General features: G+C 72.9%; 47 protein-coding genes (2 of these 47 only partly in view). 33 read left to right on the top strand and 14 right to left on the bottom strand.

Annotated elements, in window-relative coordinates:
- On the bottom strand, positions 1 to 414 hold the 5' portion of the coding sequence (locus BLV96_RS04780; RefSeq protein ID WP_086677768.1) for an HNH endonuclease family protein. The gene continues 243 nt to the left of window position 1, outside the view; the window shows 414 of its 657 coding nt (coding positions 1-414); its start codon is at positions 412 to 414; the stop codon falls past the left edge of the window.
- Between the two features lie 82 nt (positions 415 to 496).
- Positions 497 to 1,531, bottom strand: coding sequence for a hypothetical protein (locus BLV96_RS04775; protein ID WP_091388778.1), 1,035 nt, complete (start codon positions 1,529 to 1,531; stop codon positions 497 to 499).
- 144 nt (positions 1,532 to 1,675) lie between these two features.
- Between BLV96_RS04775 and BLV96_RS04770 the strand changes: the two genes are divergently transcribed.
- The 4 genes from BLV96_RS04770 to BLV96_RS04755 all read left to right on the top strand — a co-directional run bounded on the left by BLV96_RS04770 (position 1,676) and on the right by BLV96_RS04755 (position 5,676).
- Positions 1,676 to 2,500 carry an urea carboxylase-associated family protein gene (locus BLV96_RS04770; RefSeq protein WP_091388776.1) on the top strand — a complete coding sequence of 275 codons (825 nt, stop codon included), beginning with the start codon at positions 1,676 to 1,678 and terminating at the stop codon, positions 2,498 to 2,500.
- A 101-nt stretch (positions 2,501 to 2,601) separates the two neighbouring features.
- On the top strand, positions 2,602 to 4,218 hold the full coding sequence (locus tag BLV96_RS04765; RefSeq protein ID WP_244180048.1) for a sigma-54-dependent Fis family transcriptional regulator: 1,617 nt from the start codon (positions 2,602 to 2,604) through the stop codon (positions 4,216 to 4,218).
- A gap of 87 nt (positions 4,219 to 4,305) precedes the next feature.
- On the top strand, positions 4,306 to 5,415 hold the full coding sequence (locus BLV96_RS04760) for an NDMA-dependent alcohol dehydrogenase (protein WP_086674188.1): 1,110 nt from the start codon (positions 4,306 to 4,308) through the stop codon (positions 5,413 to 5,415).
- A 3-nt stretch (positions 5,416 to 5,418) separates the two neighbouring features.
- Positions 5,419 to 5,676 (top strand): mycofactocin biosynthesis chaperone MftB, encoded by a 258-nt coding sequence (locus BLV96_RS04755; RefSeq protein WP_143050915.1) that lies wholly within the window; start codon positions 5,419 to 5,421, stop codon positions 5,674 to 5,676.
- Here BLV96_RS04755 and BLV96_RS04750 read toward each other — a convergent pair.
- Positions 5,673 to 7,406, bottom strand: coding sequence for a pyruvate dehydrogenase (locus tag BLV96_RS04750; protein ID WP_086674183.1), 1,734 nt, complete (start codon positions 7,404 to 7,406; stop codon positions 5,673 to 5,675). The genes BLV96_RS04755 and BLV96_RS04750 overlap by 4 nt on opposite strands.
- A 70-nt stretch (positions 7,407 to 7,476) precedes the next feature.
- Here BLV96_RS04750 and BLV96_RS04745 point away from each other — a divergent pair, with 70 nt between their 5' ends.
- Positions 7,477 to 8,370: a LysR family transcriptional regulator gene (locus BLV96_RS04745; RefSeq protein ID WP_086674182.1), complete on the top strand. Its 894-nt coding sequence runs from the start codon at positions 7,477 to 7,479 to the stop codon at positions 8,368 to 8,370.
- Between the two features lie 51 nt (positions 8,371 to 8,421).
- Positions 8,422 to 9,516 carry a calcium:cation antiporter gene (locus BLV96_RS04740; RefSeq protein WP_086674181.1) on the top strand — a complete coding sequence of 365 codons (1,095 nt, stop codon included), beginning with the start codon at positions 8,422 to 8,424 and terminating at the stop codon, positions 9,514 to 9,516.
- Positions 9,517 to 9,612: 96 nt separating this feature from the next.
- Here BLV96_RS04740 and BLV96_RS04735 read toward each other — a convergent pair whose 3' ends face one another.
- Positions 9,613 to 11,991 (bottom strand): SpoIIE family protein phosphatase, encoded by a 2,379-nt coding sequence (locus BLV96_RS04735; protein WP_086674180.1) that lies wholly within the window; start codon positions 11,989 to 11,991, stop codon positions 9,613 to 9,615.
- A 4-nt stretch (positions 11,992 to 11,995) separates the two neighbouring features.
- Positions 11,996 to 16,546 (bottom strand): HAMP domain-containing protein, encoded by a 4,551-nt coding sequence (locus BLV96_RS04730; RefSeq protein ID WP_086674179.1) that lies wholly within the window; start codon positions 16,544 to 16,546, stop codon positions 11,996 to 11,998.
- Positions 16,547 to 16,919: 373 nt separating this feature from the next.
- On the opposite strand from BLV96_RS04730, the gene BLV96_RS04725 reads away from it, so the two are divergent.
- Positions 16,920 to 18,074: an NAD(P)/FAD-dependent oxidoreductase gene (locus tag BLV96_RS04725; RefSeq protein WP_086674178.1), complete on the top strand. Its 1,155-nt coding sequence runs from the start codon at positions 16,920 to 16,922 to the stop codon at positions 18,072 to 18,074.
- Here BLV96_RS04725 and BLV96_RS04720 read toward each other — a convergent pair.
- Positions 18,069 to 19,040 (bottom strand): magnesium transporter CorA family protein, encoded by a 972-nt coding sequence (locus BLV96_RS04720; protein ID WP_086674177.1) that lies wholly within the window; start codon positions 19,038 to 19,040, stop codon positions 18,069 to 18,071. The two genes, BLV96_RS04725 and BLV96_RS04720, sit on opposite strands and share 6 nt — an antisense overlap.
- A 54-nt stretch (positions 19,041 to 19,094) precedes the next feature.
- Between BLV96_RS04720 and BLV96_RS04715 the strand changes: the two genes are divergently transcribed.
- From BLV96_RS04715 to BLV96_RS04705, 3 genes are read left to right on the top strand one after another with little or no spacing between them, the layout of a single operon-like run.
- Entirely contained in the window at positions 19,095 to 20,051 is a 957-nt protein-coding gene (locus BLV96_RS04715) for an acyl-CoA dehydrogenase family protein (RefSeq protein WP_244180047.1), read from the top strand.
- A complete protein-coding gene (locus tag BLV96_RS04710; RefSeq protein ID WP_086674176.1) occupies positions 20,048 to 21,289 on the top strand; it encodes a bifunctional PIG-L family deacetylase/class I SAM-dependent methyltransferase in 1,242 nt (413 codons plus the stop codon). Before BLV96_RS04715 ends, BLV96_RS04710 begins: the two co-directional genes overlap by 4 nt.
- Entirely contained in the window at positions 21,286 to 22,020 is a 735-nt protein-coding gene (locus BLV96_RS04705) for a glycosyltransferase family 2 protein (RefSeq protein WP_086674175.1), read from the top strand. Before BLV96_RS04710 ends, BLV96_RS04705 begins: the two co-directional genes overlap by 4 nt.
- Positions 22,021 to 22,328: 308 nt before the next feature.
- Here the strand turns inward: BLV96_RS04705 and BLV96_RS04700 are convergent, their stop codons facing one another.
- Positions 22,329 to 24,533, bottom strand: coding sequence for a helix-turn-helix domain-containing protein (locus tag BLV96_RS04700; protein ID WP_086674174.1), 2,205 nt, complete (start codon positions 24,531 to 24,533; stop codon positions 22,329 to 22,331).
- Between the two features lie 129 nt (positions 24,534 to 24,662).
- On the opposite strand from BLV96_RS04700, the gene BLV96_RS04695 reads away from it, so the two are divergent.
- The 7 genes from BLV96_RS04695 (at position 24,663) to BLV96_RS04665 (ending at position 31,799) form a co-directional block, all read left to right on the top strand.
- Positions 24,663 to 25,601, top strand: coding sequence for an AraC-like ligand-binding domain-containing protein (locus tag BLV96_RS04695; RefSeq protein ID WP_086674173.1), 939 nt, complete (start codon positions 24,663 to 24,665; stop codon positions 25,599 to 25,601).
- Between the two features lie 57 nt (positions 25,602 to 25,658).
- Complete coding sequence (locus BLV96_RS04690; RefSeq protein ID WP_086674172.1) at positions 25,659 to 26,420, top strand: MoaF C-terminal domain-containing protein; 762 nt, start codon at positions 25,659 to 25,661, stop codon at positions 26,418 to 26,420.
- 11 nt (positions 26,421 to 26,431) lie between these two features.
- Complete coding sequence (locus BLV96_RS04685; RefSeq protein WP_086674171.1) at positions 26,432 to 26,827, top strand: nuclear transport factor 2 family protein; 396 nt, start codon at positions 26,432 to 26,434, stop codon at positions 26,825 to 26,827.
- Positions 26,824 to 27,993, top strand: a complete 1,170-nt coding sequence (locus tag BLV96_RS04680) for an ABC transporter substrate-binding protein (protein WP_086674170.1) — start codon at positions 26,824 to 26,826, stop codon at positions 27,991 to 27,993. The genes BLV96_RS04685 and BLV96_RS04680 overlap by 4 nt, the downstream gene beginning before the upstream one ends.
- Before the next feature lie 10 nt (positions 27,994 to 28,003).
- Positions 28,004 to 28,864 carry a branched-chain amino acid ABC transporter permease gene (locus tag BLV96_RS04675; RefSeq protein ID WP_086674169.1) on the top strand — a complete coding sequence of 287 codons (861 nt, stop codon included), beginning with the start codon at positions 28,004 to 28,006 and terminating at the stop codon, positions 28,862 to 28,864.
- Positions 28,865 to 29,400: 536 nt separating this feature from the next.
- On the top strand, positions 29,401 to 31,110 hold the full coding sequence (locus tag BLV96_RS04670) for a branched-chain amino acid ABC transporter ATP-binding protein/permease (RefSeq protein WP_086674168.1): 1,710 nt from the start codon (positions 29,401 to 29,403) through the stop codon (positions 31,108 to 31,110).
- A complete protein-coding gene (locus BLV96_RS04665; protein WP_086674167.1) occupies positions 31,107 to 31,799 on the top strand; it encodes an ABC transporter ATP-binding protein in 693 nt (230 codons plus the stop codon). Before BLV96_RS04670 ends, BLV96_RS04665 begins: the two co-directional genes overlap by 4 nt.
- Before the next feature lies 1 nt (position 31,800).
- On the opposite strand, the gene BLV96_RS04660 is transcribed toward BLV96_RS04665, so the two are convergent.
- Complete coding sequence (locus BLV96_RS04660) at positions 31,801 to 32,601, bottom strand: SDR family NAD(P)-dependent oxidoreductase (RefSeq protein ID WP_086674166.1); 801 nt, start codon at positions 32,599 to 32,601, stop codon at positions 31,801 to 31,803.
- A gap of 13 nt (positions 32,602 to 32,614) precedes the next feature.
- Positions 32,615 to 33,655, bottom strand: coding sequence for an SDR family oxidoreductase (locus BLV96_RS04655; protein ID WP_244180046.1), 1,041 nt, complete (start codon positions 33,653 to 33,655; stop codon positions 32,615 to 32,617).
- Positions 33,656 to 33,769: 114 nt separating this feature from the next.
- Here BLV96_RS04655 and BLV96_RS04645 point away from each other — a divergent pair, with 114 nt between their 5' ends.
- From BLV96_RS04645 to BLV96_RS04630, 4 genes are all read left to right on the top strand, one after another.
- Positions 33,770 to 35,629 carry a primary-amine oxidase gene (locus BLV96_RS04645; RefSeq protein ID WP_091388773.1) on the top strand — a complete coding sequence of 620 codons (1,860 nt, stop codon included), beginning with the start codon at positions 33,770 to 33,772 and terminating at the stop codon, positions 35,627 to 35,629.
- 6 nt (positions 35,630 to 35,635) lie between these two features.
- Entirely contained in the window at positions 35,636 to 36,370 is a 735-nt protein-coding gene (locus BLV96_RS04640) for a MoaF C-terminal domain-containing protein (RefSeq protein WP_086679215.1), read from the top strand.
- A 3-nt stretch (positions 36,371 to 36,373) separates the two neighbouring features.
- Positions 36,374 to 37,978, top strand: coding sequence for an amidohydrolase (locus BLV96_RS04635; RefSeq protein WP_086679214.1), 1,605 nt, complete (start codon positions 36,374 to 36,376; stop codon positions 37,976 to 37,978).
- Between the two features lie 65 nt (positions 37,979 to 38,043).
- Positions 38,044 to 38,631, top strand: coding sequence for a TetR/AcrR family transcriptional regulator (locus BLV96_RS04630; protein WP_086679213.1), 588 nt, complete (start codon positions 38,044 to 38,046; stop codon positions 38,629 to 38,631).
- Positions 38,632 to 38,635: 4 nt separating this feature from the next.
- Here the strand turns inward: BLV96_RS04630 and BLV96_RS04625 are convergent, their stop codons facing one another.
- Both BLV96_RS04625 and BLV96_RS04620 read right to left on the bottom strand, forming a co-directional pair.
- Complete coding sequence (locus BLV96_RS04625) at positions 38,636 to 39,556, bottom strand: alpha/beta hydrolase (RefSeq protein ID WP_086679212.1); 921 nt, start codon at positions 39,554 to 39,556, stop codon at positions 38,636 to 38,638.
- The gene (locus BLV96_RS04620) at positions 39,553 to 40,527 is read right to left on the bottom strand and encodes a methyltransferase domain-containing protein (protein WP_086679211.1); all 975 of its coding nucleotides are present in this window, start codon (positions 40,525 to 40,527) and stop codon (positions 39,553 to 39,555) included. The genes BLV96_RS04625 and BLV96_RS04620 overlap by 4 nt, the downstream gene beginning before the upstream one ends.
- Before the next feature lie 227 nt (positions 40,528 to 40,754).
- Here BLV96_RS04620 and BLV96_RS04615 point away from each other — a divergent pair, with 227 nt between their 5' ends.
- From BLV96_RS04615 to BLV96_RS04595, 5 genes are read left to right on the top strand one after another with little or no spacing between them, the layout of a single operon-like run.
- Positions 40,755 to 42,488: a dipeptide ABC transporter ATP-binding protein gene (locus BLV96_RS04615; RefSeq protein WP_091388770.1), complete on the top strand. Its 1,734-nt coding sequence runs from the start codon at positions 40,755 to 40,757 to the stop codon at positions 42,486 to 42,488.
- Positions 42,485 to 44,065, top strand: a complete 1,581-nt coding sequence (locus BLV96_RS04610) for an ABC transporter substrate-binding protein (RefSeq protein ID WP_091388767.1) — start codon at positions 42,485 to 42,487, stop codon at positions 44,063 to 44,065. Before BLV96_RS04615 ends, BLV96_RS04610 begins: the two co-directional genes overlap by 4 nt.
- Positions 44,062 to 45,006: an ABC transporter permease gene (locus BLV96_RS04605; RefSeq protein ID WP_091388763.1), complete on the top strand. Its 945-nt coding sequence runs from the start codon at positions 44,062 to 44,064 to the stop codon at positions 45,004 to 45,006. The genes BLV96_RS04610 and BLV96_RS04605 overlap by 4 nt, the downstream gene beginning before the upstream one ends.
- Positions 45,003 to 45,833, top strand: coding sequence for an ABC transporter permease (locus BLV96_RS04600; protein WP_086685312.1), 831 nt, complete (start codon positions 45,003 to 45,005; stop codon positions 45,831 to 45,833). Before BLV96_RS04605 ends, BLV96_RS04600 begins: the two co-directional genes overlap by 4 nt.
- Positions 45,834 to 45,848: 15 nt before the next feature.
- Positions 45,849 to 46,571, top strand: a complete 723-nt coding sequence (locus BLV96_RS04595) for an alpha/beta fold hydrolase (protein WP_341866070.1) — start codon at positions 45,849 to 45,851, stop codon at positions 46,569 to 46,571.
- 44 nt (positions 46,572 to 46,615) lie between these two features.
- Here BLV96_RS04595 and BLV96_RS04590 read toward each other — a convergent pair whose 3' ends face one another.
- Positions 46,616 to 47,542 carry an aldo/keto reductase gene (locus BLV96_RS04590; RefSeq protein ID WP_279627521.1) on the bottom strand — a complete coding sequence of 309 codons (927 nt, stop codon included), beginning with the start codon at positions 47,540 to 47,542 and terminating at the stop codon, positions 46,616 to 46,618.
- A gap of 45 nt (positions 47,543 to 47,587) precedes the next feature.
- On the opposite strand from BLV96_RS04590, the gene BLV96_RS04585 reads away from it, so the two are divergent.
- Positions 47,588 to 48,316, top strand: coding sequence for an SDR family NAD(P)-dependent oxidoreductase (locus BLV96_RS04585; protein ID WP_086677364.1), 729 nt, complete (start codon positions 47,588 to 47,590; stop codon positions 48,314 to 48,316).
- Here BLV96_RS04585 and BLV96_RS04580 read toward each other — a convergent pair whose 3' ends face one another.
- Complete coding sequence (locus BLV96_RS04580) at positions 48,317 to 49,606, bottom strand: amidohydrolase (RefSeq protein WP_086677366.1); 1,290 nt, start codon at positions 49,604 to 49,606, stop codon at positions 48,317 to 48,319.
- Positions 49,607 to 49,662: 56 nt separating this feature from the next.
- Here BLV96_RS04580 and BLV96_RS04575 point away from each other — a divergent pair, with 56 nt between their 5' ends.
- Genes BLV96_RS04575 through BLV96_RS04565 form a run of 3 tightly spaced genes read left to right on the top strand, consistent with a single transcriptional unit; the run spans position 49,663 to position 52,558 of the window.
- Positions 49,663 to 50,766 (top strand): zinc-binding dehydrogenase, encoded by a 1,104-nt coding sequence (locus BLV96_RS04575; protein WP_086677376.1) that lies wholly within the window; start codon positions 49,663 to 49,665, stop codon positions 50,764 to 50,766.
- A gap of 8 nt (positions 50,767 to 50,774) precedes the next feature.
- Positions 50,775 to 51,722, top strand: a complete 948-nt coding sequence (locus BLV96_RS04570) for an aldo/keto reductase (protein ID WP_086677368.1) — start codon at positions 50,775 to 50,777, stop codon at positions 51,720 to 51,722.
- Complete coding sequence (locus BLV96_RS04565) at positions 51,719 to 52,558, top strand: alpha/beta hydrolase (RefSeq protein WP_244180044.1); 840 nt, start codon at positions 51,719 to 51,721, stop codon at positions 52,556 to 52,558. Before BLV96_RS04570 ends, BLV96_RS04565 begins: the two co-directional genes overlap by 4 nt.
- On the opposite strand, the gene BLV96_RS04560 is transcribed toward BLV96_RS04565, so the two are convergent.
- Complete coding sequence (locus BLV96_RS04560) at positions 52,545 to 53,975, bottom strand: GMC family oxidoreductase (RefSeq protein ID WP_086677370.1); 1,431 nt, start codon at positions 53,973 to 53,975, stop codon at positions 52,545 to 52,547. The genes BLV96_RS04565 and BLV96_RS04560 overlap by 14 nt on opposite strands.
- 138 nt (positions 53,976 to 54,113) lie before the next feature.
- Between BLV96_RS04560 and BLV96_RS04555 the strand changes: the two genes are divergently transcribed.
- From BLV96_RS04555 to BLV96_RS04545, 3 genes are all read left to right on the top strand, one after another.
- A complete protein-coding gene (locus tag BLV96_RS04555; protein WP_086677372.1) occupies positions 54,114 to 55,550 on the top strand; it encodes an aldehyde dehydrogenase family protein in 1,437 nt (478 codons plus the stop codon).
- A gap of 73 nt (positions 55,551 to 55,623) precedes the next feature.
- Positions 55,624 to 57,045, top strand: coding sequence for a fumarylacetoacetate hydrolase family protein (locus BLV96_RS04550; RefSeq protein WP_091388760.1), 1,422 nt, complete (start codon positions 55,624 to 55,626; stop codon positions 57,043 to 57,045).
- Positions 57,027 to 57,671 carry the 5' portion of a GntR family transcriptional regulator gene (locus tag BLV96_RS04545; protein WP_086680092.1) on the top strand. 24 nt of this gene lie beyond the right edge of the window, so only the first 645 of its 669 coding nucleotides appear in the window; it begins with the start codon at positions 57,027 to 57,029; the stop codon falls past the right edge of the window. Before BLV96_RS04550 ends, BLV96_RS04545 begins: the two co-directional genes overlap by 19 nt.

Genomic DNA, 57,671 nt, shown 5'->3' with positions numbered 1-57,671 from the left:
CGCGCCGCTGACCCAGGCCTGCCCGAGCGGCACCATGTGGTCGATGTCCACATCGGACGCCTTGTGCCAGGTCTCGCCGTCGTAGGCGCTGACCCAGGTGCCGGACTTCGGGGCGCAGTCGGCGTTGGTGGTGACGTCCTTGCCGTCGCGCTTGAGCACCTGTTCGCGCGTGTCGCAGGCGCCGTCGACCTTGTCCCAGTGCGGGAACTTGTCGCGGCTGTAACCGTCCATGGTGCCGCGCACGGCGACCTGCAGCTTCGCCAGCTCGGCGCGCGCCTCGGCAGGAGCGACCGGCGGAGCCTGCTGCGTCCCGGTGGGCTGGCTCCCCGCGGCCAGGTCGTTCGGCACCTTGCAGCCGGTGAGAGAGGCGCCCGTGAGGACGGCCAGCAGGACGAGCGCTCGGGTGCGCGGCATCGTGAACCCCTTTCACGTCTACCGGGAGGTGCCCAGGCGGCGACGCGGGGAAACGGTGCAGATGGCCTAGTTGGCGCGAAGTTCACGAGCCATGGAAGACCTGTGCGACGAAAACCGCGGCGATGATGCCCGCGGTGACGAGCAGGGTGAGCACGAAGAGCAGCCCCCACGGCACGAGCCGGATGGGCCGTTGCCGAGGGAAGACGGCTTGCCCGCGCTGGGCCGGGATCCACTCGCTTTCAGGCTCGTCGGCCAGGGCCGGCGGCTCCGGCGGGAGTTCGAGAACGGCGGGAAGTTCGGGCAGCGGCGAGCGGGTCGGAATGCGGGCGGGGAAGCCGTCGGCGAGGAGAGCCGACCGCGGCGGCGCGAGGTGGGCGAGGGAGAGGGCGTAGCAGGCGTCGAGGACGTCGTCGGCCGACCAGACGGTCCGCCAGCGGTTGTGCTGCCCGATGATGCGGCGGAGACCTCGCGGATCGGCGAGGACGACGGCCACCCCGGGCACGGACTCGGGGACGCGCGGGTGCGGGAGGGTCTCGGGTCCGGGCGGCTCGGCCTCCGGCGGCGGACCGTCCGCCGGCCGGGGCTCGGGCAGCCCGGCAACCAGCTCTTCGCGCACGTCCGGCTCGTCGCCACCCGGCCCGGAATCCGGTCGCGGCTCCGGCAACCCGGCCGGTTCCGCGGCACGCCCGCTCGCAACCGGCGCGACCGGACCGGCCACGAACCGCCGCGGCTCCCCTGCCGGCTCCGCCAGCCGTCCACCCCGGTCCGCCTCCGCGACCGGCGGCACGACCGCGACCAGCCCCGTCACGTACCGCCCACCGTCATGCGCCGCCAACGCCCCCTTCGCCGCCTCCACCCCCGCCCCGGCGCGCTCCTCCGGGCCGGGCGACACCCCCGCGCCCGGCTCGTGCGCCGCGATCACCACCACTCCCGTCCGGGTGAACACCAGCGCGTCGACCACCCTGGGGCCGCGCCGGCTCGGGACCGTGATCCCCGCCAGTGCCAACCCCGTCAGGTGGTCCGGGCCCGGGCCCCACGAACGCAACAACCCCACCAGGTGCTCCGCCGCGGCGGGCAAGCGCCGCTCGTCACCGGTGCGCTGGAAGGCCACGAGCACCGCCGGTCACTCCTCCCACGAGTAGAGCTCCCTCGACGGTAGGAGCCGACCGGTCGCCGCCCCAGCAGCCGAACGAGTGATCGAACACCACCGTGCGTAGCCGGGGCATGCTGGAGCCGCATCCACACGCACGAGGGAGACACGATGCCCCCAGCCGCCTACCAGGGCCGCGCGCTCGACGTCGACCAGGACTTCTACCGGCGGCTCGCCGGGGACGACGGCCGGGAGCTCGTCGACGCCTTCGAGGTCCCCATCCGCTCCGGCCGCGCCTGGCGCGTGCCCGCGGGCCACCTCTGCCGCCTCAAGACCGTCGGCGGCCCGCAGGTCGGCGACCTCAACCTGTGGAACGCCGCCGACCCCCGCGAACGCTTCTGGGCCGCGCGCACCCGCCAGCTCCAGCGCGCCCACGTCAGCACGTTCGACCGGCTCTGGTCGACGCTGCCCTTCCTCCGCCCGCTCGCGACGATCACCGCCGACACCCTCGAAAACTACGGCGAAGACGACGAAGGCGGCCGGGTGCACGACCTGCTCGGCACCCGCTGCGACCCGTACGTCAACCGGATGCTCACCGGTGAGGACTTCGACTTCCACTGCCACTCGAACCTGGTGCGCGCGGTCGCGCCGTTCGGGCTGACCGAGTTCGACGTCCACGACGTCCTGAACGTCTTCCAGTGCACCGGTCTCAACGACGAGGACCGGTACTTCATGAAGGCGTGCCCCGCCCGCCCCGGCGACCACTTCGAGTTCTTCGCCGAGCTGGACCTGCTGTGCGCGCTCTCGACGTGCCCGGGCGGCGACCTGTCCATCCCGCTCTGGGGGCCGGGCGCCCGCGACCCGATCGACGTCTGCCACCCGATCGGCGTCGAGGTGTTCAAGCCGCGTGACGCCCTGCTCGACGGCCGCCGCGAACCCGAGCGCGCGGCCTACCGCGGCCTGCACGGTGTCCGGCTGCCGGAGTGGGGTGCGTAAACCTTGCGCCGCAACGGAATCCGCCGGCACGGTTCACCTCGCTTGCGCCGCGTGTGATGATGGCAGTCCGGGGACACCGATCGGCTCGGCGAGGAGTGCGAGTGGACCTGCGGACCGAGATCGCGCAGTCGTGGCGGCGGGCGGAGCTTTCCGGGCTCTCGCCGGCGTCGTCGGTCGAGCGCCTGGACTTCGCCGACGTCGACAGCCGCAGCCGGTTGCTGCGGGCCGCCTCGCCGGTGCTCGACGAGCTGGCCCGGCAGCTGGCCGACACCCGGTTCTGCGTCGTGCTGGCCGACGACGAGTGCCGGATCGTGGCCCGCCGGTTCAGCGAGCGGTCGGTCGAGACGGCGCTGGAGACCATCAGCGCCGTCCCCGGCTGCCAGTTCCTGGAGGAGCGGACCGGGACGAACTCCCTCGCGACGCCGTTCGAAACGCGCCGCGGCGTCTCCGTCGACGGCGACGAGCACTTCCTCGAAGCCATGAAGCAGTTCACCTGCTACGGCCACCCGGTGGTGCACCCGGCAACGCGGCGGCTCGCCGGCGTCCTCGACATCACCGGCCCGGCGGGTGACGCGAACCCGCTGCTGGGCCCGTTCCTGCGCCGCGCGGTCGCCGACATCGAACGGCGGCTGCTCGACGGCGCCAAGCTCGCCGAGCAGCAGCTGCTGGCCGCGTTCCAGTCGGTGCAGCACCGGTCGTGCGCGGTGCTGGCGCTCGGTCAGGACGTCGTGCTCGCGAACACGGCGGCGACCGAGCTGGTCGACACGGCCGACCACCGGCTGCTGCGCGAGCTGGGCCGCACCCGGCGCGGGCTCCGGCGCCTCCGGCTGACGTCGGGCACGCCGGTCGAGGTGCGCGTCGAGGCGGTGTCGGCGAACGCCGGGCTGCTGTTCGAGCTGGCGCCGGTCCGGACGTCGAGCCCGGTCGTGTCGCGTCCGCGCGCATCGCGCGGCCTCTTCCCCGAGCAGGTCGACGAGCGGCTGCGGGGCGCGGGCCGGGCCCGGCGGCGGGTGCTGATCTCCGGCGAGCCGGGCGCGGGCCGGACGACGGCGGCGCGGATCGTCGCCGGGGACGAGCCGGTGCACGAGTTCGACGCCTCCGACGTCGTCACCGGCTCGGTGGCGGCCTGGTGCGCCCGGGTCGAAGCGGCCTGCGCCGGCGGCGGCCTGCTGGTGGTCGACGGCATCCAGCTCCTGCCCCCGCTGGCGGCGGTCCGCCTCTCCCGCCTGCTGGACACGACGACGGCGTGGTTCGCACTGCTCAGCGGCCCGCCGGCGGAGCTGCGCGGCGAGCAGGCGACCTTGGCGGCGCGCATGCACCGGCGGATCGAGCTGCCGCCGCTGCGCGAGCGTCGCGACGAGATCCCGGCGATCGCCCGCACGCTGCTGCGTGGTTTCGGCGACTCCCTCCGGCTGACCCCGGGCGCGCTGGAGCTGCTGGGCTCCCAGCGCTGGCCGGGCAACCTCCGCGAGCTGGCGGGGGTACTGGCGGGCGCGGCCGACCGCCGTTCCGCCGGCGACCTGACGGCGGAGGACGTGGCCCCGGGCTGCGCGGAGACGGCCCCGGGCGGCGCGCTGAGCGGCTGGGAGCAGGCGGAGTACGACGTGATCGTCCGGACGCTGCGAGCCTGCGACGGCAACAAGGTCCGCGCGGCCAAGCAGCTGGGCATCAGCCGCTCGACGCTCTACAACCGGATGCGCGCCCTGCGGGTCCGCTGACCTCGACTGTCCGGGATTCGGACACTTCACGGAACCGGCGGCTGCACACAATCGAGGTCACCACCGCCGCACGTGGAGGAGATGGCCGTGAAGACCAAGGCAGCCGTACTGTTCGATGCCGGTAAGCCGTTCGAGATCATGGAGCTGGACCTCGACGGCCCGGGCCCCGGCGAGGTGCTCATCAAGTACACCGCCGCCGGGTTGTGCCACTCGGACCTGCACCTCATCGACAACGACCTCGTGCCGCGCTTCCCGATCATCGGCGGCCACGAAGGCGCCGGGATCGTCGAGGAGGTCGGCGCGGGCGTCACCAAGGTGCAGCCGGGCGACCACGTCGTCTGCAGCTTCATCCCGAACTGCGGCACCTGCCGCTACTGCTCGACCGGGCGCCAGAACCTCTGCGACATGGGCGCCACCATCCTCGAGGGCCACCTGCCGGACGGCACCTTCCGCTTCCACGGCGGCGGGCAGGACTTCGGCGCGATGTGCATGCTCGGCACGTTCTCCGAGCGCGCCACCATTTCGCAGCACTCCGTCGTGAAGGTCGACGACTGGCTGCCGCTGGAAACCGCCGTCCTGGTCGGCTGCGGTGTGCCGACCGGGTGGGCCACCGCCAACTACGCCGGCGGCGTCCGGGCCGGGGACACCACCGTCGTCTACGGCATCGGCGGCATCGGGATCAACGCCGTGCAGGGCGCGAAGCACGCCGGCGCGAAGTACGTCATCGCGGTCGATCCGGTCGAGTTCAAGCGGGAGGCCGCGCTCAAGTTCGGCGCCACCCATGCCTTCGCCACCGCGGCCGAAGCCGCCGAGAAGGTCAACGAGCTCACCTGGGGCCAGCTGGCCGACCAGGCACTGATCACCGTCGGGACGGTCGACGAAGACGTCGTCAGCGAAGCGTTCAACGTCGTCGGCAAGGGCGGCACGGTCGTCATCACCGGCCTCGCCAACCCCGAAAAGCTCACCGTGCACGTCTCCGGCGGCGTGCTGACGCTGTTCGAGAAGACGATCAAGGGCACGCTGTTCGGCTCGGCGAACCCGCAGTACGACATCGTCCGGCTGCTGCGCCTCTACGACGCCGGGCAGCTGAAGCTCGACGAGCTGGTGACCCGCAAGTACTCCCTCGAGCAGGTCAACGAGGGGTACCAGGACCTGCGCGACGGCAAGAACATCCGCGGCGTCATCGTCCACGGCTGAACCGTGTCCACAGTGGACCTCGACGCGGCGTACCGGCTGAACCCGCGCGCCGCTCTCGATGTGCTGTCGCACAGCTGCGAGCATCGGGAGCGGTGTTCACTCGGTACGCCGGACGTGGTCCGGCTCGTCCGCGCGCTGGTCATGCACGCCTCGGTCCGCGACGCACTGGACGCCGCGGACCTCGGCGGGACGAGCCGGGCCCGGGTGGTGGCGGCGCTGGAGCACCTCGCCGCCACCGGGGTGATCGTCGTCGATCCCTAGGGACGTGGCGCGTTGCGCAGGTTGGCGCGCGCCAGGTCGACCATCTTGCCGACGCCGCCGTTGAGCACCGTCTTCGTCGCGCCCAACGCGAACCCGCGGACCATCTCGCCGGTGATCCGCGGCGGGATCGACAGCGCGTTCGGGTCGGTGACCACCTCGACCACCGCCGGGCCCGGGTGGGCGAAGGCCTTCTCCAGCGCGCCGCGCACGTCCGCCGGGTCCTCGACCCGCACCGAGAACACCCCGCACGCCGCCGCGATCGCCGCGAAGTTCACCGGCGCGTGGTCGGTGCCGAAGTCCGGGAGGCCGTCGACGAGCATCTCCAGCTTCACCATGCCCAGCGTGGCGTTGTTGAACACCACCACCTTCACCGGGACGTCGTAGGCCGGCAGCGTCAGCAGGTCGCCCATCAGCATCGCGAGCCCGCCGTCACCCGAGAGGGACACGACCTGGCGCCCCGGCTGCGAAAGCTGCGCGCCGATCGCGTGCGGCAGCGCGTTCGCCATGCTGCCGTGTCGGAACGAGCCGAGCACGCGGCGGCGGCCGTTCGGGGTCAGGTAGCGCGCCGCCCAGACGTTGCCCATACCCGTGTCGACCGTGAACACCGCGTCGTCGGCGGCGACTTCGTCGAGCACCGAGGCGACGTACTCCGGGTGGATCGGCCGGCGCTGCTCGATCTTGCCGGTGTACGCGCCGACGACCTTTTCCAGCTTCCGCACGTGCTCGCGCAGCATCCGGCCGAGGAACGCGCGGTCGGTGCGGGGACGCAGCAGCGGGAGCAGCGCACGCAGCGTCTCGCGCACGTCGCCGTGCACCGCCAGGTCCAGCGGCGTGCGCCGGCCGAGGCGCGAGGCGTCGTGGTCGAGCTGGATCGTGCGGGCCTGCGGGAGGAAGTTGTCGTACGGGAAGTCGGTGCCCAGCAACACGATCCGGTCGGCCTCGTGCATGGCGTCGTAGCAGGCGCCGTAGCCGAGCAGGCCGCTCATGCCGACGTCGAACGGGTTGTCGAACTGGATCCACTCCTTGCCGCCGAGCGAGTGCCCGACCGGCGCGGCGAGCTTCTCCGCCAGCGCCATGACTTCGTCGTGCGCGCCGCGGACGCCCGCGCCGGCGAACAGCATCACCTTCTCGCCCGAGTTCAGCAGGTCCGCGAGCTCCTGGACGGTCTCCGGCGACGGCACCGCGGGCGACGGCGTGACCAGCGGGAGGCGCTCGGTCAGCGGGCCGGTGGCCTTGCGGTCGGCGAGGTCGCCCGGGATGGTCAGCACGGCGACGCCGCCCTTGCCGACGGCGGCCTGCGTGGCAATGCGCAGCAGCCGCGGCAGCTGCGCCGGGTCCGCCACGACCTCGCTGAAGTGGCTGCACTCGGCGAAGAGCCGGTCCGGGTGGGTCTCCTGGAAGAAGCCGGTGCCGATCTGGTTGGACGGGATGTGCGACGCGATCGCGAGCACCGGCGCGCCGGAGCGGTGGGCGTCGAACAGGCCGTTGATCAGGTGCAGGTTGCCCGGCCCGCAGCTGCCCGCGCACACCGCGAGCTTGCCGGTGACCTGGGCTTCGGCCGCCGCGGCGAAGGCGGCGGTCTCTTCGTGCCGGACGTGCACCCACTCGATGCCGTCGGTACGGCGGACCGCGTCGACGATCGGGTTGAGGCTGTCGCCGACGATGCCGTAGATGCGTTCGACACCCGCGTCGCGCAGGGTCCTGACCAGTTGTTCCGCCACGGTTGCCATGCCTCCAGCGTGGCCCGTCGCGACCGATGCGTCCAATGCCTGATTGGCTGAAAATCCATACACTGAAAGCATGGACGTCCAGACGCTGCGCCTGTTCCGCGAGGTCGCCGGCGGCGCCACGGTCACGGAGACCGCCGCGCGGGGGCACCTCACCCAGCCCGCGCTCTCGCGGGCCCTGCGGCGGCTGGAGCACGACGCCGGCGCCGAGCTGTTCCGCCGGTCGGGGCGGGTGCTGCGGCTGACCCCGGCCGGGCACGCGTTCCGGCGGCACGTCGAGGCCGTGCTCGACCAGCTGGACCAGGGCCTGCGCGAGGTCGCGGAGATCGTCGACCCGGGCACCGGCGTGGTCCCGCTGGCGTTCCTGCACACGTTCGGCACCTGGCTGGTCCCGTCGGTGCTGCGCAGCTTCCTGCGCGAGCACGCCGGCGCCCGCTTCGAACTGCGGCAGCACGGCGAAGCCGGCCTCGAGACCGAACTGCTCGACGGCACCGCGGACCTCGTCATCACCAGCGGCGACCCGGGGCACGCGCAGCTGCGCTGGGAGCGCCTGCTCGTCGAGCCGCTGCGGCTCGCGGTCCCGCCGCACCACCGGCTCGCCGGCCGCCGCCGCGTCCGCCTCGCCGACCTCGCGGACGAGACGTTCATCCTCCTGCGCCCCGGCTACGCCCTGCGCGAGACGACCGAGCGGCTGTGCGCCGAAGCCGGGTTCGCGCCGCGGATCGGGTTCGAGGGCGACGAAGTCGAGACGCTGCGCGGGCTCGTGACCGCCGGGCTCGGCGTGTCGGTGCTGCCGCTGCCGCACACCGCGACGTTCCCGGCGCCGCACCTCGCACTGACCGATGTGGACGCTGCCCGCGACATCGGGCTGGCGTGGGCGGCCGGGCGGACTCTCCCGCCGCTCAGCGAAACCTTCCGGCAGCACGTCCTCGCCGCCGACCTCGACCGTCCACAAGGGACGATGTGAGAACCACCGTAGGACCAGGCGGTTTCCGCGTGGGTGTGACAGGGTGGTGACATGGCCGCGCTGAGATCCTTCCTGACGTCCTGGACCTCCGTCACGCCGGTGCTCGGGATCGTCGTGCTCGCGCTGGCCTGGGGCCGCGATCTCGGCCCGGTGTTCGTCGCGGTCGTCGCGATCGCCCTGGGCGCGACCGTGCTGGCGGCGGTCCACCACGCGGAGGTCGTCGCGCACCGGGTCGGCGAGCCGTTCGGGTCGCTGGTGCTCGCGGTCGCGGTCACCGTCATCGAGGTCGCGCTGATCGTCACGATGATGGTCTCCGGCGGCCCCGAGGCCGGCTCGCTCGCGCGCGACACGGTGTTCGCCGCGGTGATGATCACGACCAACGGCATCGTCGGCATCTCCCTGCTCGTCGGCGCGCGGCGCTACGGCTCGACACTGTTCAACCCCGAGGGCAGCGGGGCCGCGCTGGCCACGGTCGCGACGCTGGCGTCGCTGAGCCTGGTGCTGCCGACGTTCACCTCCAGCACGCCGGGCCCGGCGTTCTCGCCGGCGCAGCTGACGTTCGCCGCGCTCGCGTCCCTGGCGCTGTACGGGACGTTCGTGCTGACGCAGACCGTGCGCCACCGCGACTTCTTCCTCCCGGTGGCCGCCGACGGCGAGGTCAAGGAGGACGACCACGCGGAACCGCCGTCGAACCGGGCGGCGCTGAGCAGCCTCGCGCTGCTGCTGGTGGCGCTGGTCGCGGTGGTCGGGCTGGCGAAGGTGGAGTCCCCGGCGATCGAGGCGGGCGTGCGTGCGGCCGGGTTCCCGCAGTCGTTCGTGGGTGTCGTGATCGCGTTGCTGGTGCTGCTGCCCGAGACCCTGGCCGCGACGCGCGCGGCCCAGCGCGACCGGATGCAGATCAGCCTCAACCTGGCCTACGGCTCGGCGATCGCGAGCATCGGCCTGACGATCCCGGCGATCGCGCTGGCGTCGATCTGGCTGCCGGTCCAGCTGCTGCTCGGCCTGGGGTCGACGCAGATCGTCCTGCTGGCGCTGACGGTCGTGGTGAGCGTGCTGACGGTGGTCCCCGGCCGGGCGACGCGCCTGCAGGGCGGCGTGCACCTGGTGCTGCTGGCCGGGTTCCTGGTGCTGGCCGTCAACCCTTGAGCCGCGCCTCACCCGGCGGCACTTTCACGTGAAAGTGCCGCCCGCAGGCGCCGCTCCCCGCCCGCGAGGGCGGAGCTTTCACGTGAAAGCTCCGCCTCAGGGCGACGGCGTCGTCCGGACCTCGATGCCGACCACGCACGTGTCGTCGTCCGTGTCGGCCGTGCTGTACGTCAGCAGCGTGTCCAGCTGGTGCTCCAGCCCCCCGTCGTGGCCGTTCACCAGCGTCACCAGCCGGGCCACCGTCTCCTGGACCGGGCGGTCCCGCCGCTCGATCAACCCGTCCGTGTAGATCAGCAGGATGTCGCCCTCGTCGAGCTGCAGCTCCTCCTCCTGGTACACCACGTCCCGCACCGCGCCCAGCAGCGAGCCCCGGATCAGCGGCAACGTCGTCGCGCCGCCGTCGCGGTGGCGGACGATCGGGGGCAGGTGCCCCGCGCGGGCCCAGCGGAGCTTGCGGTGCGCCGGGTCGTACACCGCCGCCACCGCCGTGGCCGTGACGTGGTCGGTCAGGTGGTAGGCCACCAGGTTCAGCCACGTCAGCAGCTGCGCCGGACCCGCGCCCGTCGCCGCCAGGCCGCGCAGCGCGTTGCGCAGGCTCACCATGCCGGTCGCCGCGTCGATGCCGTGCCCGGCGACGTCGCCGACGCACAGCAGGACCTCACCCGTGGGCAGCGCCACCGCGTCGTACCAGTCGCCGCCGACCAGGTGCTCCTTCTCGGCCGGCCGGTAGCGGACCGCCGCGCGCAGGCCCGGCATGTCGATCGGGCCCTTCGCCGGCGGCATGATCGCGTGCTGCAGCTGCAGCGCCAGCCGGTTGCGCTCGATCGCCTGCTGCTCGGTTTCGGCCAGCCGGTCCCGCGTCGCCGCCAGCGCCACCTCGGTCCAGTGCTGCGCCGAGACGTCCTGGTAGGCCCCGCGGACCGCGACGAGCTCGCCGCGGCCGTCCACGACCGGCTCGGCGACCACCCGGATGTACCGGGCGACGCCGTCGGAGCGCTGCAGCCGGAACGCCGTCGACGACGGGCGCCGGTGGTGCAGCACCGCGCGCAGGAACCGGCCGATCCCTTCCGCGTCGTCGGTGTGCGCGTGCGCGGCCAGCTCGTTCAGCGACAGCGGCGTCGCCGTGGCGGGGAGGCCGTAGAGCGCGAACAGCTCGGTGTTCCAGGTGATCGCGCCGGTCACGACGTTCTCCTCGAACCCGCCGATGCGGCCGAGGCGCTGGGCGTGCTGCAGCAGCACGGCCAGCTTCGCCGCGTCGTCCTGGATGCGCAGGATCAGCAGCACGTTCCCGGCGAACCGGGTCAGGCTGATGTCGGTCAGCACGGTCAGCGGCACCTTGTCCACCAGCGTGGTGATCGCCATGCTGTCGGCGCGGAACGGCTCGCCGGTGGCGTAGACCCGCTGGATCATGTCCAGCAGGCCGCTCTTCTCGGCGGCCAGCGGGTAGGTCTCCAGCAGCCGCGTGCCGACGATCCGGCTGCGGGGCCGCCCGCCGGGGTCGGCGAACCGGACGTTGGCGTGGTGGATCCGGAAGTCGCTCAGCCGGCCGCCGTCGAGGCACGGCGAGAGCAGCACCGCCGGGTCGTGCAGGCCGTCGACGAAGTCCACCAGCTCGCCGAGGAAGTCGCCCGAACCGTCGGCCGCCACCGGCGCGATCACGCCGTCCCAGGTGTCGAGCGTGTGCGCGCACAGCTCGGCCAGCGCCTCCAGCTGACGGCGCAGCCGCCCGGGTTCGGCGGGCAGGGGTTCGGGCCAGCACATCTCGACGACGCCGATGATCCGGCCACCGGTGCCGGTGGGCACCGCGACCCGGCCGCCTTCGCCCAGGGTGTGCTGCCCGATCGACGGCAGCCCGCCGCCGGCCAGGGTCGGGTACCAGACCGTGTCGCGCTCGATCAGCGCGCTGCGGGCGGGGGTCGCGACGCCGGGCGGGACGTACCGCCAGCGCGCGGCTTCCTCGGCGGAGAACCCCGCCGAACCGGCGAGGGTCATCGACCCGTCGGGCCCGGCGAGCCACACCGCGACCGCCGTCGCGCCGAGCGGCCGCAGCGCGTGCTCCAAAATGGACTCCGCGACGCGCTGGGTGTCCCCCGCCGCCAGGACGCCGCTTTCCGCGGTGCGCAGGCGGACCGCGACGGAGTCCTCGCCTTCGGCGCGGGCCAGGAACTCCTGCGTCACCTCGCTGATCCGGTCCTCGGCGGCCTCGCCGACGACGTCCGCGGCGAACTCCAGCGGCGTCAGCCCCGCGCGCTCGGCGAGGGAATCCAGCTGCCGCGCGGCGTCCGCGGGTGTGCAGTGCAGGCGTTCCATCAGGACGCCCTTGGCGAGCTCGATCAGCGCGCGGCCGTCGGCGACGGCGTGCGCGTGGTCGACCTCGCCGCGCAGGCGCGCGACGGTGTCGGCGAGCCGGGCCAGGTTGGCCGACACCTCGGCGGGCGGTGCCAGCACGGGCAGCGTCTCTTCTTCGGCGGTCACCCGATCACGCCGTCACGTGCCGCTTGATGCGGGCGATCAGGTCGTCCGCGTCGACCGGCTTGGTCACGTAGTCGGTGGCCCCCGAGGCGAGGCTCTTCTCGCGGTCGCCCGGCATCGCCTTCGCCGTCACCGCGACGATCGGGATGGCGGCGTGCGCGGGCATCGCCCGGATCTTCGCGGTCGCGGTGTAGCCGTCCATCTCCGGCATCATCACGTCCATCAGGATCAGGTCGATGCCGGGGTGCGCGGCGACGGTCTCGACGCCCTTGCGGCCGTCTTCGGCGTGCAGCACCTGCATGCCGTGCAGCTCCAGGATCCCGGTGAGCGCGTAGACGTTGCGCGGGTCGTCGTCGACGATCAGCACCGTGCGCCCGGCCAGGGTCGTGTCGACGTCGGCCGCGCGCACCGGCGCGGCCGGCTCGTCCGGGCGGACCAGCGGCAGCACCGCGCCGGGCTCCTCCGCCGAGAGATGCAGCGCGATGCGTTCGCGCAGTTCGTCCAACCCGGACAGGACTTCCAGCGACTGGACGTCCGCGCGCGACTGCACCAGCTGCTCCAGCTCGCCGTCGAGGCGGCGGCTGTTGTGGGCGAGCACCGGGACCAGCCGCAGCGCGCTGTCGCCCTGCATCGCGTCGAGGAAGCCGAACGCGGTGCGGTCGGGCAGGTCCAGGTCGAGCACGACGCAGTGGTAGGCGTCGGTGGCCAGAGCGGCCGCGGCTTCCTGCGTGCCGACCGCGGTGACGACTTCGACCTCCGCCGGGGAGATGCCGATGTCCCGGCTGTCGGCCAGGTCCGCGGCGGCGCTCTCGGCGACGAGCGTCAGCAGCCCGTGCTGGCGCTCCTCCACGACCAGCAGCCGCCGGTAGGACCGCGGTGCCGACGTCGTGACGCCCACGCCGGCGTCGCCGGCCGTGATCGCCGTGCCGGGGTGGTCGCCCGCGGGCAGCGGCGCGAAGTCCGGCCGCGCGACCGGCAGCGAGAACGTGAACGAGCTGCCCTCGCCGGGCGTGCTCTCGGCGGTGATGACGCCCCCGAGCAGCTGGGCGATCTCGCGGCTGATCGACAGGCCGAGGCCGGTGCCGCCGTACTTGCGGCTGGTCGTGCCGTCGGCCTGCTGGAACGCGCCGAAGATGGACTCCAGCTGGTGTTCGGCGATCCCGATGCCGGTGTCGGTGACCCGGAACGCGACTGCGGGCCCGTGCACGCGCAGCGGCCGGGGCAGCGCATCCGGATCGACCGGCTCGATGTGCAGCTCGATCCCGCCGACCTCGGTGAACTTGACCGCGTTGGACAGCAGGTTGCGCAGCACCTGCCGCAGCCGCGAGTCGTCGGTGAGCAGCTCGGTGGGCGAGCCGGGGGCGACGGTGATCCGGAAGTCGAGGTTGCGTTGCGACGTCATCGGCCGGAATGTCGCCTCGACGTAGTCCAGCAGGCCGCGCAGCGACACCTGCTCCGGGGTGACGTCCATCTTCCCGGCCTCGACCTTCGACAGGTCGAGGATGTCGTTGATCAGCTGCAGCAGGTCCGAGCCGGCGGAGTGGATGATGCCCGCGTACTCGACCTGCTTCGCGGTGAGGTTGCGCGTCGGGTTCTGCGCGAGCAGCTGGGCGAGGATCAGCAGGCTGTTGAGCGGGGTGCGCAGCTCGTGGCTCATGTTGGCCAGGAACTCCGACTTGTACTTCGACGCCAGTGTCAGCTGCTGGGCGCGGGCCTCCAGCTCCTGGCGGGCCTGCTCGATCTCCAGGTTCTTCGTCTCGATGTCGCGGTTCTGCGTGACCAGCAGGGCCGCCTTCTCCTCCAGTTCGGCGTTGGACGACTGGAGTTCTTCCTGTCGCGCCTGCAGTTCTTCGGAACGGGCCTGCAGCTCCGCGGTCAGCCGCTGCGACTCGCCGAGCAGCTCGTCGGTGCGGGCGTTGGCGACGATGCTGTTGACGTTGACGCCGATCTGCTCCATCAGCAGCTCGAGGAAGGCCCGGTGGACGGCGGTGAAGCCGTGCACCGACGCCAGTTCGAGCACGCCGAGCACCTGGTCCTCGACCACGATCGGCAGCACGATCAGGCCGGCCGGCGCGGTGTTGCCGAGCCCGGAGGAGATGGTGGCGTAGCCGGGCGGGACATCGTCGACGACGATCGGACGGCGGCTGCGCGCGGCCTGCCCGACCAGGGACTGGCCGACCCGGAACCGGACCGCGGGGCCGTCGCCGTCGTCCGGGTGGCCGTACGCGCCGACCAGCCGCAGCTCCGGCACCTCGGTCGTGTCGTCGGCCAGGTAGAACGCGCCGAACTGGGCGTTGACCAGCGGGACCAGCTCGTCCATCACCGCGGCCGCGACGACGGCGAGGTCACGACGGCCCTGCATCAGCCCGGTGATGGTGGCCAGGTTGGACTTCAGCCAGTCCTGCTCCTGGTTCGCCCGCGTCGTCTCGCGCAGCGACTCCACCATCGAGTTGATGTTGTCCTTCAGCTCGGCGACCTCGCCGGAGGCGTCGACGGTGATCGAGCGGGTCAGGTCGCCCTCGGCCACGGCGCTGGTGACCTCGGCGATCGCGCGGACCTGCCGGGTGAGGTTGCCGGCCAGCTCGTTGACGTTCTCCGTCAGCCGCTTCCAGGTGCCGGACACGCCCTCGACCTCGGCCTGGCCGCCGAGGCGGCCTTCGCTGCCGACCTCGCGCGCCACGCGCGTGACCTCCGCGGCGAACGCCGAGAGCTGGTCGACCATCGTGTTGATCGTGGTCTTGAGCTCGAGGATCTCGCCCCGGGCGTCGACGTCGATCTTGCGGGTCAGGTCGCCCTGGGCGACGGCGGTGGTCACCTGGGCGATGTTGCGGACCTGCCCGGTGAGGTTGTTCGCCATCGAGTTGACGTTGTCGGTGAGGTCCTTCCACGTGCCGGCGACGTTCGGCACGCGCGCCTGGCCGCCGAGCATGCCTTCGGTGCCGACCTCGCGCGCCACCCGGGTGACCTCGTCCGCGAACGCGGACAGCGTGTCCACCATCGTGTTGATGACGTCGGCCAGCGCCGCGACCTCGCCCTTGGCCTCGACGGTGATCTTCCGCGACAGGTCACCACGCGCGACCGCCGTCGCGACCTGGGCGATCGAGCGGACCTGGCCGGTCAGGTTGGACGCCATGACGTTGACGTTGTCGGTGAGGTTCTTCCAGGTCCCGGACACACCGCGGACGGTGGCCTGGCCGCCCAGGTTGCCCTCGGTGCCGACCTCGCGCGCCACGCGGGTGACCTCGTCCGCGAACGCGGACAGCTGGTCGACCATCGTGTTGATGGTCTCCTTCAGCTCCAGGATCTCGCCGCGGGCGTCGACCCGGATCTTCTGCGAGAGGTCACCGCGGGCGACGGCGGTGGTGACCTGGGCGATCGAGCGGACCTGCGCGGTGAGGTTGTCGGCCATGACGTTGACCGACTCGGTGAGGTCCTTCCAGGTGCCGGAGACGCCCTTGACGTCGGCCTGGCCGCCCAGCCGGCCCTCGGTACCCACCTCGCGCGCCACCCGGGTGACCTCGTCCGCGAACGCGGACAGCTGGTCCACCATCGTGTTCAGCGTGTCCTTGAGCTCCAGGACCTCGCCGCGGGCGGTCACGTTGATCTTCTGGGAGAGGTCGCCCTTGGCCACCGCGGTGGCGACCTGGGCGATGTTGCGGACCTGGTCGGTGAGGTTGCCCGCCATGAAGTTCACCGAGTCGGTGAGGTCGCGCCAGGTGCCGGAGACGCCCTTGACGTCGGCCTGGCCGCCCAGCCGGCCCTCGGTACCCACCTCGCGCGCCACCCGGGTGACCTCGTCCGCGAAGGAGGACAGCTGGTCCACCATCGTGTTGATCGTGCTCTTGAGCTCGAGGATCTCGCCCCGGGCGTCGACCGTGATCTTCTGGGAGAGGTCGCCCTTCGCGACCGCCGTCGTCACCTGGGCGACGTTGCGGACCTGGTCGGTCAGGTTCCCGGCCATGAAGTTCACCGAGTCGGTCAGGTCGCGCCAGACACCGCCGACGCCGGGCACCTGCGCCTGGCCGCCGAGGCGGCCTTCGCTGCCCACCTCGCGCGCCACGCGGGTGACCTCGTCCGCGAAGGAGGACAGCTGGTCGACCATCGTGTTGACGGTGTCCTTGAGCTCGAGGATCTCGCCGCGGGCGTCGACGTCGATCTTCTGCGACAGGTCGCCCTTGGCCACCGCGGTCGCCACCTGGGCGATGTCGCGGACCTGGGTGGTCAGGTTGCCGGCCATGGCGTTCACCGAGTCGGTGAGGTCCTTCCAGGTGCCGGACACACCGGGGACCTTGGCCTGGCCACCCAGCTGCCCTTCGCTGCCGACCTCGCGCGCGACGCGGGTGACCTCCGAGGTGAACAGCGACAGCTGGTCGGCCATGCCGTTGAAGACCGTCGCGATCTCGCCGAGCAGCCCGTCGGTGCCGCCCGGCAGCCGGATGCCGAAGTCGCCGTCACGGACCGCGGTCAGGCCCGCCAGCAGGCGGCGCAGTTCCTGCTCCCCCGCCTCGCCGACACCCGAAGCGTCCGCACCCGCACCCGGGCGCGTCCCCTCGACCATTGCCCCACCCATCCGCCACCCGTTTCTTCGGTTGTCGACGCCCCGGCGCCGTCCCGGTGAGCACACCGGATGGCCCAGCATAGTGCAGCTGCACTATGCTGGCGGGCAACGGTTGAGCAACCAGCCGCGCCCTTGTGCTCCTGCGCGCTCCCAGGCGGTCCTCGACAGCTTTCCGTTTCCCCCCAGGCCATTCGGCCGCATTGACCCGTTCGGCTGAACGCGCTCCCAGTCACCGGCGAACCGCGCTCGACGCGGCTTGCCGGCCATCGGCGTGCCCGGACCCTGGCGTCCACAGTAGACACTCCACTGTGGACCCGGTCGGCTGAGCTGAAGCCGGTCGTGTACCGGCGCGCGCCCGGGGTACCCCGTCGGCATGGATGCCGAGAACCTGATCGTCATCGGAAGCGGACCGGCGGGCGTGTCGGCGGCCCGCGCCTACCGGGAAGCCGGTGGCACCGGAGGAGTCCGCGTGCTCACCGCCGACGCCGACCCGCCCTACGAACGCCCGCCGCTGTCGAAGGAGTTCCTACGCGGCGAAGCCGAACTTTCCCCACTGGACGAAGACTTCGCCGCAAAGCACGACATCACCGTCACGCTGGGCGACGCCGTCACCGAACTGGGCGACCACGAAGTCCGCACCGCCGCGGGCGCGGTCCACCCGTTCACCACCTGCGTGCTCGCCACCGGCTCGGAACCCGTCCGGCCCGACCTCCCCGGCGCCGACCACGCGGACGTCCGGACCCTCCGCTCGGCCGCCGACTCGCGCGAGCTGCGCGCGGCCGCGTCGGGGGTGCGCAGCGCGATCGTCGTCGGCGCCGGGTTCATCGGCTGCGAAGCCGCGGTTTCGCTGTCCCGGCTCGGACTGCAGGTGACCGTCGTCTGCCCCGACGACGTCCCCCAGGAGAAGCGGCTCGGCCGCGAAGCCGGCGGATTCCTGTTGCGCTGGCTCAAAACCGAGGGCGTGAGCGTGCTCCGCGGCACGAAGCTGCTGTCGGTCGAGGGCGGCTACCGGGTCCGCACCGACCTCGTGCCGATCCTCGACGCCGGGCTCGTCGTGCTCGCCACCGGCGTCCGGCCCCGGATCGGGCTGGCCGAGGCCGCCGGGCTCACCATCGAAAACGGCCGCGTCCGCACCGACGAGCACCTGCGCACCAGCAAGGCGGGCGTGCTCGCGGCGGGTGACGTCGCCCTCGCCCACAACCCGGCGGCGGGCCGCGCGCTCGCCGTGGAGCACTGGGGTGAGGGCCTGGCGATGGGTGAGGTGGCCGGGCGGACCGCCGCAGGTCAGGACGCGGCCTGGGACGCGGTGCCCGGCTTCTGGTCGGTCATCGGCGACCGGGTGCTCAAGTACGCGGCCTGGGGCGACGGCTTCGACCGCGCCCGCCCGCTGCCGCGCGACGACGGCGGTTTCACCGTCTGGTACGAACGCGACGGCAAGGCGGTCGGCGTGCTCACCCACGAAGCCGACGAGGACTACGAGCGGGGCCAGGACCTCGTGCGGCGGGGCGCGCCGATCCCGGAGTCATAGCCAGTCCCGTTTCTTGAAGAGCACGTAGAGCCCGACCGAGAGCACCAGCATCACGACCGTCGACACCCAGAACCCGATCGTGGTGCCGTTGCCCGGATAGGCGACGTTCTGCCCGTAGAACCCGGTCACCGCGGTGGGCACCGCGATCACCGCGGCCCACCCGGTGACCTTCTTCATGATCAGGTTCAGCCGGTCGCTCTGCAGGTTCAGCTGCGTCTCCCGGACCGTCGTGAGGCGCTCGCGCAGCGCCTCGGCGTGCTCGGCGGCTTGGCGCGCGTGGTCGTGGACGTCCTCGAAGTACGGGCGGGTGGTGCCGTCGGCCAGCTTCAGGTCCGGCCGCATCAACGAGCCGACGACCTCGGGCACCGGTGCCACGACCCGGCGCAGCGCGGTCAGGTTCTTGCGCGACCGGAACGAGCGCTGCTGCAGCTCGGCGGTGTCCGGGCGCTCGTCGAACACCATGTCCTCCAGCTTCTCGACCTCGTCGTCGAGCGCCTGGACGGCGTCGAAGTGGCCGTCGACGATGAGGTCGAGCAAGCCGTGCAGCAAGAAGGGCACCCCGGACTTCGCCAGGTCCGTCGCCTGGTCCCAGCGGCGCGTGACGGCCCCGATGTCGAAGCCGTCGTCCTTGCGGACGGTCACCAGCGCGCGGGGCGTGATGAACACGGCGAGCTCGGACGTCGTCGTGCGCTCGCTCGCGGCGTCGAACCGGACCGCGTAGACGGTGAGGAACGCGTGGCCGTCGTAGCGGTCCAGCTTGGGCCGCTGGTGTTCCTGGACGGCGTCCTCCACGGCGAGCCGGTGCAGGCCCAGCTCCCCGGCGAGCTCGGCCAGGTCCGCTTCGGACGGTTCGCAGAGGTCGGCCCAGACGGCGGTGTCCGGTTCGGCCAGGAAGTCCGAGACGTCCGCCATCGGGAAGTCTTCCTTGAGCAGTGCGCCGTCGCGGTAGGCCCGGGTTTTCGTCATACGGCCGGGGTGCCCGTGCGCGCGCCCGCGTAACCGGCCGGAAACGGGGTACTCGTGGATCTTGTGAACGCCCTGCTGGCGGCGACCCCGCCGAAACCCCTGCCCTCGCCGCGGACCACCGAGGTGGTCGCCGCGGAACTGCGCACGCTGCACACGGCGGGCGCGCTCGACCTGCCCCTGCCCGGTGCCGGCCGGACCGCTGCGCGGTGGGCGGCCCTCGCCGCGTTCGGCCGCCGCGACCTGGCCCTGGCCCGGCTCGCCGAGGGGCACACCGACGCCGTGGCGATCCTCGCCGAGGCCGGCCACTCCCCCGCGCCGGGCGCGCTGTACGGGGTGTGGGCGGCGAAGTCCGGCGGCACCGGCGCGGTCCTGGCGGACGGCGCGCTCACCGGCACGGTCCGGTTCTGCTCCGGGCTCTCGACGCTGGAGCGCGCCCTGGTCGCGGCGGGCGACCGGCTGGTCGAGGTGGACCTCGCCGACCCGCGCGTGCGGCGGCACCCGGACGCCTGGCAGGCCGTCGGGATGGACGCCTCCGACAGCGGTGACGTGGTGTTCGACGGCGTACCCGGCACGCTCGTCGGGCCGCCCGGCTGGTACGTGGGCCGGCCCGGGTTCGCGCTCGGCGGGGCCGGCGTCGCGGCCGTCTGGCTCGGCGGCGCCGCGGGCGTCCTCGACGGCGTGCTCGCCTACCTGCGCGAGCGCGGCGACGCCGACGAGCACCAGCTGGCGCACGTCGGCGCGCTGCACACGGCGGTGAGCGGTACGGACGCCGTGTTGTCGCAGGCGGCTTCGGCCGAGGTGGACGCTCTCGTGGCGGGCACCTGCCGGGCCGCGGCGGAACGGACCGCGGTCGAGGTCCTGGAACGGGCGCTCAAGGTGACCGGGCCGACGCCCGCGTGCCGGGACCGGCGCTTCGCCCAGCGCGTCGCCGACCTGCCGGTGTACGTCCGCCAGCACCACGCGGAGCGCGATCTCGCCACCCTCGGCCGCACCGTGCTGGGCGCGGCATGATCCCGGACTGGCCGGACGAGCCGTTCGAGCGCGCGCTGGTCGTCGCCGCGCACCCGGACGACGAGACGCTCGGGGCGAGCGGTCTCCTGCAGCGGCTGCACGCGGCGGGCACCGCGGTCACGCTCGTCGTGGCGACCGACGGCGAAGCGGCCTTCCCCGCGTCGGGCGCGGATGAACGGCGTGAGCTGGGCCGCACCCGCCGCCGGGAACTCCGGGATTCCCTGCGGGCGCAAGGGTTGTCCGAAGTGGAGCCCGTCTGGCTCGGGCTGCCGGATTCGGGCCTGGCGTCCCGCGGCGACGAGCTGACCGCGGCGGTGCGCTCGCACGTGGACGGCCACGACCTGTGCCTGCTGCCGTGGCCGGACGACCCGCACCCCGACCACCAGGCCGCCGCCCGGGCCGCGCTCGCCGCGGCGCCGGTGTCCGCTCAGTGCTGGTCGTACCCGATCTGGCTCTGGCACCGGCTGAGCCTTGACGACCCGGTCATCCCGTGGCCGCGGGCGCGGTCGCTGCGGCTCACGGATGCGGAACGGGACGCCAAGGCGGCGGCGATCGCGACGTTCACCTCGCAGCTCAAGCCCGGCCCCCGCGGCGAAGAGCCGATCCTGCCGGAGGAGGTGCTGGCCCACTTCTCCGGCGGTACCGAGGTGTTCTTCCGCGAGCCGCCGCGGACGTCGGCGCCGGTGAGCCGGTTCGCCTCGCTGTACGCGGCCGCCGACGACCCGTGGTCGGTCGCGACGAAGTGGTACGAGCGGCGCAAGCGGGCGATGGTGCTGGCGTGCCTGCCCGAGGAGCACTACGGCACGGTCGTCGAACCCGCCTGCGGGGTCGGGGCGCTGACCCGGGACCTCGCGGCGCGGGCCGGGCGCGTGGTGGCGTTCGACCCGGTGCCCGCGGCGGTGGAGCGCACGCGCGCCGCCGTCGCCGATCTGTCCCATGTGGACGTCCACATCGGAGCGGTCCCGGCCGCGATCCCCGCCGGGCCCGCCGACCTGCTGGTCTACAGCGAACTCCTGTACTACCTGGACGATGCCGCCCTCGACGCGACGATCGAGGCGTCGGCGGCGGCGCTGCGTCCCGGCGGGCACCTGCTGGCCGTGCACTGGCTGCCGTGGGCGCCGGAGGCTCCGCGCGACGGCCGGGACGCGCACGCGCGGCTGCTCGCGCACCCGGCGTTCGAGCCGCTGGTCGAGCACACCGACGAGCAGTTCCTGCTGCACGTGCTGAGGCGCCGGTGATCACGGCCGTCGGCGTCGTCGTTCCGGCGCGGGACGAGGCGCCGCTCGTCGGTGCCTGCGTCCGCGCCCTGGACGCCGCGCTGCGGCACCTGCCGGCCGGGGTTTCGCGGGCGGTGTGCGTGGTCGCGGACCGCTGCGGCGACGCGACGGCGGACGTGGCCCGCGCGGCGTTCGGCGAGGTGCCCGGCGTGGTGGTGACCACCCGGTCGGCCCGGACGGTGGGCGAGGTCCGCGACCTGGGCGTGGCGCGGGTCCGCGCGGCCCTCGGTTTCCCCGTGCCGAAGCGGACCCTGCTGTTGAGCACCGACGCCGACACGCGGGTGACCCCGGGCTGGGCGCGGGCGCACCTGGCCCGGGCCCGCCAGGGTTACCACGCGATCGCGGGGACGGCCGAGCTGGCGGAGCCGTTCAGCGCGTCGGCGCGGGCGCTGGCGCGGTACGACCTCGTCCTCGACCGCGCGCGGACGGCCGACGGGCACGGGTCGGTGTACGGCGCGAACCTGGGCGTCCGCGCGGATGCGTTCGACGTGGTGGGCGGCTTCGGCGAGCGGGCGACGGGCGAAGACCACGATCTGTGGCGCCGGCTCGGGCAGGCGGGGTTCCGGCGGTGTTTCGAGTCGCGGGCACCGGTGGTGACGAGCGCGCGGCTGGCCGGCCGGGCCCCGGACGGGCTGGCGGCGCTCCTGCGCGGCTTGGCGGAGGACACGCTGGAGGAGGACACCGTCGCTTGAGGCGGTTTCGCGGTTGTAGAGGTCGTTCGTAGAGGTTGTCGCTGTCGCCCGCCGCCGTCCGCCGCGATGATCGGGTGCGCCGCCACTCCCGACGCGAAGGGCACCGGTGAGAGCCGCCTTCAGAACGCTCCTCGCCGCGCTCGCCGCCGCGGCCCTGCTCACCGGGGTGCCCGCCGCCGCGGCGACGCCGGGCCGGCTGCTGGTGGTGGAACGGGTCCGCGACACCGTCTCCGTCGTCTGCGCGAACCACGACGGCAAGGTCGCCTGTCACGCCGTGCACCGGCCGCGGGCCTTCCTGGTCGTCACCTTCACAACCGTGCCAGCTCCGCCCGCACCGCGTCCGCGCGCTCCGCACCTCCGTACTCCCCCAGCATCGCCAGGGCTTCCGTGAGGACTTCGCGGGCCCGGTCGCGCTCGTCCCGGCCCACGTGGGCGCGGCCCAGCTCGGCCAGCGTCATCGCTTCGTACAGCCTGACCCCGGCCTCGCGCCAGAGCTCGACGCTGCGGCCGAGCTCGTCGACCGCGGCGTCGAACCGGCCCAGCTCGCGGTGCACGATCCCGATCCGCATCCGGCCGTACGCCATGCCCCGCACGTCTCCGGTTCCCTCGGCGACGGCGACCGCTTCGCTCGCGTACGCCAGTTCGCGCGCACGGTCGCCTTGGCGTCCGTACAGCACGGCGAGGTTGACCAGGTTGAGCGTCTCGACGTGCCGCAGCCCGAGCGTCCGGTTGAGCGCCAGGCTGCGCTCGCCGAACTCGACGGCCGTGGTGATGTCGTCGCCCAGGCCGTACACGAAACAGAGGTTGTTGAGGATGCCCGCCAGCTGACGCTCGTCGCCGATCGCCTCCCAGTCGGCGAGGCTGCGGCGGAGCAACGCGTGCGAACGCCGGAACCCGGCCGCTTCGCCGCCGCTCGCCAGTTCCGCTTCGGCCACGCCGAGGTCGCCCCGCAGCGTCGCGGCCGCGACCGGGTCGACGCCGTCGACCAGCCCGAGCGCGACCTCGTCGACCTGGATGGCGTCGCGCCAGCGGGCCCGCGCGCGGTGGTACTCGTACAGGCCGAGCCCGACGGCGGCGATCGCTTCGGCCGGCACGCCCGGGGTCGCGGCCGCCTGCCGCACGACCGTGACGAGGTGCGCCTGGTGCCGGTCGAGCCACGCGAACACCTCGTCCGCCGACGCGGGTCCGGCGGCGGCCCACCGTCCGGCGGCCCAGTCGTGGCGGTGCGAGGCCGCCGAGACGAGCGCCATGCTCCGCCAGGCCATCGCCGCGCACAGTTCGACGACCCGGGTGATCGCCGCGGCCCCCTCGTCCGGCGGTGCCTGCTCCCGGGCGTAGAGCCGGAGCAGGTCGTGCAGCCGGTACCAGCCCGGGGCGGGGGTGGTCAGCAGGTGCTCGTCGGTGAGCCGTTCGAGCAGTGCCTCCGTCTCGGGTTCGGGCGCGTCGAGCAGCCGGCTCGCGACGGGCACCGACAGCTCCGGGACGTCGAGCAGCGACAAGAGCGGGTAGGCGCGCGCGGCGGTGCCGTCCAGGGCGTCGACGGCCAGGGCGAAGCTGGCGCGGACGCCCGTTTCGTCGAGCCGGCGGTGTTCGTCGTCGAGCCGGTGCGCGAGGTGGGCGACCGGCCAGCGCGGCCGCGTCGCCAGCCGCGCGCCGACGAGGTGCAGGGCCAGCGGCAGGTAGCCGCAGAGACGCGCGACCGTCCGCGCGGCGGCGGGTTCGGCCGCGACGCGCTCGGCGCCGATCTCCGCGGCGAGCAGGCGGAGCGCGTCCGCCTCGGGCAGGACGTCGAGCAGGACCTGGTGTGCCTGCGGCAGGTCCGGCAGCGCGGCGCGGCTGGTGATGATGGCCCCGGAGCCACCGGCTCCGGGCAGCAGCGGGGCGACGTGGGCGGCGTCGCGGGCGTTGTCGAGCAGGAGCAGGACGCGCTTCGCCGCGAGCAGCGTCCTGAACCGGGCGGACGCGGATTCGAGCGACAGCGGCTTCGGCGGTTCGCCGCCGAGTTCGCGGATGAGCCGGTCGAGCAGGTCCAGGGGGTCGGGCGGGTCGGCGGCGTGGCCACGCAGGTCGAGGTGCAGCGAGCCGTCGGGGAAGCGCCGGGCGAGCCGGTGGCCGGCTTCGAGGGCGAGCGCGGTCTTGCCGATGCCGGCCATCCCGGCGATGGCGACGACGACGCTGTCCCGGGAGTCGAACAGGGCGAGGACGCGGCCGAGTTCGGCGTCGCGGCCGGTGAAGACGGCGACACCGCCGGGCAGCTCCCGCGGCACGACGTCCTTCTCGGCGGCGGGTTTGGCGGGCCGTGCGGCCGCTGCCGCGAACTCGGCGCGGTCGGTACCGGTGAGGCCGAGCGCGTCGGCGAGCCGGTCGAGCGTGTCGCGGTGCGGGAAGCGCCGGTCCCCGCGTTCGAGCGCGCCGACGGCCTGGCCGCTGAGCCCGGACTTCTCGGCGAGCGTCTCCTGCGTGAGCCCCGCGGCGCGCCGGAGGCGGCGCAACCGGCTGCCGAACGAATCCATCCCCGCCCTCCTCCCCGGAGGAGGATCACACGGAGTGGCGGGTCGGCGCCAGCACCGAGGATTGTCGCCGAAGATCGTATCGCTTATCGTATACGACACTGCTCCCCTCTCGATGCTGCGAGGTGACCCGTGCCCGCCCCCACGACCCTGATCGCCCGGGACTTCACCGAGTTCCGCGCCGCCGTCTCGCAGTCCTTCGTGCCCCTGCACGTCACCGCCGGCGGTGACGGCTTCCGGGGCCGGATCCGCTCCTCGGGCGCCGACGAAGTGCAGGTCTCCGAAGTGACCGCGTCCCCGCACGTAGTCGAACGCACGCCCGAGCTCATCGCGCGCGGCGACCGGCGGTACTACAAGCTCAGCCTGATCCTCGCCGGCACCGGGCTGCTCGTGCAGGACGACCGCCAAGCCGTCCTCCGGCCGGGCGACGTCGCCCTCTACGACACCCACCGGCCCTACTCGCTCGTCTTCGAAGAGGACTTCCGCACCCTCGTCGTGATGTTCCCGCAGCGGCTGATCGACCTGCCCGCCGAGCTCGTCGGCCGGCTCACCGCCGTGCGCATGTCCGGGAAGGAAGGCGTCGGCAACGTCGTCGTCCCCTTCCTCGCCCAGCTCGGCGGGAACCTGGAACAGCTGGCCGGCCCGGCGGGCGCCCGGCTCGCGCACAGCGCCGTCGACCTCCTCTCCACGCTGGTGGCGACCGAGCTGGACCTCGCGAACGCCGACCCGCACCACGAGCTGATGCGCCGGATCCGCGCGCACATCGACGCGAACCTGCCCTCGGCCGACCTCGGCCCCGCGCGGATCGCCGCCGAGCACTTCATCTCCACGCGGCACCTGCACGGCCTCTTCCAGGAGCAGGGCACCACCGTCGCCGGGTGGATCCGGACCCGGCGGCTCGAGCACTGCCGCCGCGACCTGCTCGACCCCGTGCACGCCGGCCGCCCGGTCGCGGCCATCGCCGCGCGCTGGGGCTTCGTCGACGCCGCCCACTTCAGCCGGGTCTTCAAGAGCGCGTTCGGCCGCGCGCCGAGCGAGCTGCGGCGGGAGTTGACCGTCAGCGACCGGTAGTTGCCCCGCAGCGCGTGACCGCTCGCCGGGCGGGCCACCCCGCCCGACGATGAGGCCATGCCCGAAGCCCCCACCGACGGCTGGCGCACCTACGACGAGTTCGCCGCCGGGATCGCCACCTACCGCCTGCCGAACGCCGACCTCACCGGCCGCGAAGTCACGATCACCCTCGACGACGGCGAAGTCCTCGCGCTCACGTTCAAGGACGCCGGGCACGTCGTGTGCAACGGCGTCGAGGACCCGTACGACGCGGTCGCCGTGCGCGACGACGTCTTCTTCGTGAACCTGCCGTTGACCAGCGTCGACGGCGAAGCGCTGACCGTCGTGTACTCGACGACGTCCCACCGCGCGCTCGCCGTCCGTTCGGTGATCGGTGCCGAAGACGTCGTTCCCCGCGTCTCGCAGCGGTTCGGCGCCGGTGTCACCGACGGCGGCCCGCCCTCCGGCGAGGTGCCCGGCCCGTCACGCGACCTGATCGGCAAGCGCAACCTCTACCGCTACAGCCCGGACCACCTCTACGAGCACGTCTACGTCTCGTCGGAGCGCTACGCGTGGCAGTGCCTCGAAGGCGTCCAACGCGGCCACGGCGACATGGACCTCTCGACGGTCTGGAAGTTCGCCGACGGGCTCTACCTGTTCTGCTTCCGCGAGTTCCGGATCGCCGTGGCGAGCGTGTGGCTGCACGACCTCGGTTACGCGCTGCGCACCACCGGCGTCTTCCTCGGGCTCACCGGCGACGGGGAGTCCGAGCACTCCCGCGCCGGCGGGCACGTCTACCCGCTGGGCTCGGTCAGCTACCCCGACGCCCAGCCCGTCTGAAGGAGCTTCCTGTGTCCACTGTGGACGTAATCCGCGCGCACTACGCCGCCAGCGACTCCGGCGACCTGGCCGGCATGCTCGCCCCGCTCGGCCCGAAGACGACCTGGACCGAAGCCGCGGGCTTCCCCTACGCCGGTACCTACACCGGCCCCGACGAGGTCCGCGCGCACGTCTTCGAAGCCATCGGCCGTGACTGGGACGGCTACACCTTCACCCTGGCCGACCTCCTCGACGCCGGCGACACCGTCGTCGGCGTCGGCACCTACACCGGCACCCACCGCCGGACCGGCCGGTCCTTCACCGCCCGCGTCGCGCACCTCTGGCGCTTCGACGGCGGCGAACTCACGTCCTTCGAGCAGATCGTCGACTCCGCGCCCGTCGTGGCCGCGGCCCGGGAGCAGTCATGAGAAAGATCCTTCCCCTGGCGGTCGCCGCGGTGCTGGCCGCGGCCGGCTGCGCCGGTTCCGAAGCGGGCGGCGACGGTCCGATCGTCGTCGGCTCGGTCAACGCGCTGAGCGGCGCGGCGACCTTCCCCGAGGCCTCGCAGGCGGCCAAGGCCGTGTTCGACGCGGCCAACGCCGCCGGCGGGGTCAACGGCCGCAAGATCGAGTACAAGGCGATCGACGACAAGGGCGACCCGGCCGCCGCCGCGGCGGCCGCCCGTGAAGTGGTCGGTGGCGACGACGCCGTGGCGCTCGTCGGGTCGTCGAGCCTCATCGAGTGCGAGATCAACGCGAAGTACTACGAGCAGCAGAAGATCCTGTCTGTGCAGGGCATCGGCGTCGACCCGGCGTGCTTCTCCAGCCCGAACATCGCACCGGTCAACGTGGGCCCGTTCCACGACATGACGCTCACCCTGCTCTACGGCTCGGAAACGCTGAAGCTCGACAACATCTGCGCGTTGCTGGAGATCGCGGGCAACACGCTGCCGGCGTACCAGGCCGCGATCGACGAGTGGACGAAGATCACCGGCAAGAAGCTGAAGTACGTCGACGCGACCGTCCCCTATGGAGGGTCGGACTACACGTCCTACATCGTCAAGGCGCGGGCCGCGGGGTGCCGGGCGATCACCGTGAACCCGGTCGAGCCGGACTCGATCGGCCAGCTCAAGGCCGCGCAGGCGCAGGGCTGGAACGACGTCACGTGGCTGCTGCTGACCAGCGTCTACAGCGAGAACTACGCGAAGGCGATCGCTAACGCCGGCGCCGGGGTGTACGTGCCGGCCGAGTTCTACCCGTTCACCGACGCCGGCAGCCCGCAGACCAAGGACTGGCGCGACCTGATGACGAAGAACAAGATCCCGCTGACGTCGTTCAGCCAGGGCGGTTACCTGGCGGCCAAGTACTTCCTCGACGTCGTGCGCGGGATCAAGGGCGACATCACGCGCGAGTCGGTGACGAAGGCACTGCGCGAGATGAAGCCGGTCAGCGACCCGATGGTCGGCACGCCGTACGTGTTCGGTCCCGCGCGGACGCACCACGACAACACGGCGGGCTGGCCGATCAAGCTGGCCTCCGGCACGAACAAGTGGGAGCTGGCCGCGCAGGACTGGCTCCGGATCCCTCGGTCCTAGGAGGACGGTCATGCTGCAGGGCGCTCTCGCCGGTCTCGCCGCCGGTGGCCTGTACGCGGTGCTCGCGGTGTGCCTGACGCTGATGTCGCGCCTGGTGCGCGTGGTCAACTTCGCGCAGTCCGCCACCGGGATGTTCGGGTGTTACGTCGCGGTGTTCCTGGCCGTCCACTGGGGACTCCCGGAGTGGCTGGCCACTCTGGCGGGGATCGTGCTCGGCGGCGCGCTGAGCGCGGTCCTCGGCTGGATCGTCTCGACGTGGCTCGCCGAAGCGGACACCGGCACGCGCTCGGCGGTGACGGTCGCGGTGCTCCTGCTGCTGATCTCGCTGGCGTTCATCCTGTTCGGCAACAAGCCGCAGCCGTTCCGCCCGCTGCTGGCCGGACCGGCGTTCACGGTCGGCGGCGTGGTGGTCAGCCAGGTCACGGTGGTGACGGTCGCGCTGGCGGCGCTGGTGGCACTGGGCTGCCGGGTGGTGCTGGCCCGCACGACGCTCGGCGTCCGGCTGCGCGCGCTGTCGGAGCGGCCCACGACGGCGGAGCTGCTGGGCATCCCGGCCCGGCCCCTCTCCGTCGGCGTCTGGACGGCGACGGGGGTGATCGCGACGCTGGCGGTGTCGATCGTGGCACCGTCGCAGTCGAACGACCCGACATCGCTGGCGATGCTGGTGGTCCCGGCAGCGGCGGCAGCCCTGCTGGGCGGCTTCCGGCGGCTCGACTTGGCGGTGGCGGGTGGATTGGTGCTGGGGATGGCACAGGGGGCGGTCGCGCAGTCGGACAAGCTGTCGGTGCTGCGGTACTTCCTGCCGTTCCTGGTGATCGTGGCGCTGCTGCTGTGGACGCAGCGCAAGGAGGTGTGGGATGCGGCTCGGTGACGGTTGCCGCTCGGTCGGGTTGGCGGTGCGGGCCGGGCGGCCGGTTCGCTTCGGCTCCTCGCAGCCGCGGCCGGGCCGGCCGGAAAGGCGGCCCACCGCGGCCGGGAGTGGGCGCCGCCGGCTCGCCGCGGGCGAAAAGGCGGCGCGCTGTGCGGCGCCCTGAAAACGCCCTTGCGCTGGCGAGCCTCCGCCTCACCGCCGCCGCCGTGCACCGGGCAGCTGCCCGGTGCGCTGTGCGGCGCTCAGAAGCCCCCCTCCCCCGGGCAAGCCTCTTCACCGCCGCGGCCGCCGTGGGCCGGGCGGCCGAGCGGTGGTCGCCGCCGGCAGGGTCTGCGCCCGGCTCCCCGCGGGCGAAAAGGCGGCGCGCTGTGCGGCTCTCAGAAACCCCCTCGCGCGGGCAGGCCGGCCAATGGCCGCCGCTGACCGGGGCCACGCCGGCTCTCCGCGGCTCGAAAGGCGGCCCTCCTTGCTCCTGAACGACAACTCCCCCGGCCGGCCGGTGCACCAACCGACCTCGGCCGGAAAGGCGGTGCGCAGTGCGGCTCACTGAAAACCCCCTCGCGCGGGCAAGCCTCCCCTTCGCCGTCGCGGCCGCAGCGATCGGCGTCGGCTATGCGCTGAGCGTCGGGCTCGCCGGTTACTTCGTCTACCTCGGCGTCACCGCCGTCGTCGCGGCGATCGCGTTGCTCGGGCTCGGCGTCGTCACCGGGACCGCCGGGATGATCTCCCTCTGCCAGCTCACCTTCGCCGCGGTCGGCGCGTTCGTCGTCTCGGCCTGCAACGTCGCCGGCGTGCCCGGCGGGTTCGTCGTCTGGCTGCTGCTCGGCGGGCTGGCCGCCGCGGTGGCCGGGGTGCTCGTCGGGCTGCCCGCGCTGCGGCTGCGCGGCATCACCCTTGCCGTCGTCACCCTCGGACTGGCCGCCGCCGCGGACCTCACGCTGGTGCAGATCCAGTTCCCCGGCGCCACCGAGGGCCTCTCGATCGAGCGGCCGGACGCGTTCTCCGACGACCGGTCGTACTTCCTCTTCGCCGTCCTCGTCCTGGTCGCGTGCGGACTCGTCGTGCACTTCCTGCGCCGCGGCCGCTGGGGCAGCAGGTGGCACCTCGTCGCCTTCTCCGAGCGGGGCACCGCCGCGGTCGGCGCCGGCGTGCGGACGTCGAAGCTGACGGCCTTCGCGGTCAGCGCCGCGCTCGGCGGGGTCAGCGGCGGCCTGCTCACCGGCCAGGTCGGGCTCGCCTTCCCGGCCAGTTTCACCGCCATCCAGTCGCTCGCGCTGTACGTCCTGGCCATCATGTCCGGCGCGCACCTGATCGACATGGCGGTGTTCGGCGCGCTCCTCTGGGTCGCCGTGCCGGAGCTGCTCAAGCGCTGGGGCGTGCCGCAGGACTGGGGGTTCGTCATCTTCGGCGTGCTCGGCATCCAGGCCCTGGCCGGGCGCGGCAACCTCGGCACGGCCGTGCGGAACCTCTGGTACCGGTCCCGCAAGCCCACCGGCCTCGGCCTCACCGACATCCCGGAGGTCGAGCCGTTGCCACCCGGCGATCCGGTCCTGGAGGTGCGTGGCCTGAGTGTCCACTTCGGTCACGTTCGCGCGTTGTCCGAAGTGGACATCTCCGTGCCGGAACACGGCATCCTCGGCGTGATCGGACCGAACGGCGCCGGCAAGTCCACTTTGGTCGACGTCATCAGCGGCTTCCTTCCGCGCGCCACCGGAACCGTGACGCTCGACGGCCGCCCGTTGACCGGCTCACCCACCCGGCGGGCGCGGCGCGGGCTGCGGCGGACGTTCCAGCAGGACCGCGTCCCGCCCGGGCTGACGGTGGGCGCCTACGTCCGGTTCGTCGCCCGGCGCCGGGTCACCGGCCGCGAGGTCGCCGACGCGCTCGAGTTCTTCGGCTGCCCGCCGGCCCGGACGCCGTTGTCCCGGGTGGACGCGGGCGCGCGGCGGCTCGTCGAGGTCGTCGGGCACCTGCTGGCCCGGCCGCGGGTGCTGCTGCTCGACGAACCGGCGGCCGGCCTGCCCCACGAGGAGCACGTGGCGTTCGGGCGGCGGCTGCGGCAGGTCCCGGCCCGGTTCGGGGTGTCGGTGCTGCTCATCGAGCACGACCTCGACCTCGTGCGGTCGGTGTGCGACCGGCTGACGGTGCTCGACTTCGGCGAGGTCCTGGCGAGCGGGCCGCAGGCGGACGTGCTGGCCGACCCGGCCGTCCTCAAGGCGTACATGGGCGAAACGGAGCTGCTGTGACGACGTTGCGAGTGCACGGACTGACGGTCGAGCGCGGCGCCGGCCCGGTCATCCGCGATGTCGGGTTCGCTCTGGAACCCGGCCGGATCACCGCGCTGGTCGGGCCCAACGGCGCCGGGAAGACGAGCCTCCTGGAGGCCGTGTCGGGGGTCGTGGCGCCGGCGGCGGGCAGCGTCCACGTGGGTGCGGTGAACGTCACCCGGCACTCGCGGGTGGCGCGGGCGCGGCTCGGGCTGGCGCACATCGAGCAGGGCCGGGCGGTGTTCCCCGGGCTGACGGTCATGGAAAACCTGCGCCTGACCGCGCGCACCCCGGACCGGCTCGACGCCGTGCTGGAGCTGTTCCCCGAGCTCGACAAGCGGCGCGACTCCCCCGCGGCCCTGTTGTCCGGCGGCGAGCAGCAGATGGTGGTGCTGGCGCGGGCGTTCGCGGCGCGCCCGGCGTTCCTGCTGATCGACGAGATGTCCCTCGGCTTGGCGCCGGTCGTGTTCACGCGGCTGCTGCCGGTGGTGACGCGGTTCGCCGCCGAAGGAGCGGCGATCCTGCTGGTGGAGCAGTTCACGCACTTGGCACTCGGCGTCGCGCAGGAGGCTTTGGTGGTCTCCTCGGGCCGGGTGACGTACGCGGGGGACGCCCAGACGCTGCTGGACTCCCCCGCGACGTTGCACACCGCCTACCTGGGGTCCTGACTCACATGCCGGCGCGCTCGAAGGCCAGCGTCGGCAGGTCCACCGCGTGGGCGCCGCCGTCGGCGACGAGAACCGCGCCCGTGATGTACGACGACTCCGCCGAGCCCAGGAACCGGACCACCGCCGCGATCTCCTCGGGCTCGGCCGGGCGGCGCAGCGGGACCTCCGCCGTCACGCGGCGGTAGCCCTCGTCGTGACCGCCGGTGAAGCCCGCCGCCGCGGCGAACTGGTCCATCTCGCCGTCGGCCATCGGCGTGCGGACCCAGCCCGGGCAGACCGCGTTCGCGCGCACCCCGCGTGACCCGAAGTCGCGGGCGATCGAGCGGGTGAGGCCGATCAGCGCGTGCTTGGCGACGGTGTACCCGGCGACGTTCGGCCCGGCGAACAACCCGGCCAGCGACGACACCACGACGACCTGCCCGCCGGTCTCCACCAGCGACGGCAGCGCGGCCCGGCACAGCACGAACGCGCTGGAGAGGTTCGAGCGCAGGGCGAGCTCCCACTCGTCGTCGCCGGTGTCGACGACGGACGAGAGGCCGTGGCCGCCGGCGTTGGCGACGACGACGTCGAGCCGCCCGAATTTGCCGATGATCTCGGCGACCGCGGTTTCGGCGTCGTCGCGCACGCTCGCGTCGCAGGCGATGACGTGCGCGCCGGTTTCCGCGGCGACCTTCTCGAGGGGGCCGCGCCGCCGGCCGAGCACGACGACGTGGGCGCCCTCGCCGGAGTAGCGCCGGGCGACGGCCGCGCCGATGCCGGTGCCGCCGCCGGTGATGGCGACGACCCTGTTCGGTGTGTCCACTGTGGATCCTTTCCTAGGCGGGGAAGGCTGAACGGGCCGACATCCCGAAGTCGGCCAGCAGGGCTTGGCCGTTGACCGGCCGGGACGCGGGGGACGCGAGGAAGAGCACCTGGCGGGCGACGTCCTCGGCGGCCTGGACGGGGAAGGCGGGGTCGTCGAGGAGGTCTCCGAGGTCGCCGCGCGCCATCGGGGTGTCGACGACCGACGGGCAGACGCAGTTGACGCGGACGCCGGGGACTTCGACGGAGAGGGCCCGGGTCAGGGCGACGACGGCGCCCTTGGAGGCGCAGTAGGGCACCATGCCGGGCGCGGCGGTGAACGCGGAGTCGCTGCCGAGCAGGACGACCGAGCCACCGTCGGCCAGGTGCGGCAGGGCGTGTTTGACCAGCAGGAAGGGGCCGGTGACGTTGACGGCCAGCACGGCGGCGACCTCGGCGGCGGTGGTTTCGGCGAGGGGCTTGCCGACGGGCCCGGAGACCCCGGCACAGCCGACGACAACATCGAACCCGCCGAGGTGACGGGCGAGGGTGTCGACGGCGGCGGCGAAGGCGGGTTCATCGGTGACGTCGGCGCGGGCGAAGGCGAGGCCGGCATCGGCGACCCTGGGCAGCAGCCGAGGAGCGGTAGCCCCACCCGATTCGGCAGCCCCATCCGAGCCGGCCGACACGGCGCCGGCCGCCGCGGGCTGCGGCCGGTGATCGGCCGCCTCTCCCGAACCGAGCACCGAGCCCGGTGAGCGGCCGACCGGCTCGGCGCCGACCGCGGGCAGCGGCCGGTGCTCGGCACCGCCACCCGAACCGGCCCGAGCCGGCGAGCGTGCGCCCGCGTCGGCCGGTGCCCGCTCGGCCACCTCCGCCCACGGCCCCGCGTCCCGCTCGGCCACCTCCGCCCACGGCCCCGGGTCCCGCTCGGCCACCTCCGCCCAGGGGCCCGCGTGCCGGTCGATCACCCCGACCCGCGCCCCCTCCGCCCGAAACGCTCGCACGCACGCCAGCCCGATGCCCGACGCCCCGCCGGTCACCAGCACCGCCTTGCCGGCCAGTTCCCATCCCATGCGCCCATCCTCACCGCGCGCACCCCGCCCGCGGTTGGCGTCGAGTGCAGCCTTGTTGTCCGCCGCCGCACGGGCGGGTTCCGCGCGAGGGCGAAGCGCGCGAGACTGCCCAGGGTGAGCACGCCGCACCCCCTCGACCCGCTGACCGCCGCCGAACTCTCCGCCGGGCGCGCCCTCCTCGCCGACGCCGGGCTCGTCCCCGACTCCGTCCGGTTTCCGCAGGTCGTGCCGCTCGAACCCGGCAAGGCCGACGTCCGCGCCGGCGCCGGGACCCGGCGGATCCGCTACACCCTGCTCGACACCGCCACCGGCGAATCGGGCGAAGCCGTCGTCGACGTCACCAAGGGTGAGGTCGGCTGGGCCGGCTGGAGCACCGACCCCGGCCAGCCGTCCTACCTCTTCGAGGAGTACGAACTCGCCGAGCAGCTGACCAAGGCCGCCGCGGGCTGGCAGGCCGCGATGGCCCGCCGCGGCCTCGGCGACCGGATCGACCACGCCTTCTGCGCGCCCCTCGCGCCCGGTCACTTCGGCCGCGAGGACGAGTCCGGCCGCGTCCTGCGCTCGCTGACCTTCCTGCGCGAGGACGACGGCGACAGCCCGTGGGCCCACCCGGTCGAAGGCCTCATCGTTCACCTCGACCTCACCCGGCAGGAGGTCCTGCGCGTCGAGGACGAGGGTGACGTCCCGGTGCCGGCCGAGCACGGCCGCTACACCGGCGTCCCGGCCCGGACGACCCAACGGCCCATCGAGATCACCCAGCCCGACGGCCCGAGCTTCGCCGTCGACGGCACGGAGGTGACCTGGGAGGGCTGGCGCCTGCGCGTCGGCTTCAACTCCCGCGAAGGCCTGACGCTGCACCAGGTGAGCTTCCAGGACCGGCCGGTCCTGTACCGGGCCTCCGTCCCGGAGATGGTGGTCCCGTACGGGGACGTCGCGCCCGGCCGGTTCTGGATCAGCTACTTCGACGCCGGCGAGTACCAGTTCGGCAAGAACGGCAACGACCTGCGCCTCGGCTGCGACTGCGTCGGCGAGATCCGCTACTTCCCGGCCTGGGTCGCCGACGACCACGGCGAGCCCGTCGAAATCCCGCGCGCGATCTGCCTGCACGAAGAGGACGACGGCATCCTCTGGAAGCACACCGACCTCGCCGGGACGCCGGAGGTGCGCCGCTCGCGGCGGCTGGTCGTCTCCTCGATCTCGACCATCGGCAACTACGACTACGGCCACTACTGGTACCTCCACCTCGACGGCTCGATCGAGTTCGAGGCGAAGGCCACCGGCATCGTCTTCTGCGGCGCCGGCACGCCCGGGCAGGACCAGCCACACGCCACCGAGCTCGCGCCGGGGTTGTTCGCGCCGGTGCACCAGCACCTCTTCTGCGCCCGGCTCGACGTCGAGGTCGACGGCGAGCGCACCAGCCTGCACGAGGTCGACGTCGTGGGCGTGCCGACCGGCCCGGACAACCCGTACGGCAACGCGTTCACCTGGCGGAGCACGCCGCTGCGGACCGAAAGCGAGGCCCAGCGGCACGCCGACCCGGCCCATGCCCGCGTCTGGGAGGTCCGCAGCGCGGACCGGGTCAACCGGCTGGGCAAGCCGACCGCGTACCAGCTCGTCCCGCGCCCGTCGGCGACGCTGATGGCCCGGCCGGAAGCGTCCGTGCACGCCCGGGCCACCTTCGCGACGCGGCACCTGTGGGCGACGCCGTACCGCGACGACGAGCGCTACCCGGCCGGCGAGCGACCCAACGCCCACCCCGGCGGCGCGGGCCTGCCCGCCTGGACCGCCGCGGACCGCGACCTCGTCGACGCCGACCTCGTGCTCTGGCACGTCTTCGGCCCCACCCACGTCCCCCGGCCGGAGGACTGGCCGGTGATGCCCGTCGACAAGTCCGGCTTCCTGTTCCGGCCCAACGGCTTCTGCGACCGCAACCCCGCGCTCGACCTGCCCGCGGGCGACCACTGCGACCACTGAGGAAAAATGACTCTTTCGGACACCTCCACCTGGCTCCCCCTCGACGGCCTCGCACCCGGCTTCGACGCGAACAAGGCACCCACCGTCGACGACCTGCACGGCCGCGAATTCGTCCTGCGCGACGACACCGGCCCGCTCTTCACCTGGCACGGCACCGACGAGACGTTCCTGGTGGACGACGACCTCTACTACGTCCAGGTAGAGCCGACCGGACGCGAGGCGGTCTCACTCTTCCTGGACCTGCGCGACGGCCGCGCGCTGGTCGTCACCACCACGATCGGCGACCACGGCACCCCGCGCGTCACCCAGGACTTCCGGCCCGCGACCATCGACGGCCACGACGTCCGCGGCGAGGCGATGGCCCCGAGCACCGCACTGATCGGCCGCCGCGTGCTGTGGGTGTACAGCGCCGAGCACGCTTACGAGCACGTCTACCTCAGCCCGCACTGGTACACCTGGCAGTGCCTGGCCGGGCCCGAACGCGGGCTGGCCGACACCGACGAGAACACCGTCTACCGGCTGCGGCCCGGCATCCACGTCTTCACGTGGCGGGAGAAGGTGATCCCGTGCGCGTCGGTGACGGTCGCCGACCACCGCGACGCCCGCGCCCTGCGCTCGCACGGCGTCCTCTTCGGACTCGACGCCACCGGCGAGCAGCCGACGCACTTCACCTTCGGCGCCCACGGCCGGCTGCTGAGCACCACCGTCCACCCCGGACCGTACGACCCGGCGGAGGGCTGAGCCGTGGCCGCCGACCTGGTCCTCACCAACGCCGTCGTGTACACAGTGGACACCACCCGGCCGTGGGCGTCCTCGCTGGCCGTCGCCGGCGGGAAGCTCACCGCCGACGAGGAGATCGGCCCGGAGACCGAGGTGCGCGACCTCGGCGGCGCGTTCGTCATGCCGGGTCTGGTCGACGTGCACAACCACCACGCGATGGCCGGCCGCGCGGACCTGTACGAACTCACCTTCGGCGCCAACGCGGGCTTCGAGGACATCCTCGACGCGGTCCGCGCCCGGGCCGCCTCGCTCGGCCCGGACGAGTGGCTGACCGGCGGCGCGTGGGCGTCCACCCTGGTCTCGAAGCTGTCCACAGTGGCCGCCCGGCGCGCGCTCGACGACGCCGCGGGCGGGCGGCCGGTGTCGCTGGCCGACGACAGCCGGCACAACCGCTGGGTGAGCAGCCGCGCGCTGGAGCTGGCCGGCATCACCGCGGCCACGCCGGACCCCGCCGGCGGGGTCATCGTGCGGGACGGCGAAGAGCCGAGCGGCCTGCTCCTGGAGGCCGCCGGCGTGCTCGTCGAGCGGGTCACCGGCGAGCTGACACCCGAGCAGCACCGGCGCGCCTCGCAGCGCGCGATCGAGATCCTGCACGGCTTCGGCGTCACCGCGTTCCAGGACGCCGGGGTCTCGACCGACATCCTCGGCGCGCTGCACTCGCTGGACACCGACGGCGAGCTGGCCGCGTGGGTCGTGTCGTCGCTGCTGGTCAACGACCCGATCTTCGGGTTCGACCCGGTCGGCGCGCCGCTGCTGGAGGTCGCCGGGCGCTACCGCACCGAGCACCACCGCCCGGACTTCGTGAAGATCTTCCTCGACGGCGTCCCACCGACGCGCACGGCGGCGTTCCTCGAGCCGTACCTGCCCGACGACGTCCACGGCGGCTGCTTCCACGGCTCGACGACCATGCCGCCCGAGGAGCTGACCGAGTGGCTGCTCACGGCGGCCGCGGCGGGCTTCTCGGCGAAGGTGCACTGCACCGGGGACGCGTCCGTGCGGCAGTTCCTCGACGCCGTCGGGCAGGTGCGGGCCGCGGGGTTCGCGGACACGCGGTTCCAAGTGGCGCACGGGCAATTCGTGCACCCGGACGACCTCCCGCGGTTCGCGGCCCTCGGCGTGGCGGCGGACATTTCGCCGTTCCTGTGGGTGCCGGGCGTCATCCCGGACGCGATCGCGGACGTGCTGCCCGCGGAGCGCGCGTCCCGGATGCAGCCGAACCGGACACTGCTGGACACCGGCGCGCTGGTCGCCGGCGGGTCGGACTGGCCGGTCAGCGAGTCACCGAACGCGTGGGAGGGCATCGCGGGCCTGGTGTCGCGCGAAGACCCGCACGGCCGCCGGCCGGGCGCACTGTGGCCGGAACAGGCGATCACGCTGGCCGAGGCGATCGAGGTGTTCACCCTCGGCGGCGCCCGGGCGTGCGGCCTCGACGACGTCACGGGAGCACTGACCCCGGGCCGGTCGGCGGACTTCGTCGTGCTGGACCGGAATCCCTTCGAGACGGCCGACGTGGCCGGAACGCGGGTCGCCGAGACGTGGTTCGCCGGGAAGCGGGTGTTCGCCGGCTAGCCCGGGTCGGTACTCGCGGGTAGTTTCTCCTACACTGGTAGAGAAACCAGTGCGGGAGGTGCCGGGTGCCCAAGATCATCGACCACGACCAGCGGCGCAGGGACATCGTCGACGTCACCTGGGACCTCATCGTGCGCGGCGGGATCGAAGCCGCCACCATGCGCGAGATCGCCGCCGCGGCCGGGTTCGCCAACGGCGCCCTCAAGCTGTACTTCCCCGGCAAGGAAGACATCATCGCGGCCACCTACGAGCGCGCCCTCGACATGATGCGCCAGTACGTCGACCTCGACGGCCGCCGCGGGCTCGACGCCCTGCGCGAGATCTGCGTGTCCTCGATGCCCATCGACGAGGAGCGCATCACCGCCGGGCGCGTCCTCATGATCTTCTGGCAGATGTCCCTGGGCAACCGGCGGATGCACGACAAGTACCTCGAGCACGTCCGCGAGTGGCGCGGCCTCCTGCACCGCTTCCTAGCCGAGGGCCGCGAAGACGGCGACGTCGTCACCGAGACCCCGGACGAGCAGATCGTCGACGAGATCGTCCTGCTCAACGCGGGCGCGAACGTGATGAGCCTGGTGGCGGGTGAGTTCTCCACGGTCGGGCTCCAGCACCGGCACCTGGAGTCCCTCCTGGAGCGGCTCACCCGCCCCTGACCCCTCAGCCGAAGATCCCCCGCAGGTACGCCGCCACTTCGGCGTGCGACCGCGGCGACGCCGGCAGGTCCGTGTACAACCCGTAGAACCCGTGGATCTGCCCGGCGTACCGGTGGACGTCGACCGCGACCCCGGCGTCGGCGAGCCGGGCCGCGAAGGCCTCACCCTCGTCGCGCAGGACGTCGTACTCCGCCGTCAGCACCAGCGCCGGCGGCAGGCCCGAGAGGTCGGAAGCCCGCGACGGCAACAGGTAGGCATCGTCCGAAACCGACGGATCCGGGACGTACTGGGCGAAGAAGAACCGCATCGCGTCGGCCGTCATGCCGTAGCCCGTCGCGAAGTCCGCATAGGACGCGAACCCGTCGTCGGGGTGGCCGAACACCGGGCAGATCAGCACCTGCGCCGCGATCGGCGGCCCACCGCGGTCCCGCGTCATCAGCGAGACCACAGTGGACAGGTTGCCGCCGGCGCTCTCGCCGCCGACCGCGATCGCGGCGGGGTCCACCGCCGGCCCCGCGCCGCCCGCCGCCAGCCATTCCAGCACCGCGTAGCAGTCTTCCGGCGCGGTCGGGTACGGGTGTTCGGGCGCGAGCCGGTACTCGACGGCCGCCACCGCGACCGACGCGGCAGCGCAGACCGCCCGCGACGCGACCTCGTTCTCGTCGACCGAGCCGATCGTCCAGCCGCCCCCGTGGATCCAGAGGAACACCGGCACCGGGCCGGCCGCCTCCGGCAGGTACAACCGGACCCGGAGGCCACCGGGCAGCCGGTGCTCGGTCACCGACGCGACCGGCGCCACCGCACCCGGACTCGGCCGGGAGGCGGCGAAAGCGGCTCGCAGCTCCACGGCCGTCATCGGGCGGTCCGGCGCTTCCGGGCTCTGCGCCAGCATCTCCCGGACGGCGGGGTCGAGGCTCATGCTCACACCGCTTCCGCGACGAGGACCCGCGGCGAGCCCGGCAGCGTCAGCCGGTCCACCGGCCGCCACCCCGCTTCGGCCAGCCAGCCACGGACGTCCGCCTCGGGGTACACGACCGTGCCGTCGATGACCAGGTACTCCCCCGCATGCAGCGCGTCGAGCGCCCGCGGCTCGGCGTCGTCGTCCAGGAAGAAGTCGAGCAGCAGCAGCCGCGCACCCGGCGCCGCCGCGGCCCGCGCGTGCCGCAGGATCGCGCGGTTCTCGCCGGCGGAGAACCGGTGCACCACGTGGTTCACCATGACCAGGTCGAACTCGCCCTCGGGTTCGGCGTCCGGGGTCGGGGCGCCGACGACCGTCGTGCGGTCGGCGAGCGACGCCACCGCGGACGTCACCGACGGTACCGACCGCGGGTCGTAGACGAACGTGGCGCGCAGGACGTCGTTGGCCCGCAACGCGCCGAGCGCGAATTCGGGCGAAAGCCCGCCCAGGTCGAGGAGGTTCTTGCAGCCGCCGAAGTCGAAGGCTCGCGCTAGCTGCCGAGCGTGTAGGGCGTTATACACCATGACCCCGCCGAGGAAGGTGCCCCAGCGGTCGCCGGTGAGGTCGAGTTCGCCGGGCTCGCCGGTGTCGGTGGTGTGCGTGAACTGCTGCCAGTGGGGGTAGCTGATCGTTTCGAGGAAGGTCAGGAACGGCGCGAGGTCCAGACCTCCTCCCCCGAGGTGCTCGGCGGTGTCCGTAGTGAGCGCGTAGCGACCGTCCACGCGGGACAGCAGGCCGAGGGAAGCCATGGTGTCGGCGAGGATCCGGGTGATCTTCTCCGGCCGGCCGGTCCGCCCGGCGAGGTCGGCGGCGGTCGCCGGTCCGTCGGCCAGTGCCGGGAACAGGCCGATCCGGTTGGCGGCGAAGAGCTGTTGCGCGGCCATGTAGCCCACCGCGATGTCCACGATCCGTTCCGGCGTGGCTGGGGTCGTCGTCACGTCGTCCTCCTTCTGTTCGACGCGGACACTCTACATGCGTAGATAAACGAGTCCAGTGCCGATTTCGCCCGCACAGCACCAAAAACCGGTGAGGATTCAACTTCCTACGTTTGTAGAATAAAACCATTGACACCGCCTGACCCGAGTGTCAACATGCGTAGAACTACCCCTGCCGGTGCCCGGCAGTCCGGCCCGCCCGTCGCGGCGGGCACGAGGAAGGGGAATCCATGACGCTGCTCGAAATCCGGGACTTCACCGTGGGTGTGGTCGCCGGGGACACCGAGCGCGAACTCGTGCGGGAACTGTCCCTCGATCTCGCGCAGGGGCAGACGCTCTGCGTGGTCGGCGAGTCCGGCAGCGGCAAGACCGTCACCGCCCTGTCGATCATCCGCCTGCTCGAGTTCGTCGCCCCGGTCCGCACCCGCGGTGAGATCGCGATCGACGGCGTGGACGTCACGAAGCTGCCCGCCGACACCATGCGCGCCTACCGCGGCCCGCGGATCGGCATGATCTTCCAGGAGGCGCTCGACTCCCTGAACCCGGGCCGGCGCGTGGGCGGCCAGCTGGTCGAGGCCTACCGCGAAGCCGGCTCGCTGCCCGGCCAGGCGGCCCGGCGCGGCAGCCCGCTGCGCAAGCGCGCCGAAGCGAAGGCACGGCGGCTGCTGACCGAGGTCGGGCTCACCGACACCGACCGGTTCCTGCGGCAGTACCCGCACCAGCTCTCCGGCGGGATGCAGCAGCGCGTGATGATCGCGCTCGCGCTGATGGCCGACCCCGACCTGCTCATCGCCGACGAGCCGACCACCGCGCTGGACGTCACCACGCAGGCGGAGATCCTCACGCTCTTCGACCGGGTGCGCCGCGACCACGGCACCGCCTGCGTGTTCATCACCCACGACATGGGGGTCGCCGCGCAGGTAGCCGACCGGATCGCGGTCATGTACCGCGGCCGCCTGGTCGAGACCGGCTCGCGGGACGAAGTCCTGACGCGGCCCCGGCACCCCTACACGCGCGCGCTGCTCGGGTGCGTGCCGCAGCTCGGCGTCAGCCGCCGCGACGGCTTCCCGACCATCTCCCCCGCGCTGCTCGAATCCGCGATGGCCGGCGGCGGCACCGAAGCCGTCGAGACCCGGACCCTGAAACCCCGGCCGGACCGGGTGGTCGAGGGACCGCCGCTGACGATCACCGCCGCGTCCAAAGTGTACGGACGAAAAGGACGGGTGCACGCCGTGCGGGAGGTCTCCCTGGAGATCCCGGCGGGCGAGTTCTTCGGCCTGGTCGGGGAATCCGGCTCCGGCAAGTCCACCCTCGGCCGGCTGGTGACCGCCCTCGAACCGCCGACGTCGGGCACGATCGCCTTCGGCGCGCACGGGATCACCCCCGCCGGGCTGACCGGCGACGAACGCGCGTTCCGCCGCCGCGTCCAGCTGATCTTCCAGGACCCGCAGAGTTCCCTGGACCCGCGCCACACCGCGGCGCGGATCATCGCCGAGCCGTTGAAAGAACTGACTCCCCTGCGCGGCGCCGAGCTCGACCGGCGCGTCACCGACCTGATCGACGAAGTCGGCCTGCCGAAGGACACCGCCGGGAAGCTGCCGTCGCAGCTGTCCGGCGGGCAGCGCCAGCGCGTCTCCATCGCCCGCGCGATCGCCGCCGGGCCCGAGCTGATCGTCGCCGACGAGCCGACGTCCGCCCTCGACGTCTCGGTGCAGGGCCAGGTCATGAACCTGCTGCTGGACCTGCGCCGCACCCGCACGCTCAGCCTGCTGTTCATCACCCACAACCTCAGCCTCGTGCTCTCGGTCGCCGACCGCGTCGGCGTGATGTACCGCGGCGAGCTGATCGAAACGGGCACGCCCGAGGAGATCCGGCTCGCCCCGCGGCACGACTACACCCGGCGGCTGCTCGCCGCCAACCCCGACCTGCCCGCCCTCCCCCACACAGGATCGACGCGCCCATGAAAAGAACTCCGCTGTTCGCCGCCCTGGCCGTCGCGGCCACGCTGCTCGCCGGCTGCATGGGCAGCGCCTCCTCCGGCACCGGTGCCGCCGACGGGCCGCCGGTCCGCGGCGGCAACCTCACCGTCGCCGTCCCCACCGATCCGCAGTCGCTCGACATGGTCGCCAACCCCGGCCAGGTCACCGCGCAGATCGGCAACATGATGTACGAGAAGCTGTTCGAGGTCGACCAGCACTTCGTGGCCCGGCCGATGCTCGTCAACACCTACGACACGAGCGCGGACCGGCTCACCTACACGTTCAAGCTCCGCCAGGGCGTCACGTTCCAGGACGGCGCCCCGCTGACCGCGAACGACGTCGTCGCCAGCCTGCAGCGCTGGCAGAAGAGCCACCGCACCGGCCAGCTGGTCACCCCGGACATCGACGCGATCGCCGCGCCGGACCCGGCGACGGTGACGATCAAGCTCAAGCGGCCGCGCTACCCGCTGATCGACGAGCTGGCCGGCGCGGGCACCGAGATCTACGAGGCCAAGAACCTCGTCGGCCTGCCCGCGACCGGCTTCGGCCAGGACAAGGCGATCGGCACCGGGCCGTACAAGCTGAAGAGCTGGGACATCGGCCAGCAGCTGGTGCTGGCGCGCTACGACGGCTACAAGTCGCGGTCCGAAGAGGACTGGGGCGGGCAGGCCGGGGCCAAGCACGCCTACCTCGACACGGTCACCTACAAGATCGTCGGCGACCAGGACGCGCTGGTCAACGGCCTGCAGACCGGCCAGTGGGACCACGCGATGCCGGCCAACGACCAGTACGAGCAGCTCAAGGCCAACTCCGGCCTCGTCGTGCACAACCTGCCCGGCGGCAACGAGAACGTCATCATCCCCAACTTCAACCCCGGCTCGAAGTTCGCCGACCCGCGGGCGCGCCAGGCGCTGAACCTGCTGCTGGACAAGCCCGCCATCAACGCGGCGACCGGCGGCAGCAAGGACCTGACGATCGAGACCGGCGCGTTCGCCTCGCCGGACAACAAGGCGTCGTACTCGACGGCCGGTGAAGACGTCTACAAGCAACACGACCCGGCGCGCGCGAAGCAGCTGCTCGCCGAGGCCGGCATCACCGCCGGGGCGACGATCCACATCGTCACCACGAACTCCTACCCCGAGTTCGGCAAGTGGGCCGTGCTCATCCAGGACGAGCTGGGCAAGATCGGGCTGCAGGCCAAGATCGACACCTACGACTTCGCCACGATGCTCGGCACGCTCACCAAGGACCCCGGCGGCTGGGACATCACGACGCTGTTCTTCGACTCGTCGCTGACCTCGCCCGCGCAGATGCCCGCGCTCACCCTCGGCACGCTGAACGGCTCGTCGTCGCCGGAGCTGGACGGGCTGATGACCGAGTTCAACGCCTCGACGACGCCGGAGCAGGCCAAGGCCGTCATCGACAAGCTCCAGGCCTTCACGTGGAAGCAGCTGTCGGTGATCACGCTCAGCCAGTCGAAGCTGTACGCGGCCTACACCCCGCGGCTCAAGGGCTACGGCGATTTCTACCGCGTCTTCTGGAACTCCTGGCTGGCCGCATGACCGCCGTGCTGCTGCGCCGGCTGCGCGATCTGGCGATCATACTGGTCATCGTCGGCACGATGATGTTCTTCGTCATCCGGCTGATCCCGGGTGACCCGGCCCAGGCCATCCTCGGCCCGACCGCGCGCCCGGCGGACGTCGCCGCGCTGCGGTCGAGCCTGGGCCTGGACGGCTCGCTCTGGCAGCAGTACCTGACCTGGGCCGGGCACGTGCTGCGGGGCGACTTCGGGACGTCGATCACCTACCACCAGCCGGTGCTCGACGTGGTCGCCGCACACATCGTGCCGACGTTGACGCTGGCGGTGCTGTCGACGGTCATCAGCTTCTTCCTGTCGGTGGCGATCACGGCGTGGCAGGCGGTGTCGCCGCGCAACCCGGTGGCCCGCGCGCTCGACCGGCTCTCGGCGCTCGGCATGGCGATGCCGGACTTCTGGATCTCCCTGGTGCTCGTGCTCGTCTTCTCGGTGACGCTGCGGTGGTTCCCCTCCAGCGGCTACCACGACCTGCTGACCGACCCGGTCGCCGCGGTGCCCGCGCTGGTGCTGCCGGTGACGGTGCTGGTGATCGGGCAGACGGCGTTGTTCGTCCTCACGTTGCGCGAGAGCGTCCTCGGCGAACTGCCGCTGGCCTACCTGCGCACCGCGCGCGTCAAAGGCCTGCCCGAGCGGCGGGTGCTGCTGAAGCACGTCCTGCCGAACGCGCTGATGCCGCTGGTCACGCAGCTGGGCAGCAACTTCGCCATGCTGGTCGGCGGGATCGTGATCATCGAGTCGATCTTCGTGGTGCCGGGACTGGGCCACCTGCTCATGGGCGCGGTGTCCACTCGCGACTTCCCGTTGATCCAGGGCGTGACGTTGTTCGTCGCGGTGCTGTTCGTCGTGGTCAACCTGCTGGTCGACCTGTCGTACGCGCTGCTCGACCCGAAGGTGCGGGTGGCATGAGGAACCGCACCCTGCTCGTCGCCTCCGTGCTGCTCGGCCTGATCGTGCTGGCCGTCGTGGTGCTGCCGTTCGTCCTGCCGAGCGTCAGCGCGACCGACCCGGTGCACCGGCTGCTGCCGCCGTCGGGCGCCCACCCGCTCGGGACCGACTCGTTCGGCCGGGACGTGCTCGCCCGGCTGGTGTCCGGCGGGCGCGCGTCACTCGGGCTGTCCGCGCTGATCACGCTGTGCGCCGCGTTCTCCGGCATGGTGATCGGCCTGGTCAGCGGCTTCTACCGGGCGGCCGACGCGGTGCTGATGCGGCTGATGGACGCGTGGATGTCGTTCCCCGCGATCATCCTCGCGATGGCGCTGGCCATCTCGCTCGGCGCGAGCATCTGGACCGAGCTGATCGCGCTGACGGTGATCTTCACGCCGTTCACCGCGCGGGTGATCCGCAGCCGCGTGCTCGGCGTCGCCGGCCGGCAGTACATCGGCGCCGCACGCGTGTCCGGGATGAGCCGCCGGAAGATCCTGCTGGTGCACGTGTTCCCCAACGTGCTGCCGCTGGCTTTGGTGCAGGTCGTCATCCTGGCGGCGGCCGCGATGCTCGTCGACGGTGCCATGAGCTTCCTCGGCCTCGGGATCGCCCCGCCCACCCCGACCTGGGGGAACATGATCGCCGAAGGACGTTCGTACCTGGTCGTCGCGCCGTGGCTGGTCGTGGTGCCGGGCGTGACGATCATGGTCTGCGTCTTCCTCCTCAACCTCGCCGGTTCGGCGCTGCGGCTCGCCGTCGACGCCCGGGCCCGCACGCTCAGCGAGCTGCAACGACTCCGCCGTTCCTAGTCAGAAAGGGCTTCCTTGACGCTCCCGACTTCCCTGGCCGTGCGCCGGTTCGCTCCGGGCGGCTCGCCCACCGGACCGCCGGTGTTGCTGCTGCACGGGTTCGCCTCCGACGGGCACACCGACTGGGTCAGCACGGGCTGGCCGGCGGCGCTCACCGCGTCCGGCCGTCCGGTGCTGGTGCCCGACCTGCCCGGGCACGGCTCCAGCCCGGCGCCGGCCGACGCGACCCCGCAGGCGGTGGTGAAGGAACTGGCGTCGGCGGTCGGTGACGTGTCCGAAGTGGACGTCGTCGGCTACTCGCTCGGCGCGCGGCTGGCGTGGGAACTGCCCGCGCTGCTGCCCGTTCGGCGCCTGGTGCTGGCCGGGATCAGCCCGCACGAGCCGTTCGGCGCGGTCGACGTCGAGGCGGCGCTGGGCTTCGCCGGCGGCGGGAAGCTCCCCTCAGACCCGCTGACGGCGGCGATCGCCCGGATGATCACGGCTCCAGGCCGGGACCCGGTCGCGCTCGCGCACTGCATCGAGGGTCTGCGCCGGGAGCCGTTCGCGCCGCGCGTCGGGACGATCACCGTGCCGACGCGGTTCGTCGCCGGCCGGGACGACCCGATCAGCCGGGGCATCGAAAGCCTGGTGCCGCTGGTGCCGGGCAGCGACCTCCTCCTGGTGCCGGGCGACCACGGCGCTGCCCTGCGCTGCTTCCCCTTCCGCACGGCGGCCCTCACCTTCCTCGACACCCCCTGACGAGAAGGGGCGGCACTTTCACGTGAAAGTGCCGCCCCTTCTCGTCACCAGGTGCCGTCGGGGTTCACTTCGCGGTCCAGCCAGAGGTGGTCGACCGCCGTGCGGATCTCGGAACCGTGCTCGCGAGCCAGGTCGAGGGCGGCCAGGTTGTCGGTCAGCTGGGACTCACGGCTGACTCCGAACAGGACGTTCGCCACCGGCGCGTACGCCAGGCAGAACGCCAGGGCCAGCTGGGCTCGCGTCGCGCCGAAGTCCGCCGCGATCGTGCCCAGCTCGGCGGAAGCGTCCACGATGGACTCGCGGATCCCGCCGACGTCGGCGCCGATCTTCCGCGCCGGTGCCGCATTGCCCAGCAGGACGCCGCCTTCGAAGACGTCCGAGGCCTGCAGGACCAGGCGGCCGCTCGCGATGTGCTTGCCGTAGTACTCGCCTTCGGCCATCGAACGGCGGGCGACGGAGTACTTCAGCTGCGCGAACTCCGGCGCCGGCAGGCCTTCGCGGGCGGCGAACTCGTAGGCGAGATCGAGGTCGGCCGCGAGCCAGTTGTTGACGCCCCAGCCGCCGATCGTCCCGGCCCGCACCTGCTCGGCCACCTCCGTGACGACCCGCGGGATGTCCGGACGCTCCCGGTAGTCCCCCACGACGACGAGGTCCGCGTGCCCGGTGCCGATCCGGCCCAGCGACGTCTCGAGCTGTTCGGCGAACCCGCTGCGCGGGTAGTCCCACAGCCACAGCTTCCCGCAGAGCACGTAGTCGTCGCGGGCGATCCCGGCTTCCCGGACGGCCTCGCCGAAGAGGATGTCGGTGCGCGAGTTCTCGGCGTGCGGGCCGAAGTCGTAGTGGGCGACGTCGAACAGCGTGACGCCGGCGTCGACGGCGGTCCGCAGCAGCCGGGCGGCGTCGCCGGGGGCCATCCGGTCCCAGGTGTTCCACGAACCGAGGCCGAAGACCGAGTTTCCGAGCACGCTCACGGGTTTTCCTTTCGTACCGGCACTTCGTTCGTCTACGATTGTAGAATGAAAACACGGATCGTGGTGGTCACCGGGGGCGCGAGCGGAATCGGCCGGAGTGTCGCCGAAGCGTTTCTCGGCGAGGGCGACCGGGTGGTCGTCGCCGATGTGGACGTCCGCGCGGCGCACGACGTCGCCCGCGAGATCGGGGCCGAGCACGTCGAACTGGACATCTCGGACCCGGCCTCGGTCGACTCGGCCGTCTCCCTGGTCGCGGACCGGTTCGGGCCGGTCGACGTCCTCGTCAACAACGCCGGCCTCGCGGGCGGCGGCGGGCTGCTGACCGACTTGGACGTCGATGTCTTCGACCGGTGCGTGCGAGTCAACTTCCGCGGGACGTTCCTGATGACCCGCGCGATCGGCGCGCACATGGTCGCGGCCGGCACGCGCGGCGCGATCGTGAACGTCTCGTCGATCGGCGGCCGGCAACCGACGCCCGGGCTCGGCCACTACGAGGCCACGAAGGCGGCGGTCGACGCGCTGACCCGGTCCGCGGCCCTGGAACTGGCGCCGCACGGAATCCGGGTGAACGCCGTCGCCCCCGGGCCGGTGCTCACGCCGATGACGGCCGGTTTCGCCGCCGACGCCGCGGCTCGCGCGGCCTGGGAGTCGAGGATTCCCCTGGGCCGGATCGCCGAGGTCGGGGACGTCGTACCCGCCGTGGTGTTCCTGGCGGGCGCGGCCCACATCACCGGCGTGAGCCTCGCGGTCGACGGCGGCCAGCTGCTCACCTGACTATCCCTTGTGGACGATCCGGCCGCCGGTCACGGTCAGCTCGACCGCGACCGACGGCAGGTCGCCCAGCGCGACGCCGAGGGGATCATCGTCCAGGACGCAGAAGTCGGCCACCTTCCCCGGCTCCAAGGAGCCTTTCCACCCCGCGGATCCGTCCTGCGCGGCGGCTTCGGTCGTGTAGCACCGGAGCAGCCGCGCGGTCAGCTCGGGCGTGCCACCCCGCGCGCCCAGCAACTCCCCCGCCGCGGCGAGGTGGACCCGCCAGTCGGGTGTGACGACCGGCGCGTCACTGCTGAGGGTGAGCTGGATCCCGGCGTCCAGGATGTCCCGCAGCGGCCAGGCCTTCGCGGCGACGTCGTCGCCGAGCGCCGTGGCGACCATCGGCCGCATCGCGGTGGCGATGACCGGTTGCGTGGTCAGGCCGACTCGTCGCGAAGCCATCCGCCGCAGCTGCGCGGGCGTGACGAGGTCGCCGTGCACGATGTGGTCGCCGGCCCGCAGGTGCTCCAGCGCGGCCTCGATGCTGCGTTCGCCGGTCGCGTGCACGCCGACGACCAGCCCGGCGTCGTGCGCCGAGGAGATCATCGCCGCCAGGGCGGCCGCGCGTTCGTCGTCGCCGGGGCCGTCGACGAGCAGGGCACCGTGCGTGCCGTCGGCGTAGCAGTGGTGCGTCCACGCCGTGCGCATCGGCGGGATCCCGTCGGCGAAGATCTTGACGCCGGGGACGGCGAGCCATTCCGGATCCGCGTCCGGCACCGGAGTGGCGAGGCCACGCGTGAAACCCGCCAGCGAACTGGCGCCGTCCAAGAGGCCGAACAGGCGCAGCACGGTGACGCGCGCCCGCAGCCGGCCTTCGCGGTGCAGAGCCGCGTACTCGTCGAGGACTTCCGCCGAGAAGCACCCGGTCTCGCCAGGACCGAGCCCGGGTTCGGTGTAGCTGGTGATGCCGAGCGCCGCGCAGACGTCCCCGGCGCGCAGGATGGCGGCCCGGCGGTCTTCGGCCGTCACCACCGGCGTTTCCTCGTGCGGCGCGCCGAGCAGCGGGTGCGGCCAGCGCGCGCCGAGCCAGGTGGCGTGCAGGTGCGCGTCGTTGATGCCGGGCAGCACCGTGCGGCCGGCGAGGTCGAGCACCTCGGTGTCCGGTCCGATGTGGCCGGTGACGTCCTCGACGGCGGCGATGCGGCCGTCCCGCACGGCCAGGCCGTCCACCACCGTGCCCACGGCGTCGAACGTCTGGACCCGGCCCCCGTGGACCACCAGGTCCGCCGGCCGGATGCGTTGTGCCGTCATGGTTTCCTCCCGGCCCTGGACTTTTTCTTCCACGACTGTAGACTAAAAAGATGGCTCTGCCCACCCATACGGAGGCCGCCGTCCTCACCGGCCACCACGCGCCCCTCGAACTGCGCGAGCTGCCCCTCCCGGCCGAACCGGAGCCCGGCGCGGCACTCGTCCGGCTCACCTGCACGACGTTGTGCGGCACCGACGTCCACCTGTGGACCGGGCAGATGAGCCTGCCCGGCATGCTGCCGATGGTGCTGGGACACGAGATGGTCGGCGAAGTCGTCGCCACCGGACCCGGGACGACCGACACGCTCGGCCGGGAGATCCGGAGCGGCGACCGGATCGGCTGGTCGGAATCGACGTGCGGGAAGTGTCACGGCTGCACGATCCTGCGGGAGCCAGTCGCGTGCGAAAGCCGCGGCTACGGCTTCCTCCAGCGATCGGATCGGTTCCCCTACGCCACCGGCGGGCTGGCGCGGTACTGCTACGTCACGCCGGGCGCGGCGAAGCTCCTGCTGCCGGACGACGTCGAGGACACGTGGGCGTCGATGTCCGGCTGCGCGGGCAAAACCGTGCTGCGGGCGGTCGCGCGGTCCGGCGGCATCCGTCCGAACGCGACCGTCGTCGTCCAGGGCGCCGGCGCGCTCGGCGTGTTCGCCACGGCGGTCGCACGCCTCTGCGGCGCCGGGACGGTGATCACGATCGGCGGCCCCGACGACCGGCTGGCGGTGGCCGAACGGTTCGGGGCCACCGCGACCGTGTCCGTCGAGTCCACTCCGGACGAACGCGTCGAGCGCGTGCGCGAGCTGACCGGCGGCCGCGGCGCGGACCACGTCTTCGACTTCGCCGGCGGCCCGACCGTCGGCGCGGAAGCCGTCGCGTTCGCCGCCCAGCGCGGGACGGTCGCGATCGTCGGGTCGACCGGTCCGGCACCCTCCCCGGTGCCGCTGGGCACGGTGATGGGCAAGGAGCTGACGATCGCCGGCTCGCTCAACGGCGACATCGCCGACTACCACCGCTCGGTCGAGTTCTTCCGCGCCTTCTCCGCGCGGATGCCCTGGGCGGAGCTGTTCAGCGCGCCGGTCGGACTGGCCGGCGCGTCCGCCGCCGTCGAGTCGATGTCCCGCCTCGGCGAGCTCAAAGCCGTCATCGATCCCCGACTTCCCTAGGAGTTCCCGTGCGCATCCCCCAGCGCCGCATCGGCCGCGACGGCCCGCTCACCGGCGTCCTGTCCCTCGGCTCGTGGCACACCTACGACCGGATGGACTTCCGCGAGGCCGTTTCGCTGCTGCAGACGGCCGTCGACGCCGGGATCAGCCTCTTCGACGTCGGCGTGTACGGCCTGCCCGGCAGCCCGCCCGTGTTCACCGACGTGCTGTTCTCCGCCATGGTCCGGGCCGCCGGCCTGCGCCGGGAGGACTACCTCCTGTCGGCGAAGCTGTGGCTCGAGGGCTACCCCGAGCACAGCTTGCGCGCCCAGCTGGAGAACGCTTTCTTCCGCGCCGGTGTCTCGCACGCCGACCTCGTCATCCTCGGCGACCTGCGGCGCGACGACACCGACCTGCACGCTCTCGTCACCGACCTCGCCGAACTGCACTCGGCCGGCCTGATCGGACAGTGGGGCGTCAACAACTGGTCGGCGCCGGCGATCAAGGCGGTGCACGGCTTCGCCGTCGCGGACGGCGTCCCCGGGCCGGCGATCGCGCAGCTCAAGTACAGCGTCGCGCGCCGGTCCATTCCGGACGGTGACCCGTTCGCCTCGGTGTTCTCCCTCGGTGTTTCGCTGCAGGCGTCCGACGTCTTCGAGGGCGGGGTGCTGCTTGGGAAGGGCGGGCGCCAGGTCGGCCGGGACCCCGGCGACGTCCGGCAGCGGATCGCGGACTCGGCGGCCGGGCTCGCGAAGGCCGCCGCGAGCGTCGGGGCGACGCCGGCCCAGCTGTGCCTGGCCTTCACCCTCACGCACCCGGCGAACACGACGACGTTGTTCGGCGCCACCAGCGTCGAGCAGCTCACCGACAACCTGGCGGCGGTCGCGCTGGTGGACAAAGTGGGCGCGGCCGAACTGCGCGCCCTGGTGGAGCCGTTCTGGGCGGACCGCGACGCGGTCGATCCGGAGGGCCCGTGAACCTCTCCGCCGAGACTCTGGCCGAAGTCCGCGCCGCCGTCCGCGCGGAGAACCTCACCCCGGCGGAGGCGATCGGCGACCGCGACATCGTGTGGTCGGAGCACGTCCTCGACGGCGGGGTGGTCGTCACGGTCCTGCGGCCCCGGCTCGCGCGGCCGGACGCGCCCGGGCTCTACAGCATCCACGGCGGCGGGATGGTGCTGGATGACCGGTTCGCCGACCTGCCCCGGCTGGTGGCGCTGATCGAGGAGTTCGGGTTCGTCTGCGCGACGGTCGAGTACCGGCTCGCACCCGAACACCCGCACCCCACGCCACTCGAGGACTGCTACGCGGGTCTCGAGTGGTTCGCCTCGGAGTTCGCCTTCGCCCGGTTGATCGTCGGTGGCGGCAGCGCGGGCGGCGGGCTGAGCGCGGGCGTCGCGCTGCTCGCGCGGGACCGCGGCGGGCCGGCGTTGGCGGGTCAGCTCCTGCTGTGCCCGATGCTCGACGACCGGACGTCGGCGGACCTCCCGGATCTCGTGTGGACCCGGGAGGCCAACGACTTCGGCTGGCGCAGTCTCCTGAACGGGCGGACGTCCCCGTACGCGGCCCCGGCTCGGATGGCGGACCTGAGCGGGCTGCCGCCGGCGTTCGTGGAGGTCGGCGGGGCGGAGCTGTTCCGCGACGAGGACGTGACGTACGCCCAGCGGCTCGCCCAGGCGGGGGTACCGACCGAGCTGCACGTCTGGGCGGACGCCCACCACGGCTTCGACCGGTTCGCCCCGGACACGGAGGTGACGCGGGCAGCCTTGGCGGCCCGGTCTTCGTGGCTGCGCCGCCTGCTCACCCGAGGATGAAGCGCGCGGCCCGCTCCCCCACCAGGACCGCCGGCGCGTTGGTGTTGCCCGTCGTCACCCGGGGCAGCACCGACGCGTCCGCGACGACCAGTCCCTCGAGTCCGTGCACCGCCAGCCGCGGGTCCACGACCGCGTCGTCGCCGGTGCCCATCCGGCACGTCCCGACCTGGTGGTGGTACGTGATCGCCGTCCGCCGCACGTACTCGCGGACGTCGTCCGCCGGGCCCGGATACAGCGGCCGGGCACCCCAATCCGAAGCGAGCGCCGGTTCCCGGCCGACCGCGAGGCACTGCTCGACCGACGCCACCAGGCTCTCGAAGTCGGCCGGCGCGGACAGCGCCCCCAGGTCGATCAGCGGCGAGCCGTCCGGGGCCAGCCGCAGGCTGCCCCGGCTCGCCGGCGTCACCATGCCCGCCATCAGCGAGAACCCGGTCGGCGGCCCGGACATCCACGGTTCGTACATCGGCACGCTGAAGCAGATCGGCTGCGTGTCCGGCACCGCCAGGCCCGGGCGGCTGCGCCAGAACCAGTGCACCTGCGTCACCGACCGGCCGGACACCGGCGGTTCCACCTCCCGCGAAGTCGTGAAGACGACCGGCGAGAGCAGGTGATCGTGCAGGTTCCGGCCCACTCCCGGGAGATCCGCGACGACGTCGATGCCGAGCGCGCGCAGCTCGTCCGCCGGGCCGACGCCGCTGCGGAGCAGGATCGCGGGCGAGGCCAGGGCACCCGCGGCGAGCACCACCAGGTCGGCCGGCAACTCCCGCACCACGCCGTCGATCGTCGCCACCACCCCGGTCACCCGGGAGCCCGAGAAGACCAGCCGCTCCACCAAAGCTCCCGTGTGGACAGTCATCCGCGAAGCCACCGGAAGGCCGTAGGCGTGCCAAGTGGTGAAACGCTTTCCGTCGCGCACGGTGATCTGCTCGACGGAGACGCCGTCCGGGGATCCGCTGTTGTAGTCCGGGTTCAGCGGCAGCCCGGCCGAGACGCAGGCGTCCACTATGGACCGCTGGATCGGGTGCAGCGGCTCGTTCGGCACGACCTCCAGGAGGTCCTTCTCGATCCGCGCGAACACCGGCTCGACGTCGGCCCAGCTCCAGCCGGGCAGGCCCCAGCCGTCGTAGTCCGCGGGCGCGCCGCGGACCCAGATCATCGCGTTGAGCGCGTGCGACCCGCCGAGCACGCGACCCCGCGGCAGGTGCAGCCGCCGGCCGCCCGCGTGCGGCTGCGGGACCGTGTACAGGTCCCAGTCCTCGGGACCGTGCCACAGTTCCCCGGCCCGGGCCGGGTCGTGGATGGCGGGGTTCCCGTCGGGACCACCCGCTTCCAGCAACGTCACCGCCGCGCCCGCGTCGACCAGCCGCCGCGCCACCACCGAACCGGCCGAGCCGGCACCCACCACGATCACGTCCATGCGCCCCAGCCTGGCGCGCGCCCGGCCGTGCGGGACGCATCCCTTCGCGGTCGGTCAACGGGCATGCGTGAGCGGACAAGACCCGCGGCCACCCGGCGCCCGATACTCGGCTCACCGAAGGCCGAGGAGGAACCCGGGATGGCGACACGCCTGTGCATCGACGGACAGTGGACCGAAGCCGGCGGCGGTGTCATCCCGACGCGTGACCCGGCCACCGGCAAGGTGCTCGAAGAGGTCGGCACCGCGGCGAAGGCCGACGTCGACGCCGCTGTGGCCGCCGCTCGGCGCACACTCAGCGCGCCCGAATGGGCCGGGCTGCTCCCCGTGCGGCGGGCCGCGCTGCTGTTCCGGCTGGCCGACCTCGTCGAGCGGCACCACGAGGAGCTGGCGCGGCTGGAGACGCTCGACCAGGGGCAGCCGATCGGCGTGTCCCGGCAGGTGAGCGTGACCGGCGCGGCGGAGCACTTCCGCTACTTCGCGGGCTGGGTGACGAAGCTGCAGGGCACGACCAACCCCGTGTCCTTCCCCGACACCCTGCACTACACGCGCCGCGAGCCGGTCGGGGTGAACGCGCTGATCACGCCGTGGAACTTCCCGCTGATGATCCTCGCCTGGAAGCTCGCGCCGGCGCTGGCCACCGGCAACACGGTGGTGATCAAGCCCAGCGAGGTGACGCCGCTGACCAGCATCCGCCTGGTCGAGCTGGTCCACGAAGCCGGGATCCCGGCGGGCGTGGTCAACCTCGTCACCGGCGACGGCGCGGTCGGCGCCCTGCTGACCGAGCACGTGGACGTCGACCACGTCTCCTACACGGGCTCGACCGCGGTCGGGAAGCTGATCACCGCGGCGAGCGCGGCGTCCAACCTCAAGCGGCTCACGCTCGAACTCGGCGGCAAGGCCCCGAGCATCATCGCGGCCGACGCCGACATCGACGCCGCCGTCGCGGGCAACCTCGCCGGCGCGACGCTCAACACCGGCCAGGTCTGCGCCGCCTACACGCGCTTCTACGTCGACCGCAAGCGCGAACAGGAGTTCGTCGAGAAGATGGCGCGCGGCCTCGAAGGCCTGCGGCTCGGCCCGGGCACCGACGAGGCCACGCAGCTCGGCCCGCTGGTGTCCGAGAAGCACCGGGAGCACGTGGACTTCCTGGTCGGCACCGGCCGCGAGCAGGGTGCCGACCTGATCACCGGCGGCACCGCGGTCGAGCGCGACGGCTACTTCTACACCCCGACGCTGTTCGCCGGCGTCCGCGACGACATGGCCATCATGCGCGAGGAGATCTTCGGCCCGGTCCTCGCCGTGACACCGTACGACGACGGCGACGAGCTCCTCGGCCGCGCCAACGACACCGAGTACGGCCTCGCCGCGACGGTGTGGACGCGCGACCTCCGCACCGCCCAGCGGTACGCCGACGGCATCCGGGCCGGCGCGGTCTTCGTCAACATGCCGCCGATCCCGGACATGGCCGCGCCCTGGGGTGGTTACAAAGCGTCCGGGTGGGGTCGCGAAATGGGCCCCTGGGCGCTCGACGCGTACACCGAAGTCAAGTCGGTCTGGCTCCACTACGGCGGGTGAAAGGGGGTTTCCCCACGCCGCAGATCGTATATCATTTGAGATACCTTCTCCGAACCGGCAGGCAGGACCACGGATGACGACCCTTCCGCAGCGGCCCGGCAAGATCATCGCGCTGCACATCGGCTACCGCTCCCGCGCCGCCCAGCGCGGCCGGGTGCCCGAGCAGCCGTCGTACTTCCTCAAGCCCTCGACGTCCGTCGCGGCGAGCGGCGCCGCCCTCGAACGGCCGGCGGGCACCGAGCTGCTGGGCTTCGAAGGCGAGATCGCGCTGGTCATCGGCCGCACCGCCCGCCGGGTCTCCCCCGAGCACGGCTGGTCCTACGTCGGCGGGGTCACCGCCGCCAACGACTTCGGCGTCTACGACCTCCGTTACGCCGACAAGGGCAGCAACCTGCGCACGAAGGGCGGCGACGGCTTCACCCCGCTCGGCCCGGCGGTGCTGCCCGCCACCGACGTCGACCCGGCCGCGCTGCGGCTGCGGACGTGGCTCAACGGCGAGCTGGTCCAGGAGGACACCACCGGCGACCTGCTGTTCGGCTTCGGCCGGCTGGTCGCGGACCTCTCCCAGCTGATCACCCTCGACCCCGGCGACGTCGTCCTGACCGGCACGCCCGCGGGCGCGTCGGTCGCCATCCCCGGCGACGTCGTCGAAGTAGAGGTCGACACCGCCGGGCACAGCACCGGCCGGCTGGTCACGCCGATCACCGAAGGGACCGTCCCCTTCGGACCGTACGGCGCCCTCCCTCGCGTGGACGACCAGCAGCGCGCGGACGCCTACGGAACGTCCACACCGGACTTCGCGCTGACCGCGGACCTCAAGCGGCGCCTCGAATCCGTCGGCACCGCGACGCTGTCCGCCCAGCTGCGCAAGCGCGGGTACAACGCGGTATCGATCGACGGCTTGACGTCCACGCGGCCCGGGGCCCGGCTGACCGGCCGCGCGCGGACCCTGCGGTACCTGCCCTACCGCGAAGACCTGTTCAAGTCCCGCGGCGGCGGCTACAACGCGCAGAAGCGGGCGATCGACAGCCTCGGCCCCGGCGAGGTCCTGGTCATGGAAGCCCGCGGCGAACGCGGCACCGGCACGGTCGGCGACATCCTCGCGCTGCGGGCGCAGGTGCGCGGCGCCGCCGGGATCGTCACCGACGGCGGCGTCCGCGACCTCGCCGCGGTGTCCGCTCTGGACATCCCCACCTACCACGCCGGGCCGCACCCGGCGGTGCTCGGCCGGCGGCACGTGCCGTGGGACGTCGACGTCGCGATCGCCTGCGGCGGCGCGGCCGTCTGCCCGGGCGACGTGATCGTCGGCGACGGCGACGGCGTCCTGGTCATCCCGCCCGACCTCGTCGAAGAGGTCGTCGACGCGGCGATCGAGCAGGAGCTGCAGGAGACGTTCATCGCCGAGCAGGTCGCCGCGGGCGAGCGCGTCGAAGGCCTCTACCCGATGGACGAGCACTGGCGCGGGAGGTACGCCGCATGGCTCGCGAAACGGTGAACGGCACCGCGATGAGCAAGTCACGGATCGCCTACGAGTGGATCAAGGCCCGGATCGCCGACGGCACCTTCTCCCCCGGCTACCGGCTCGTCCTCGGCCAGCTCGCGCACGAGCTCGGCGTCAGCGTCGTGCCGATCCGCGAAGCCATCCGGCTGCTGGAGGCCGAAGGGCTCGTCACGTTCGAACGGCACGTCGGCGCGCAGGTCGCGATGGTCGACGAACGCGAGTACCAGCACACCATGCAGACCCTCGCGCTCGTCGAGGGCTACGCGGCCGCGCTGGCCGCGCCGGTGCTCCCGCCCGGCGCCCTGGCCGAGGCCCGGGCGCTGAACGCCGAGCTGACCGGCTGCCTCGGGCACTTCGAGCCGGCCCGGTTCACCGCGCTCAACCGCGACTTCCACGCCGTGCTGTTCGGTGCCTGCCCCAACCCGCAGGTCCTCGACCTGGTCCGGCGCGGCTGGGATCGGCTGAGCGGCCTGCGCACCTCGACGTTCAGCTTCGTCCCCGGCCGCGCCCGGCAGTCGGTGGCCGAACACGAGCACATCCTCGGCCTGCTCGGCGACGGCGCTCCGGCGGCCGACGTCGAACAGGCCGTCCGCGCCCACCGGCTGGCCACCCTGGACGCG

It is taken from the genome of Amycolatopsis pretoriensis (genome assembly GCF_900107925.1).
Classification (GTDB): domain Bacteria; phylum Actinomycetota; class Actinomycetes; order Mycobacteriales; family Pseudonocardiaceae; genus Amycolatopsis; species Amycolatopsis pretoriensis.
Note: the sequence above shows the minus strand (reverse complement) of the source record. Positions and strands in the feature narration are given on the sequence as shown.

Bases quoted from the DNA above. Each gene is read 5' to 3' on its own strand.
- BLV96_RS04770 (WP_091388776.1), top strand. From the start codon at position 1,676: ATGCCCCCAGCCGCCTACCAGGGCCGCGCGCTCGACGTCGACCAGGAC.
- BLV96_RS04750 (WP_086674183.1), bottom strand. From the start codon at position 7,406: ATGGCAACCGTGGCGGAACAACTGGTCAGGACCCTGCGCGACGCGGGT.
- BLV96_RS04745 (WP_086674182.1), top strand. From the start codon at position 7,477: ATGGACGTCCAGACGCTGCGCCTGTTCCGCGAGGTCGCCGGCGGCGCC.
- BLV96_RS04740 (WP_086674181.1), top strand. From the start codon at position 8,422: ATGGCCGCGCTGAGATCCTTCCTGACGTCCTGGACCTCCGTCACGCCG.
- BLV96_RS04730 (WP_086674179.1), bottom strand. From the start codon at position 16,546: ATGGTCGAGGGGACGCGCCCGGGTGCGGGTGCGGACGCTTCGGGTGTC.
- BLV96_RS04725 (WP_086674178.1), top strand. From the start codon at position 16,920: ATGGATGCCGAGAACCTGATCGTCATCGGAAGCGGACCGGCGGGCGTG.
- BLV96_RS04720 (WP_086674177.1), bottom strand. From the start codon at position 19,040: ATGACGAAAACCCGGGCCTACCGCGACGGCGCACTGCTCAAGGAAGAC.
- BLV96_RS04710 (WP_086674176.1), top strand. From the start codon at position 20,048: ATGATCCCGGACTGGCCGGACGAGCCGTTCGAGCGCGCGCTGGTCGTC.
- BLV96_RS04700 (WP_086674174.1), bottom strand. From the start codon at position 24,533: ATGGATTCGTTCGGCAGCCGGTTGCGCCGCCTCCGGCGCGCCGCGGGG.
- BLV96_RS04690 (WP_086674172.1), top strand. From the start codon at position 25,659: ATGCCCGAAGCCCCCACCGACGGCTGGCGCACCTACGACGAGTTCGCC.
- BLV96_RS04680 (WP_086674170.1), top strand. From the start codon at position 26,824: ATGAGAAAGATCCTTCCCCTGGCGGTCGCCGCGGTGCTGGCCGCGGCC.
- BLV96_RS04675 (WP_086674169.1), top strand. From the start codon at position 28,004: ATGCTGCAGGGCGCTCTCGCCGGTCTCGCCGCCGGTGGCCTGTACGCG.
- BLV96_RS04655 (WP_244180046.1), bottom strand. From the start codon at position 33,655: ATGGGATGGGAACTGGCCGGCAAGGCGGTGCTGGTGACCGGCGGGGCG.
- BLV96_RS04640 (WP_086679215.1), top strand. From the start codon at position 35,636: ATGACTCTTTCGGACACCTCCACCTGGCTCCCCCTCGACGGCCTCGCA.
- BLV96_RS04615 (WP_091388770.1), top strand. From the start codon at position 40,755: ATGACGCTGCTCGAAATCCGGGACTTCACCGTGGGTGTGGTCGCCGGG.
- BLV96_RS04610 (WP_091388767.1), top strand. From the start codon at position 42,485: ATGAAAAGAACTCCGCTGTTCGCCGCCCTGGCCGTCGCGGCCACGCTG.
- BLV96_RS04605 (WP_091388763.1), top strand. From the start codon at position 44,062: ATGACCGCCGTGCTGCTGCGCCGGCTGCGCGATCTGGCGATCATACTG.
- BLV96_RS04600 (WP_086685312.1), top strand. From the start codon at position 45,003: ATGAGGAACCGCACCCTGCTCGTCGCCTCCGTGCTGCTCGGCCTGATC.
- BLV96_RS04585 (WP_086677364.1), top strand. From the start codon at position 47,588: ATGAAAACACGGATCGTGGTGGTCACCGGGGGCGCGAGCGGAATCGGC.
- BLV96_RS04580 (WP_086677366.1), bottom strand. From the start codon at position 49,606: ATGACGGCACAACGCATCCGGCCGGCGGACCTGGTGGTCCACGGGGGC.
- BLV96_RS04560 (WP_086677370.1), bottom strand. From the start codon at position 53,975: ATGGACGTGATCGTGGTGGGTGCCGGCTCGGCCGGTTCGGTGGTGGCG.
- BLV96_RS04555 (WP_086677372.1), top strand. From the start codon at position 54,114: ATGGCGACACGCCTGTGCATCGACGGACAGTGGACCGAAGCCGGCGGC.
- BLV96_RS04550 (WP_091388760.1), top strand. From the start codon at position 55,624: ATGACGACCCTTCCGCAGCGGCCCGGCAAGATCATCGCGCTGCACATC.